We start from the raw sequence: 57671 nt of genomic DNA on the forward strand, positions 1-57671 counted from the left end.
CGGGTCACCGGTCAGCATCGCGGCCAATCGCAAGATGGCATCGGCCGGCAGGCCAGCCAGCCGCGAAACCGCCGACGCCTCCGGCGCCACCGCCGCCCAGATGCCCAGCCCATCCATCAGCAGCACCGCAGCCAACGGGCCCGGCGCATCCAGGATGCGGCGTAGTTCGCTCCACACCCGCTCGACCGATAATCCGCCGAGGCCAGGAATTCCGCCCCGCAAGCCGTCCAGAGTTGCCCGGTCGGGCGCCCCCACGCCGAAGCCGGCGTAAAACCGGAAGAAGCGCAGCACGCGTAGAAAGTCCTCGGCGATGCGGGCCGCCGGGTCGCCGACGAAACGAATGCGTCCCGCCGCCAGGTCGGCCGCGCCGTCGAAGTAATCGAACAACTCGCCGTCGCGCGCCATCGACATGGCGTTGATGCTGAAGTCCCGCCGCGCCGCGTCCTGGCGCCAATCCGCGGTGAAGGCGACGACGGCATGACGGCCATCGGTCGCGACGTCGCGCCGCAACGTGGTCACCTCGTATCCGCGACCTTGCACCACCGCGGTGACGGTGCCGTGCGCCAGGCCGGTCGAAACGACCTTGATGCCGGCGTTGCCGAGCGCCGCGATCACCGTCTCCGGTTCATCCGGCGTCGCCAGATCGACATCGGCCAAGTCCCGGCCCGCCAGCGCGTCACGCACGGCCCCGCCAACCACGCGCGCGCTCTCCAGCGCGTCCCAGATCCTGGCAACCGCCGGATCGGTCAGGAAGGCCGGCGGCGTCATGGCGCTGAGCCCACCCGCCCAGGAACCACCCGCCCAGGAACCACCCGCCCGTCATGCATCTGATCGGGGATATAGGGCTGATTGGCATCACCGGCATCGAGGTGCCAAACCCAGATCAGCGCCAGCACCATCAGCACGATGAAACCGATCGCACCGCGCAGCAGCCAAGCCGGCGGCGTCGGCGACGGGAACGCCAGCCGCCAAACCGCGAAGCTCAGCAACGGCGTCAGGAAAAGCACGATCTCAATGATGCGCGGCATGGTTCGGCGTCCCCAGGATGCATCGGCGCCGCGGAAACTGGAACGGGTCAGCCGCGCACAGGCCACCACAGCGCCTGCGACGACCACCTGGTGTCCTGTCCCTGAAGTTCGCCGCACGATGCGGCGAACGCATGGGATCAGCAGGCCACTGCAAAGAACCAGCCAGGGTCGCGCGGCTGAGGCTCGCCTGATAGGGCGAACTTCCGGCTCGGGACGCTCGAATCATATCCTCAAATCGCTTCAAACGGAGGAGCGTCGGCGGATTTTGATCACGGCGGCGCGGTGGTGAAAATCGTCTCGACGGTGCGCGTCAGGCTGGCGCGCCAGTGCGGCAGTTGCACGTCGAAGACCACATCCAGCTTCGTGCAATCCAGCCGAGAGTTGGCCGGACGCTTCGCCGGTGTCGGCCAGTCCGCCGTCACGATCGGCGCCACTTCGGGCACATTGGCGCCGAACCGGGCGGCTTCCTCGAACGTTGCGACGGCAAGACCGAACCACGTGGTGGCGCCCGCACCGGCGGCATGGAAGATGCCCCGGTAGGCCGGCCGCCAACCCGTTGCATCCACCCGAGCGATCACTGCCAGGATGGCGTCGCCAAGGTCGGTGGCGGTGGTCGGGCAACCATGTTGATCAGCCACCACGCTCAGCCGCGGGCGGGTCTTGCCCACTGTCAGCATGGTGCGGACGAAGTTCTTGCCGGTCGCGGCATAAACCCAGGCGGTACGCAGAACGATGGCCTTCGCACCCGATGCGATCACCGCCCGTTCGCCGGCCAGCTTGCTGGCACCATACACCCCCTGCGGCGCGACCGGATCGGTTTCGACATAAGGCGTCGGCTTCGCACCATCGAACACGTAATCGGTGGAAATATGGATCAGCGGAATGTCCGCCTCGGCGCACAGCCGCGCCAGAATCGCCGGTCCGTCACGATTGGCGCGATAGGCCGCGTCCGAGTCGGTCTCCGCCGCATCCACCGCGGTATAGGCGGCCGCGTTGACCACCAGACGCGGGGCGGCAGCCCGCAATGTCGCCTCGATCGTCTCGGCTCGGTCCAGGTCGAAGGCCGGGCGGCCAACCCGATGTACGCCGGCGGTCGCGGCAAGCGCTGAGGCAAGCTGGCCGCTGCCCCCGGTGACAAGGATCGGACCGGTCATGGCCGAAGGCGTCCCGAATGCGTGTCGGTCGTGCAGTCGGAGCAGGAACACAACCGCGGATGAACGCAGATGAACGCTGATACCCACGATCCAACCCGAGTCCGTAGTGTCAGACGTATATCTGTCCGGCTCGCCGGTCTGCTATCCGCGTTCATCCGCGTGCATCCGCGGTTGAAACTTTCTCGTGGGCGCGTTCACACATGGAATAGCGCCGGCAGATCGCGCAGCCGAGGCAAAATCTTGTCCTTGTCCGACAAGATCACCGAATCAGCTGCGACCGGCCAATCAATCCCAATATCCGGATCGTTCCAGATCACCCCGCGCTCAGCCGCTTTGTCATACGCCCCGGTGACCTTGTAGATCACCTCGGTCTCCGCGGTCAGCGTGCAGTAGGCATGCAGGAAACCGGCCGGAACCCAAATCTGCATCCAGTTCTCGGCGCTGATCTCAGCCCCGACATAGCGCCCGAAGTTCGGCGAGCCGTGCCTGGCATCCACCGCCACGTCGTAGATCGCGCCCTTCACGCAGCGCACCAGCTTGCCCTGCGCATTCGGGCCGATCTGGCAGTGCAGGCCGCGCAACACCCCGGCCGTGGTCGACACCGCATGATTGTCCTGGATGAACGGTCCCGCGACGCCCGCCTCGGCGAACCGGCCCTGGTTCCACGTCTCGGAGAAAAACCCCCGCGGATCCCCAAACCGCGCCGGGGTAATCAGCTTGACGTCGGCAATCGCCAGCGCTTCGACCTTCACTCCATTTCCCCCTCGGCCAACTCCATCAGCACGCGCCCCAGTTCGGTCTTCCCGAGATGGGTGGCATGGTGGCGAAGCTGATCGGCGTCGATGAACCCCATGCGGAACGCGACCTCCTCGGGGCAGCCCACCAGCATGCCGGTGCGCGACTGGATCGTCTGCACGAACGTCGCGGCCTGCAACAGGCTGTCGCAGGTGCCGGCATCCAGCCAGGCGCAGCCGCGCGACAACTTTTCGACGTGCAGCGTCCCCATCTCCAGGTAGATGCGGTTGAGGTCGGTGATCTCCAGCTCGCCACGCGCCGACGGCCTGATCCTAGGTGCGATATCACCGACCTGCCGGTCGTAGAAATACAGCCCGGTGACCGCCCAATTGCTGGTCGGCGCGGCGGGTTTTTCCACCACTTCAACAGCGCGCCCGTTGGCGTCGAACGCCACCACGCCATAGCGTTCGGGGTCACGCACCTGATAGGCGAACACGGTGGCGCCGACCGCTCTGGCGGCGGCAACGCGCAACAGGGTGGAAAGATGATCGGCATGGATCAGGTTGTCGCCGAGCGCCAGCGCGCAGGCATCGCCCGCCAGCCAGTCGCGCCCGATCACAAAAGCCTGCGCGATTCCCTCGGGCCTCGCCTGCTCGGCGTATTCGAAGCGCACCCCAAAGCGCGAGCCATCGCCCAGCAGCCGCCGGAACTGCGGCAGGTCCTCGGGCGTGGAGATCAGCATGATGTCCGTGATGCCCGCCAGCATCAGCGTCGACAGCGGGTAATACACCATCGGCTTGTCGTAGACCGGCAACAACTGCTTCGAAGCGGCCAATGTCATCGGATGCAGCCGGGTCCCCGACCCGCCGGCCAGCAGAATCCCCTTCATGCCACCGGTTCCTTCTTGTCGCTCGTCGCGCCCCGCACCGCCTTGGGCGCATCACCCTCCGATGCACCAAGCCGTTGCCCGGCATACTTCGCCGCGCGCAACGCTTCCCACCAGGCGCGGTTGCTCAGATACCAGTCGATCGTCCGAGCCAGTCCGCGTTCGAAATCGTGTGGCGCCTTCCAGTCCAACGCCTGCTCGCTGCGCGAAGGGTCGATTTCGTAACGAAAATCATGACCCGGCCGGTCGCTGACAAACCGGATCAGCCGTTCACGCGGACCGGCCGGATCGGCAACCCTGGTGTCCAGGTGAGCGCAGATCGCCTTGACCACTGCCAGGTTGGTGCGCGGCTGCCGACCGCCGATCGCGTAGGTCTGGCCGGCGATGCCGCTTTGCAGCACGCGCACCAGCGCCTCGGCATGGTCTTCGACGAACAGCCAGTCCCGCATGTTCGAACCATCGCCATAGACCGGCAGTGGCTTGCCCTCCAGCGCGTTCAGAGTGACCAGCGGGATCAGCTTCTCAGGAAATTGCCACGGGCCATAGTTGTTGCAGGTATTGGAAACGATGGTCGGCAGCCCATAGGTGTGGCTCCAGGCGCGGACCAGATGGTCGGATGCCGCCTTGGTCGCCGAATAGGGGCTGCGCGGGTCATACGCGGTAGTCTCGGTGAACGCCGGATCATCAAGGCCCAGCGCGCCGAACACCTCGTCGGTGGAGACGTGATGGAAGCGAAACGCCGCTTTCCTGTCGCCGGCCAGGGTGGCGTAGTGCCGCCGGGCGGCTTCCAGCAGGACGAAGGTGCCGACGACGTTGGTTTGCACGAAATCCGCCGGCCCATCGATCGACCGATCCACATGGCTCTCCGCCGCCAGGTGCATCACAGCGTCGGGGTCATGCGCCTCGAACACCTGCCGCATCGAAGCGGCGTCGGCGACGTCGGCCTTGACCAGCTGATGCCGGTTATGTCTGAAACCATCCTCCAGCGCAGCCTCGGACGCGGCGTAGGTCATCTTGTCGACGTTGACCACCACGTGGCCGGTTCGGCGCAGCAGGTGTCGCACCACCGCGGAGCCGATAAATCCGCACCCGCCGGTCAGCAAAAGCTTCATAAACCCGCATATCTCCGCCGTTCTCGCCGGCCATGCGGTATCATCAATCCTGTATTCGCCGCAACCGTCAGGTTTTCACCCCCGAAAGAAACAACGCGACCGCGGCTTCGCCCCATACCCGCGTCTGTGCTGCGTCGAGCGGCGGGCCCAACCCCAGGGCGCGACGCTGCGGGCCGGCCAGCACGAGGTGGAGAAACTGTTCGGCGGCAAAAACGGTATCCTGCCGCGGCAGTGTCCCCCGCGCCACCGCCGCATCCAGCAGCGCGGCAATCCGCGCACCGCCTTCGCCCGCGCCGGCCTGGCGCATCATCAGCGGCAGTTCCGGAAAGCGCGCGCTTTCCGCGATCAGCAGCCGGTTCAAGGCAATTGCCTCCGGCGTTAACGCCACCGCCAGGACGCGCGTCGCCGCCTCGTTCAGCGCGGCCGCGAGGTTATCCGCTTCCGGCCAGTAACCGGCAGTGAATAGCCACCTCGCCATCAGCCTTTCCAGCACGGCGTGAAACAGCGCGGGCTTGCCGGTCCAGCGTGCATAGATCGTGCGTTTGGCAACGCGACAGGTCCGCGCGATCGCTTCGATCGTCGTCGCGGCGTAGCCGTCCGCCAGGAACGAAGCGGTGGCGGCGTCCAGGATGGTGGTCTCCAGGGCCGCGGCCGCCTGCGCCGTCGGGCGGCCGCCGGAGCGGCGGATCTCAGCGCCGCTCACCCGATCAGTAGCCCCAGTGACGCGGATGGTAATACGGACCCCACGCCGGATACACGACGCAGCCGGACAGCATGATCGCCACGCCCAGCGCGGCGGCGGTCCTGATCAGATATTTGGCACGCAGCATGGGGCGGAACTCCCGATGGTTGAATGACGCATCTCCAATCTAGGCGCCGAAAAACGCAACGCAACGGGGGCGATGTAATACTTATTGTAACAGCGAACGCTTGCGCTCCACCCTTGGCCGGTCTGTTCAGAGCGTGATCCCGCTGAGCCGACCGTTCACAGCCCGTGAGCCCCAGGTGATCGAACAAGGCATACTTTCAGCATGCGCACCCAGGCTGAAATGCTCCACAGCACCATCAGCCTAGCTGGAAAGTCAGGCTGATTAAGTGGCTCGCTAAAACAAAAAGCCAGAGCGTAGTGACCGCTCGGTCACCCGCTCTAGAAATCCAGGTCGGCGTAATGCGCCGGCGGCGTCGATCCGGGAACACGGTCCGAAAGCACGCCCCGGAAACTCGGGCGCGACTTCATCCGAGCGTACCAATCCCGCGCCGGGGGAGACGCCGACCAGTCCAGTTCCCCGATGAAATCCAGCGTCGACAGATGCGCCGCGGCAGTGAAGTCGGCCATCGACAAGGCGCTGCCGGCGAGCCACTGACGGGTCTCGGCCAACCAGCCGATATAGTCGAGATGATAGCGCAGGGCGGTGTAGCCGGTGCGGATCGCCGCCGGGTCGGGATTACCGCGCTGGGTCAACCGCCGGAGGTACTTCTCGCCATACAGGTTTTGCGTCACCTCGGAGGCGAACTTGCCGTCGAACCAGTTGGTCAGCCGGCGAACCTCGATCCGTTCCGCCAGGGTGCGGCCCATCAAGCCGGTGTCTGGATACGCTTCATCGATATATTCGCAAATCACCCCGGAATCCGGAATGACCAGGCCATTGTCCTCGATCAGCGTCGGCACCGTGCCGGCTGGGTTGAGTGCCAGATAGTCGGGTCGCCGTTCCCAGGTCTTTTCCAGGCGCAACTCGAACGGAAGGCGCTTTTCAGCCAGGACGAGGCGCACCTTGCGGGCGTAGGGCGATAATGGAAGGTGGTACAGAACACGCATCTGTGGCGGATTATCGCACCCAACATCGCGTCGCGCAAAGCGCCGATTGCACAGCCTTTGGTTGAAAATACTAGATCTGCAACTTTCCGTCTACGCAATGGGATGCCGTGCGGCCGCGGCGGTTGCAGCCTCGCTGCCCGCACGCGTCCGATCAGTGCCCCTGCCAGGCGTCGAACCGCTGCTGCAGCTTCGCCAGATTGTCGTGCCAGAATCCCACGTCGAGTTTCAGCCCGGTGCCAAGGTTGGCGGGGTTTCCAGGCGACGTCGCGGCCAGGTCGGGCGGCAATGCGTCGTTCAAGCCCTTCGCCAGACCGGCATCGCCGCTCTGCTGCAACAGCCGCGTCTCGACCGCCGGCATACCGGTAAAGTAGAGAAACTGCTGCGCGGCCCGCAGCGACGGACTCCCTTTCATGATGACCCAGCTTTGCAACTCATAAAGGCTAGCGGCGAACTGCAGGCCGAAACTCTTGTGCTCCTGACGCGCCATTACCGCGATCGGGCCACTCGGCGCGCTGGTCATCAGGACATCGCCCGACGCCAGGATGTGCGCCGCCTCGGATTCCGTCGACCACCACTGGATATAGGGCTTCAGTTGATCGAGCTTGCGGAACGCCCGATCCTGGCCGTCCGTGGTGGACAGCGTCTTGTAGACGTCGCCCGGTGCGACACCATCCGCCATCAGCGCGATCTCGAGGTTGCCGCGCACGCCTTTGCGCAGGCCGCGCTTGCCGGGATATTTCGCCACGTCCCAGAAATCCGACCAGGTTGCGGCGATCGGCAGCTTGTCCTTGTCCCAGGCCAGAACGATGGTGACGATCACCCCGCCCAGGCCACAGTCGCTGACCGCCTGAGGGGCGTAATGGTCCTTGCCGCCGATCGCCGACCAATCGAGCTTCTCGAACAGCCCTTCGCCACACCCGGCGGATAATTCGTCGGCATCGACCAGGACAAGGTCCCAAGGGTCGTCCGTCGCCTTGACGCGGCTGCGCAGCGTATCGATGCCGCCGGCCCAATTTTCCTGCTGGACCGGCACCCCGGTCACCGCGGTAAACGGCTGGACATAGGCAGATTGCATCGCGCTCTGCAACGATTGATCGCGCGTGACGATCGTCAGATCGTTCGGGCTGGCGAAGGCCGAAATCGAGGCCAGCACCGTGGCGGCCATTGCCGCGGCGGCGAGGAGCGAGCGGGCGGGCATGAACAGACGGAGTTCCGACTTTCAGATGATGGACTGACGCTACAGGCCGCTGCCTTTCCGGGCAACGGACCCCCCAGGCAAACAACCGTGTGTCATAATCCGTTGCTTTATCGAACTATTTTTCGCCGGACCACCGACGGCTAACCCGATCAGCGAATGCGCAGCCTGCGGAAATGGCCTCGCATCCGCTTGCCAACTATCGGCATCAGACTAAACTTCAAAGACTTTGCATATGCTTACATCATGGTCCAGCCTCGTGCGTTTAAGGCAAGTGCAATTGGCCTGGCAACGTCGCAAGAAGCGCTGATGTCTAGAAGCAGACGGAAGAACTACGTTCGGAAGGAGACCAGGATGGCGGGAGAGGGCACGCCAACAATTGTCGAAGGGCGAGCGGGGCTCAAGGGCAGCGGCGGCATGAGCGTTTATGACAAACCGAGTTTTCAGCTTAACTCCTATCTGCGTCGTGCCGGGAACTCCTTTGCTCGGTAATCGCAACCGTTCGAGTCGCCGCGGGCCCGGCTGCATCGAGCTCCCCCGGCCCGGACTCCACCATCTCGGCCGGCGGGTTTCCCACCAACCGGCAGCACTGCGGACCCGAAGCCCGCTTCCCCCCAAACCATTATCCCCCGAGCAAGGTTCCAACCTCCAGCCCGGCCTCGGCGCCTGGGATCTTCTTGCCGCCCTCCCAGCGAACCCGATGCACCTCGATGAAGCCGCCCTGGCCGTGGATCACCAGGCTGGCCCCGGAGTGCGCGGCGACCTGGCCGATCTTCTTGCCCTTCACCTCCGCAAAGCTGCGGGCGATCCGCTTGCTGCTCTCGAACAGGAACAGCTTCTTGCCGTCATGCGTGGTCCAGGCGCCGGGCGCCGGATTGAGCCCGCGGATCAGGTTGAAGGTCTGCTCCACATGGGTCGCCCAATGCACCCGAGACTCGGCGTCGCGGATGATGCCCTCATAGCCCGCCGCGGGCTCGTATTGCGCAATCGCCGGGGCCTTGCCGGCCGCCACCAGGTCGGCCGCCTCGATCAGGCCGGCCACGCCCAGCGGGAAAATCTTGCCGAAATACAGTGACCCCAGCGTGTCCTCGGGTTCGATCGGCACGGCGCGGGTCAGCAACACCGGGCCCTCGTCCAATCCGTCGGTCGGGCGGAAGATGCTGAAGCCGGTCTCTTTCCGACCCAGGATGATCGACCAGCTCATCGACGACGCACCGCGATGCAGCGGCAGCAGGCTGGGATGGAACTGGATGGTGCCGAACCTCGGCAGGTTGCAGAAATCCTGCGGCGCGAACTGCGTTACATAGGCCATCACGCCGATATCCGCCTTGGCACCGCGCAGCGCCTCCAGCGCCTCGGGATCGCTCAGCTTGGCAAACTGGTGGGTGGGCACGCCGGCCGCCTCGCCGGCCAGGCGTAACGGGTCAGGGCGCCCCTTTTCCGGCGCGCAGAACACCCCCACCACGTCATCGCCGCGCGCCAGGAAGGCCTCCAGCGCGGCTTTGCCAAAATCCTGCTGCCCGATGATGGCGATGCGCATGCGGGTCCTCCGTTTCTCGTCGTTCGATCATGCGGCGCCGGCAGGCGGACTGTCGAGCCTTGCCATCCCCCGTCTTGGCATCGGCGGAACCGGCGGGTTACACGATCCCCAACCCAGGAGACCAGCGCATGACCACCGAAGACACCGTCGTCACCAGCCGCGAGGGGCGGGTCGGGCGCATCCTGCTCAACCGCCCGCGCGCACTCAACGCCCTCGACCTGCCGATGCTGCGCGCCTGCGCCGCCATCCTGCAGACCTGGCGTGACGATCCACACGTGGATGCAGTGGTGATCGAGGGCGCCGGCGACCGAGCGTTCTGTGCCGGCGGCGATATCCGAGCGCTGCGCGATGCGCAACTGTCCGGCAACCGCGCCGCGGCGGATCAGTTTTTCGCCGAGGAATATGCGCTCAACCTGACCATCGCCACCTACCCGAAACCCTACATCGCGCTGATCGACGGCCTATGCATGGGCGGCGGCATCGGCCTGTCCGTCCATGCCCCGTATCGGGTCGCCACCGAATATGCCGGGTTTGCGATGCCGGAGACCGCGATCGGCTTCTTCCCCGATATCGGCGCGACATTCCTGCTGCCTCGGCTACCGGGCGAACTCGGCACCTATCTCGGTCTGACCGGGCTGCGAGTGGCCGGGGCAGACGCCGTGCACGCCGGCCTCGCCACCCATTTTACCCCTCGCGAACGCCTCGCCGACCTGTCCGCCGCGCTGGCTCACGATGGCATCGCGGCCCTCGCCACTCACCAGGAAAAGCTGCCGGCGTTTTCCCTGACCGGCCACCGTGACGCGATCGATCATTGCTTCTCCGCCGAAACGGTCAGCGAAATCGTCAACCGGCTGGAGGCCAGCCGATCCGAATGGGCCGAGGCCGCGCTGAAAGCACTCCGCCATGTCTCGCCGTCGGCCCTGCACTGGACCTTGCGCGCGTTGCGGCGCGGCCGCGACCTGACGCTGCGCCAGGCACTGGATGCCGAGTTCGCGTTGACCCGCACGACCATGGCGCATCCCGATTTCGCCGAGGGCGTGCGCGCCATGGTGGTCGACAAGGACCGCAAGCCAGCGTGGCAGCCCGCGCGCATCGCCGATGTCGACCCCGTCGTGATCGACGCCCTGTTCGCCGGCTGAACCATCCCGCCGCGTTGCAGCTCTGGTGGCCACGTCTGTAACTGATGCGATGAGGCATAATACACTATTCGACCCGACCAAGGCAGTCTTTGTTAGAGTAAAGCATTGATGTAAAAGCATGGAATGCAGACAGTTAACCCACTCCCACCAGAACACCGAACCCAATGAGTACACTGCCGGCGACAAAGTTGAGATGCTGGACGATGCGCAGTGGCAGCCCGGCGCGAAACAAGACTGCTCCGCTGCTAAGAGTCTGTCCGGAAAGTTTAGGCCGGATTGCTTAGCTTTCTCAGCATCAGTCGGATCGAAGCAAGTTTGATGAAGGTGAGGGCGTTACGGCTCAGGTTCTCGAAATCCTTGGCCAGGCGTCGGCATCGGTTGAGCCAAGCAAGGGTCCGTTCCACGACCCAGCGTCTGGGTAAAATCTCGAAGCTGCTGGCAGTATCGGAGCGTTTGACGATTTCCACCGAGAGCCGTGGCAGCAGCTTGGCCAGTTGCTGGCGGAATTGCGGGCCCTGGTAGCCGGCATCAGCGAACAGCTTCTTCAGGAACGGGAACAGCCCGAACAATGTCGCCAACACCAGCACGCCGCCATCGCGATCCTGGAGGTCGGCCGGGTGAACCACGGCGTGCATCAACAAGCCCTCGGTATCGACCAGGATATGTCGCTTCTTGCCACTGACTTTCTTCCCCGCATCATACCCCTTGGGATCGATGCAGGCCCCCCTTTTTCGGCGCTCTTGACGCTCTGGCTGTCGATCATGCAGGCGGTCGGACTGGCCTGGCGGTCCACCAAGGCGCGGCATCTTTGGTAGAGTTCGTAGTGGATTTTTCCCAACGTCCCATCGTAGTCCCAGCGTTGCATGTAGTCATACAGCGTGCTTCGCGGCGGCAGGTCCTTGGGGATGTAACGCCACGGACAACCGGTGCTGAGGACATACATGATGCCATTCAACACTTCCCGCACATCAACCTCCCGCCGCCGCCCGCCGCGCTTGGCCGGCGGGATCATCGGTTTCACCTGCGCCCATTCTTCGTCGGTCAGGTCACACGGGTAACGCAGCTTGTCCCGCTCGTAGCGATGACGGTTCTCGGTCGTCCACATCAGCCACCTCGCGAATCGAACCCGCCGATCGAATCACAGAAGATTCAATGAATTCAACCCCCCCTGGCTAACCGACTCTAAAGACTCAAAAAGCTTCCGGACGGACACTAAGTGTCCGTCCGAGAACAATGCGGGTCACGCAAATCGTTTAGGTCTGCGGGTGGTTGACCGGCTCGAATCGGCTATGACTCTATGCGTGGCACCGATTTACGAGGTGCCTGATGTGGACCCCAGAGACACGCCGCCAGCATGACCGTAAGGGCTTGCGATACACCCATGATCTGACCGACCGGGAATGGGCCGAAGTCGCTTCGTTGATACCTCCCGCCAAACGGGGTGGCAACAAACGCACGGTGGATGTGCGGGAAATCGTCAACGGCCTGATGTATATCCTGGGCACTGGTTGCCAATGGCGCGACATCCCCAAGGATCTGCCGCCGCGCAGCACGATCCATGATTATCTCGACCGCTGGGCGTACGACGGAACGCTACAAAGCATCCACCACACGCTCTATGGGCGATGCCGGGAACTGGCTGATCGAACAGCCAGCCCGACCGCCGCGGTGATCGACAGTCAAAGCGTCAAAAGCGCTGAAAAAGGGGGGCCTGCATCGATCCGCATGGCTACGACGCGGGCAAGAGTGCGCCTCGAAGGCGCGCATCATCTATGGAGGAAGGTTCCATCCGGAGAGTTGTCGATTGATCCGGAAGCTGACGAGCGGCGCGGCTGGGCAACTGGTCTCGTCGAAGGCTCGTGACAAAGGCCGCCCTGGGCGGCCGAGCGATCCAACGGGCCGTAACGTGAGTGAAGTTCGAGCAGGCCTCGAAAGAGTCGATACAGACGCCGACCCGCCTTTTGCTCGGGGAAGGCCGCGCGGACAGGGAAGCAATCGACACACGCACCTGTCTGGTCTGCCGGGGTATTGGACACAGCACGTTGGAATGGTGATGCGGGTAATCGAGGGAGACCCGTCCGGGTCGGAGGTCGCGGCTTCAACACCGCTTCGGAGCGGTGGATCGGACGGGTGTCGGACAGGGTCGTATGACCGTCGAAGCCGGGTAACGCCGGCAGAGGAAAGGACCCTGACTTCTGGTGTGCTTTCGAAGTTGGCGAAGTGGGGGTGATTGGCGATGAGCCTCGAAACACCCGATAAGATCAGGAGCCTTCAGAGAAAGCTGTACCGCAAGGCGAAGGCGGAGCCCGCTTTCCGCTTCTACATCCTCTACGACAAGATCTGCCGTGCGGATATCCTTCTGCGCGCCTATACGCTCACCCACGCCAATGCGGGTGCGCCAGGCGTGGACGGGATGACCTTCGGGCAGATCGAGGCGGCGGGTTTGGAGGGGTGGCTGGCGAGCTTGCGTGAGGACCTCGTCTCGAAGACCTACCGGCCTGATCCGGTGCGGCGGGTGATGATCCCAAAGCCCGGTGGCGGCGAACGGCCGCTCGGCATCCCGACGATCCGGGACCGGGTGGTTCAGGCCGCGGCCAAGATCGTGCTGGAGCCGGTCTTCGAGGCGGATTTCGAGGATGGTGCCTACGGCTATCGGCCGCGTCGGAGCGCGATCGATGCCGTCAAGGAGACGCACCGGCTGCTATGCCGGGGTTATACCGACGTCGTCGACGCCGACTTGTCGAAGTATTTCGACACGATCCCGCACGCGGACCTCCTGAGATCGGTGGGCCGCCGCATCGTCGACCGGAATGTGCTGCGGCTGATCAAGCTGTGGCTGCAAGTGCCGGTCGAGGAGCGGGATGGCGACGGGAAACGGCGCATGAGCGGTGGCAAGAGCAACACGCGCGGCACACCCCAGGGTGGGGTCGCCAGTCCGTTGCTCTCCGTCATTTACATGAACCGATTCCTGAAGCATTGGCGCCTGACGGGACGCGGCGAGGCGTTCCGCGCGCATGTCATCTGCTATGCCGACGACTTCATCATCCTCAGCCGCGGACACGCGGAAGAGGCGCTGACGTGGACGAAGGCGGTGATGACGAAGCTCGGGCTGACGCTCAACGAGGCGAAAACCTCGGTGAAGAATGCCCGGCGTGAAGGCTTCGACTTCCTTGGCTACACACTGGGACCGCGTCACCTGCCCAATGGGGGCCGCTGGTACCTGGGGGCGAGCCCGTCCAAGAAAAGCGTGCAGCGGGTCAAGGTGAAGGTCGGCGAACTGCTGGTGCCCGGCAACAAGGGCGCTTGGGACGAAGTGCGGGCACGGTTGAACCGCGTCCTACGCGGTTGGTCGGCCTACTTCTCCTACGGCGCTCTCGCGTCGGCATACGAGACCGTTGATCAGCATGTCTATGACCGGACGCGGCACTTCCTCCGTCAACGACACAAAGTGCAGGGGCGCGGAACGGACCAGTTTTCCCGAGACCATGTCTATGGGGAGTTGGCCGTCCGAAGCCTTCGACGCGAGCGCAGTCGGTCGTCGCCGTGGGCCTTGCGGTGAAGCCAGTCGGAAAGCCGGATGCGGGAAATCCGCACGTCCGGTTTGATGAGCGGGGATGGGAAACGGGGCACTTCGCCACCGCGCCCGTCCTCGACTCTACAGATCAAGGGCAAGAAGCGCCATATCGTCGTCGATACGACAGGCTTGCTGATGCATGCCATCGTGCATGCGGCTGACCTTCAGGATCGTGATGGCGGCGCGATGCTGATGGCCACGATGTTCGGGCTCTACCCGTTCCTGCTGAAGCTCTATGCGGACGGCGGATATCAGGGTGCAGGCTTTCAAGCTGCGATGAGAACCATCATGGCCCAAGTAAACGTGGAGATCGTCAAGCGGTCGGACCATGCAAAGGGGTTTACCGTACTACCCAGGCGCTGGGTCGTGGAACGAACTTTTGCCTGGCTCAATCGCTGTCGCCGCCTCGCCAAGGACTGGGAATGTTTGAACCGCAAAGCGCGCGCCTTCTTGCTGCTCGCCTCGGTGCGCCTCATGCTGCGTAGGCTCGCAAGAACAACGGCATGATCCCGGACAGACTCTCAGATTTCGAGCTTCTACCTAGACTCGGCGCCGGGGATTTTTATTCCCGTCTCATTCGAAAACCTTTGTTGATCTCAGCTTTTTGCCCAATGCAACACAGCGTGGAATACGCGATTGTCGGAATGGTAAACATGATCTGAAGCAGCTTCGGTGAAGTGGATCACAGCGTCGGAACAGTTCTGCGGCAACTTGGCAAACCAGTGCGGCTGACCGTCTTATGCGCCACCTGGAGCGGTCCGGATTCGTAATGACAAGCCACTGTCTGGAGCGGCTCTCGCGCTGCTGATGACGGCAGTGACGGGCATCAGCTACCCTCCGTTTATTCTGGATCGAGCTCGGATTGGACGAAAAAATCGAGATATAATCTAAAAGAAACACCATGTCGGATTGACAGGTGATAAAAAACTCGGCTGATAGGTTTTCCGACCCCTCCAAATTCCTTATTCGTACTAAAAGTGGGTTCGTTAGTTCTGGCCCGTCTCGGAACGGGACGAGTAAGCATCAGACAAGAAAGCTGATCCCGGCGACCATCAGCAGCAGGTTGAGCGCGATTGCGAACTGGCGTGTGGAAATCTTCCGGTAAACGGCAAGACCAATAAAGGTGCCGAGCAGTCCTGCGGGAACGCATAACAGATCGCTTGATGCAAACCCGTTGCCGTGCATGGTTCGTGTGTGAGCGGCGAGGCTGACCGCGACAAGGGATACGATTTGCATGATTAGAATGAAGGGTTGGAATAGCGCGCGCTGCTGTGCTTTATTCCAACCCTTGAAACTGCACCAGATAACGACAGGCGCACCTGGGAACGCTGCGGCCGTCCCGGTAATGCCGCTCAGGACACCTGCAATAAGATCGAGATTGGAGTGCTGCACGCGTAGGATAGCGGGCGCACGGGCTAGCATGTAGCCGCCATAGGCCAGCAAGAACGCGCCCAATACGCGTGTATAAAGCTGATGATCGGCGTGCAGCAGGAGCCATAGTCCAAGCGGCAAGCCTATCATGCCTCCGAACAGGAACATAGTCAGACCGGGCCAGTTAATGTCGTAGCGCACTGACCAAGTCATGACGGCCTGGTTCGCAATGCTACACGTCATCATGATCTGAACAGCCCTTACCGGGTCCAGATGAAGCCAGAATAGCACGACGCCGCACAAAGCCGAAAACGCAACCCCTCCAATACTTCCACCAAGGGAGGCCAGGAACACCGCCGCTATCACTATCCCACCGGGATTGCCCCAGATAGATCCAAAGACGACGAGGGCCAGGGCGGCACTGCTGCCGAGCACGATCCAACGCCCATTTCGATGCGATCCCGTAGGTGCCGACACGACTTCGGTCATGAGCTCAATCCCCAGTATTGAGAGCCAATTCAAATAGACCGAGTGACAACAGGATTTATTCCCGACTGGCAAAAACTGTTAGGCGACGTCAGCTTGCTTCCGGATGGAATTCAGACCGTAACGAGACCGAAAGATCCGAAGGGTAATGCACAAAGCTGACGAGCCAACGGCGTTCTTACTTCAACAAACACTCACCGCATTTGAGCGCCGTCCTCCGAACCTGGATGGCCTTGATTATGACCATCAGTTGCTGACGCCTCTGTGGGTTCGCATCGTCCCATTCGTCGAATAACCCGCGAATCTCTGCGCAAAGCCCATCACGATTGTCGGCGGCCAAGTGTCCGAGGGTCCCCGAATTGCTCTTGTCTTCGGGACACAGTTGCCTCGGACTTCCGGACCTACCTTAGCTAGTCGCGATGCGTTGTTGTGATGTTCGCCAGCGTCCTTCGCACGGAGCGACCGCGTGCAGGTCTACATACGGATCAGCTTGTCGAAGGCCGACCACGTGCTTGGCGGCATGGCCTACAACGGCGACGGACTGCGCGCTTTGTTTGCGAGCGCGGCAGCACCGCAGTCGTCAAGCCAAACCCGACCCGCGAGAATGTTCCGGCTTTCGACACCGCGACCGACCAACTCTCCAACCCGATCGAGCGGGCGTTCGCTGCGTGAAGCACTGACGCCAAGTCGCAACCCGTTACGACAACCTCGCCCGCAACTTTGGCTCGACAATCACCCTGGCCGCCATCATCAGCCGGACTAGAGCAGCATCAGCCTGACTGGAAAGTCAGGCTGATAAAGTTGCTCGCTCAAACAAAGAGCTAGAGCGCGGTGACCGTTTGCGGTCACCCTGAAAGCGCTCTAGAAAGCCACGCTGATAAAGTTGCTCGCTCAAACAAAGACCGAGAGCGCGGTGACCGTTTACGGTCACCCTGAAAGCGCTCGAGCATCGCTAGACCGATGTTCGCCCGATATGGCGAACCTCGGACTCGTGACACTACCGAACCGAGGTAATGGCGTTGCGGTTCTGCGCCCAGGCCTGCTCAGTCGAACCCTGAGCAGTCGGACGATCCTTGCCGTAACTGATCGTGTTCAGACGCCCGCCGGCAACCCCCTTCGCCCTCAGATACGACGCGGCGGCGTTGGCACGACGCTGGCCAAGCGCCAGGTTGTATTCCTCGGTCCCGCGCTCATCGCAATTGCCGGCGATCTGGGCATTCACACTGCCATACTTGGCAAGCCAGGTGGCCTGCTTGTCCAGCGTGGTTCTAGCATCGTCGCTCAATGTCGAGGCGTTGAACGCGAAGAATGCGCGATCACCCACGTTGGCAACCAGATCCTCCTCGCTGCCCGGCACGATGCCGGCCGCGGTCGAAGGAGAAGCCGTGGTCGTCGTGGTAGCCGGTTTGGAACACGCCGCCAGCAGGGCGACGGCGGCCAAGGCGCCGAGGATCTTGATGTTCATCGTTTCTTCGTCCCTGGATGGGGTGCAATCCGATGCGCGAGCCAGGCCCGAGCAGGACCAACGGTAAACCGTTCCGTCCGCGATAGCGATTAACGTGCGGACATGAGGAAGGTCAAGTTCCCGCAAGCGAATTACCGCCACGCGCCGTCTCCTCCAGCCGATCCGGCAAAGTATGGTAGCGGCTTTGCCACAGTGCCGCCGGCGATCCAACCGCGACCGCCGGCCGCCCCCGAAGCACCAGCCCTCGCGCTACGCCCCCAGCGGTGACCAGGCCGGATCGGATGCATCGGTCGGGGTCTCCACCGGCCGCTCGTTGAACCCGGTGATGTCGACCGACACCAGCCGCGACGAAAAGCCCCGCCCGCGCGCATCCTGGGAACGGGTCTCGCGCCAGAACATCAGCACCCTGCCGTTCGGTGCGAATGTCGGACCTTCGACCAGCCACCCCTCGGACAGGATGCGCTCCCCCGATCCATCCGGATGCATGACGCCAATGGCGAAGTTGGACGTATCCCCGGAATAACGGGTGAACGCGATCAGGTCGCCGCGCGGGGACCATACCGGTGTCGCGTACTTGCCGTTGCCAAAGCTGATCCGCTTCGCCCCGCCGCCGCCCGAACCCATGATGTAGATCTGCTGATCGCCGCCCCGGTCCGAGGCGAAGGCGATCTGCGTCGCATCCGGACTATAGCAAGGACTGACGTCGATCGATCCGGAGTCGGTCAGCCGGCGCGATCCCCGGCTGGCGAGATCCATCGAGATGATGTCGGATCCCCCGCCATTCGACACCGCCATCACCACGCCGCTGCCATCGGGCGAGAAACGAGGCGCGAACGTCATGCCGGGAAAATCGCCCAACTGGGTCTGCCGCCCGGAGCTCAGGTCGAACAGATAGACCCGAGGCCGGTTGTTGGCATAACTCATGAAAGCGATCTCGTCGCGGGTCGGGTGAAACCGCGGCGTCAATACCAGCCAGGACCCATCGGTCAGCAGCCGATTGTTCTCGCTGTCCTGGTCCATGATCGCCAGCCGCTTGGTGCGCCGATCGCGCGGACCGGTCGCCGAGATATACACGATGCGGGTGTCGAAGTAGCCCTTCTCGCCCAGCAGCCGCTGATAGATCACGTCGGCCATGATGTGGGCGATGCGGCGCCAGTTGCTCTGCGACGTGGTGTAGGCGGTGCCCTGGATCTGGGTCTGCGGCAGGATGTCCCACAGCCGGAACTCCACCCGCACCTGCCCGCCGCCCTGCATCTGCACGCTGCCGGTGACCAGTGCCTGCGCGCCGGTCGGCTTCCAGTTCTGGAAATTGGGCGCCCCCCCGACCGATGCGCCGGCCTGGATGAACGCCGTCTGATTGATCAACCGGAACAGCCCGCTGCGCGCCAGGTCGGCGCTGATCACGCCGGCGATGTCATGGCCAAGCTGGGCCGAGCCGCCGTCCGGCCCGCCAAGGTCGGGAACGGCGATCGGGATCGGCGCCGAACGAGCATGATCGACGTCGATCACCGCCGACTGGCCATGACTGCCGTCGGCAACCGGTTGGGCAACGACCGGAACCGGTGCCACCAGGCCCGCGGCGGTGCTCATCAACCCGGCGCTGCCTGCAATCAGGCCGCGCCGCCCGACTTGGGCTATCCGGCGCAAGGATGCATCAGGGATTGGTCCGTCGGGCGGGTTCGCAGTGTCGGTCATGGCGCTGTCTTCCTCCTGTTGCGGTCCAGGGCACCGCAAGCCCTTGCGGTCACGCAAATTCTCCCCGGCTTCCGGTGAAAAACCTCATGGGCTGAACCGGAACGTCAGCACATTGACCCGCCCCAGCACGTTGTTCGGCAGCGGCAGGTTGGCGCAGCGCGGATCCCGGATCGCCCGAATCGCCCGTTCGGCAAACGCACGGAACCGCGGATCACTCATCCGGGCGACGTCGTCGCCGGCGACCTCGGCCATCCGCGCCACGCCGTTCGCGTCAGTGGTGACGGTCAGCAGCACGCGCTGCTTGTCGATGTCCAGCGCGCCGGCATCCTTGGTCCAGCACTCGCGCACATGATCGCCGATCGCGCCACGCTGTTCGGTCGAAAGTGCCGCGGTATCATTCCCCAACGGGTTGCCGCCCCCGTTCGGCTGGCCGCCGGACCGCGGATTGGCGCGCGCTTTCGGCGGCTGGTTCTGCGCCAGTTGCTGCCGCAGCTTCTCCAGCGTGTTCTCGACCGATCTGCTGTTCGGCGCCGGATTCTTCGTCGCGTTCGGTTGCGACGTCGTGCTCGGCGGTGCCGGAGGCGGCGGCACCAGCGGCGGCGGCAGCGGTAGCGGCGGCTCCGGCTTCACCGGCGCGGACGGTGTCGGCGGCGTCGCCGGCGCGGGCGGCGGTGGGATCACGTTCGGCGCCGGCGTCGGTTCTGGCGGCGGCATCGGCACCGGCGGCGAAGCTGTCGGCGGCGCAGGCTCGACATGCGTCTGAGGCGGCGGTGGCGGAGGCGGCGGAGGCGGCGGCGGCGCCTCGACCGGTTGCGGCAGCGGCGGCGTGGACACCGGCGGCGCGGGCGGCGCCACGTCCTTCGACGGCGCCGGCAGCTGAGCCTGCTCGGCGGCCTTCATCGAGCTCTGCGCGGTACCCTGAAACACCATCGCGACAGAGGTCTCCGGCACGTCCGCGTCCTTCGGCGTGAAGCTGGGCAGACCCAACACCAGCACCAGCAGCACCGCGACATGCAGCACCGCCGAGGTGATCAGACCGGCACGCAAACGCGGCGTCATGCCGGGCGCAAATTGGCGAGTGCGACGCGACCCTCTGAATAGTTGCTGAAGCACGCGATCGTCACCCAGCGAGCGGGTAGCGGGAGAGTCCATACATCATGGTCGGGACATTCCCGGCCATGGCGAATAAAGCAGCGCCGCTCACACGCCCCTCGATTACTTGCGCGACCGGGACCCAGGCGCGGTCCTCGCCGGCGCGGACGAGGCAGGTGCGTCGGGCTGTGGGCTCCCAGCCTGGGGTGCGCCTGCCGGGGATGCGCCAGTCTGCGATGCGCCAGTCTGCGATCCATTAGTCTGGGCTGCACCCGTTTGGGGCGCGCCGTTCTGCGGCACCGCAGTCTGCTCGGCCAGCAGCGCAACCTTGGTGAAGCCGCCCTGGGTGATCGTGCCCATCACCTCCATGATGCGGCCATAGGCCAGATCCTTGTCGCCACGAACAAAGATACGACGTTCGGGATTGTTCTGCGCGATGGCCTGCAGCTTGGCCACGATGTCGGACAGGTCGATCGCCTGGTCCTGCAGGAAGACCGACCCGTCGGCCTTGATCGTGACGGTAAGCGGCTCACTGTCGCTGTTCAGTTGCTGGGCGTTGGTCTTCGGCAGATCGACCGACACGCCCGAGGTCATCAGTGGGGCGGTGACCATGAAAATGATCAGCAGCACCAGCATCACGTCCACCAGCGGGGTGACGTTGATTTCGGCCAGCGGACGATAGCGGCCCTGGCGACCACCGCGACCGCCGCTGTTCAGGGTGAACGCCATGGCTCAGCTACGCTCCTTGGGTTGGATCCGCCTGGTTATCCGGCGGCAAAGTCCGTCAGACCACCGCGACGCGCCGCCGTCACGGTCGCACGGGATTTTCCGCTGCCGCACCTACGCTCGCTCCTCGCTCTGGCGCGACAGGATGGCACTGAATTCGCTACCGAAATTGTCCATACGTCCGGCGAAACGCGACAGGCTCGTGCTGATCTGGTTGTAGGCGAGCACCGCCGGGATCGCCGCCACCAGGCCGATCGCGGTAGCGAACAGCGCCTCGGCAATGCCTGGGGCAACCACCGCGAGGTTGGTGTTGTGCATGGCGGCGATCGCGGAGAACGAATGCATGATGCCCCAGACCGTGCCGAACAGTCCGATGAACGGCGCGGTCGCCCCGACACTGGCAAGGAACACCATCCAGCGCTCCAGCCGATCCATCTCCCGCTGCACGGTCACGGCGATCGCACGGTCGATTCGCTCCCGCACACTGGTGTGGGAGATGTCGGCGCCGGCGACCCGGACCGAACGACGCCATTCACCCATCGCCGCAGCAAACACCGAAGCCATCGGATGGTTGGGGTTGGTGCCCTCACGATCGAACAATTCGTCCAGGCTGCCGCCGGACCAGAACCTGTCCTCGAACCCGTCGGCATCCCTGTTGACCCGGCGCAGCGTGCTCCACTTCTCGAACACCACGGCCCAAACCCACACGCTGGCCGCCAACAAGCCGAGCATGACAAGTTTGACGACGATATCGGCTTGCAAGAACAAGCCCCAGAGCGACAGATCGCCGTTGGCCGCCCCCAGGTTGACCGCATCCACTGCCCGATCCACTGCTCAAACCCCTCTTTCGGTCGTCATACCCATCATGACGCATCGCGGTGCTCCGCGTTTTCGACCATCGCGGTCCCCCGCGTTTTCACCCATCGCGGATCCCCCCGCGTTTCCAAGCATCGCGGTCGCCACGCATCGCGGTCCCTTGCGCCGTTTCCGGACGCCACCCTCACGTCGCCTGCCGATGACGCAAAGCCACCGTCGTGATCAACGTTCCGCGCATCATGGCCCAGCCGAATCGATTCGCCGCACATGACAAATTGCTGCCCCCGTCGCCGGCCGCGAATCGCGGACCCCCGTCGCGGACCCCCGTCGCGGCCCCCGAGTCGCGACCCCTGGGTCGCGGCTTATGGTAGCCATCGCCGCCCGCCATTCAGCCGGGATGCGGGCCGGTTTGTTCCCCCCGATTCGGACGCAAGCCAGCCGGATTCGCAACGTCGCACAGACTCCGTTGGGGCCTAGAATCGTCTGGCGCAATAGAACAGTCGCGCCGCCCACGTCCATTGTTTCCGTATCGACAACCAGCACGTCGTCAACCAGAGCCGGCCGCGGATAGTCGATTTCAGCGCGATACACCATGAACAGCAGTCCGAATCGTTCGACCAGCTCGGCATGCGGAATCCCGGCGTCGCGCAAGGCTTCGGTTCGGGCGCGTTCGGCGTAGCGGAGGTAATTGGCGTGATACACCACACCACCGGCATCAGTGTCCTCATAATAGACGCGCAAGGAATACCGATGGCTGGATTGCCGGTGAGCAATCATTTAATAGCGGCCCGATTGATCATTCCGGCCTGACCAGCCGATGCTGCTTTCGCCCGGCCGACAGCTTGATCGCACCGTCGCGCAGCGCATCGGCGCCAACCAGCGTCCCTTCCTCGGTGACCGCGATATCATTCACCCGAGCGCCGCCGCCCCGGATCAACCGTCGCGCCTCGGCGTTGCTCGCTGCCAGACCGGACAGGGCAAACAGCCGGAACGCCGGAATCCCGGCCGCAAGCTCCGCCGCCGCCACGACAACGCTGGGCAGCGACGAAGCGGCCTGCCCGTCCTCGAACGCACTGCGCGCGGTTTCGCCAGCCTGCGCCGCCGCCGCCCGCCCGTGCGCCAAGGCCGTCGCCTCGGTCGCCAGGATCTTCTTCGCCTCGTTGATCTCCACCCCGCCCAGCGCCTCCAGCCGGCCGATTTCCCCCAGCGCCAGATCGGTGAACAGACGTAGGAAGCGGCCGACGTCACCGTCCTCGGTATTGCGCCAGAATTGCCAGTAGTCGTACGCCGACAGCCGGTCCGCGGTCAGCCAGATGGCGCCCTGAGCGGTCTTGCCCATCTTGCCGCCCGACGCGGTGGTGATCAGCGGCGTGGTCAGGCCATGCACCGTCCTGGCATCGGTGCGGCGCGTCAATTCCATCCCGGCAACGATGTTGCCCCATTGATCCGACCCGCCGATCTGCAGCGACACGCCATGGCGGCGATTGAGCTCACGAAAATCGTAGCTCTGCAGGATCATGTAGTTGAATTCCAGGAACGTCAGCGGCTGCTGCCGGTCCAGCCGTAATTTCACCGAATCGAATCCGAGCATCCGGTTGATGGTGAAATGCACCCCGACCTCGCGCAGCAACGGGATGTAGCCCAGCGTGTCCAGCCAGTCCGCATTATTGGCCAGCATTGCGTCGGACGCCGCGTCGCCAAACCGCAGGAACGGCGTGAAGCACCGCCTGATGCCAGCCATGTTGGCCGCGATCACCGCGTCGGTCAGCAGTTGACGCGATTCGTCCTTGCCCGAGGGATCGCCGATCCGAGTGGTGCCTCCGCCCAACAGTACCACCGGCTTGTGTCCGTGCTTCTGCAGCAGCCGCAGGATCATGATCTGCACCAGGCTGCCGACATGGAGGCTGTCCGCGGTGCAGTCGAAGCCGACATAGCCGGCGGTCGGCGCTGCGCCCATCGCGGCGCGCAAGCCGCCCGGATCGGTGCACTGGAACACGAAGCCACGTTCGGTGGCCTCGTCGAGGAAACTGCTGGTGGTCATGGCGGCGGAACCGTAACGTGGGGAGGGCGCGGGTTATCACACAGTGGGGCCAGGGCAAATGCCAAGAACGATCGGTCTGATGAGCGGAACGTCACTCGACGGGGTGGACGCCGCCTGGCTGGACACCGATGGAATCACCGTCACCGCGTTCGGCCCGACGCTGACCGTACCTTATGATGTAGACCTGCGCCGCGACCTTCGCACCATCCTCGACCTGGCCCCCACGCTGGCAGCAGACGATCCGCGTCTGGCGGCGGTAACCGAGTGTCTGACCGATTATCACCTGCGCGCGGTCGAGGCGCTTGACCGGCCGGCTGATCTGGTGGGCTTTCACGGCCAGACCATCCTGCATCAGCCGCAGCGCCGTCGCACCTGGCAGATCGGCGACGCCGCCGGCTTGGCCCAACGGCTGGGTGTCCCGGTCGCGCATGATTTTCGTTCGGCCGACGTCGCGGCCGGAGGCCAGGGGGCCCCGTTCGCCCCGGCCTACCACGTCGCATTGGCCGCCGATCTGCCCAAACCGCTGGCCGTGCTGAATATCGGCGGCGTCGCCAACGTAACCTGGGTCGGCGACGACGGCGCGTTGCTCGCATTCGATACCGGGCCGGGCAATGGCCCGCTCGACGATTGGATATTTCGCCATACCGGCCAGGCATTCGATGCTGAAGGCGCGCTCGCGCGCTCCGGCCGGGTGGACCGCGAAATCCTGTCCCGACTGCTGTCGCACCACTATTTCGCGCTACCCGGCCCAAAATCGCTCGATCGACTCGACTTCGATACCGGTCTCGCCGAAAGCGGGATTGCAGGCCTTTCGCCCGCCGATGGCGCTGCGACTTTGACCCAGTTCACAGTGGCCACGGTCGCGGCCGCGCAACTCCCCGACCCGCCACGGCGCTGGCTCGTCACCGGCGGCGGACGACATAACCCCACGATGCTGGACGGCCTGCGCCAAGCGGTGCGGGTTCCGGTCGAGCCCGTCGAGTCGGTCGGCTGGAATGGCGACGCGCTGGAAGCGCAATGCTTCGGTTTCCTGGCCGCCAGGATTGTCGCCGGATTGCCGCTCAGCTACCCCTCGACAACCGGTGTCTCGCAAGCAACGCGGGGTGGCAGGATCGCCAACAACTGGTAATCAGAATGTAGTCGCGATTAAAGCGGCGAAAGTCATCACCCAACCACAACTCAGAATTGCAAAACGCCCGCCGACTAATCCGCGGCGAGAGCCATCTGCTTCCGAGCGATCGCCTTGCCGCAGAAATCGTCCACCGCATCAGCAACAGTCTCAGCCTGGCTCGCAAACACGTGATCCGCTCCGGCGACGACACGGTAATCCACATGCACGTTCTTCTGCGTATTCAGCTTGTCGACAAGCTTCCGCACTGCCGGTTCGGGAACCAGTTCATCGGCGTCGCCGTGCAGCATCAGACCCCCACACGGACACGGCGCAAGGAAACCAAAATCGTAATGATTAGCCGGAGGAGCCACGCTGACCCAACCGGAAATCTCCGGCCGACGCATCAGCAACTGCATGCCGATAAACGCGCCGAACGAATAGCCGGCGATCCACAGCCCGCCATGCCCTGGATTGACCGCCTGCATCCAGTCGAGCGCCGAAGCCGCATCGCCGATTTCGCCGATGCCACCGTCGTAGCGGCCCTGGCTGCGACCGACGCCACGAAAGTTGAAGCGCATGACCGAGCATCCAAGCTTTTGAAAAGCTTGGTAAATGGAATAGGTGATGCGATTGTTCATGGTTCCGCCGTGCAGCGGATGCGGATGCAGGATCAAAGCGACAGGGGCGCCCGGCTCCTTCGAATGGTGATAACGACCTTCGAGCCGTCCGTCCGGACCGGCGAACATTACCTCGGGCATGGCGATTCGTAACCTGTTCCTGTCCCGCCAGCAGTGTATGGCCCGAAACCACCGCGGTTTCGGTCATCCTGCTGGCCTGAGTGCATCTCGCGGGCTGGACTTTCATCCCGAGCCGCGCTCCCAATGAAATAGGAACGCAATCCCCAGATTTCAGTTCCATGTCACCCGGCTAAACCATCAATTCTTGACCTGCCTGGTCGGGAATTATAAGTTCGGCGACCGCGTTCGCGCCGAATCCTGAACCTACCTCCTATTCGTCTCCTTATACGCCTGCCGATCGCAGGACGCGCATTAGGAAATCTCAATTCCTCGCGGCCGAACATCGTTATAGGACAAGTGAAGCGATCTTTCATAATGGAAATGTCGCATGGCTTTCATGTTCTGGCGTGAGACCAAAAACGCCGATCCAGCTCGCGTTCTGCCACGCGAGGCGGCGTCGATGCTATTATTCACTACCCATGCGTGTATAAAACTTTCTGTGATAAACTATTACATGCGTTCCGCTGTGATCCGGCTTCTCCGCCACGCAAAACCGCCGATTACACCGATCCGCCGCGCCGTGCGTTAACCCCGCCGTGCAGCTCTCCACCAAAGGCCGCTATGCCGTGATCGCAATGGTCGATCTCGCCCACCGGGAAACCGCCGACCAGGCGGCGGACCTCATCTGCCTGGCCGACATCGCCGGCCGCCAGCAACTCAGCCAGTCCTACCTGGAGCAGCTCCTCGCCAAGCTCCGACGGGCCGACCTGGTCCACGCGGCACGCGGTCCGCGCGGCGGCTATCGGCTTACCCGCCCCGCCGCCGACATCGCCATCGCGGAAATCGTCGCCGCCGTGGATGAACCGATCAAAGCCACGCGGTGCGGGATCGACAGCGGCCGCCGCCTGGCCGTCCCCGGCTCCATGATCGGCGTTGAGACGTGCCATACCCATGATCTCTGGCTCGAACTCGGGCGCCAGATCATGCTGTTCCTGCGCGGCATCAGCCTCGCCGACGTGGCCCTTGGCCGGCTCAGCGGCCGAACCATCGCGGCGCCATCACCACGTGCCGGCGACGCCGAACCCGGTCCGCCATGAACCAGACGCACTATCTCGACGCCAATGCCACCCAGCCGCTGCGCCCAGTGGCGCGCAATGCCCTGCTGGCGGCGTTCGAAAGCGTCGGCAATCCATCCTCGATACACCGCCAGGGACGCGGCGTCCGGCACGTCATGGAAGACGCTCGCGAGGCCATCGCCCAGTGCTTCGCCGCCGCCCCACAGGACCTGGTGTTCACCTCCGGCGGCACCGAGGCGAATGCCACCGCAATCCACGCCATATCCCCTGGCCGCCGCCTGATCCGCAGCGCGATCGAGCACGACGCCGTGCGATCCGCCGCCGCCGACGCGCACATCGTGCCGGTGCATCCGGACGGCATCGTCGATCTGCTGGCGCTGGACCGCCAGTTGAGCGACGGCACGGCGTCGATGCTCTGCCTCATGCTGGCCAACAACGAGACCGGCGTGATCCAGCCGGTGGCACAGGCCGCCGCGATCTGCCGCCGCCACGGCGCCTGGCTACACGTCGATGCGGTCCAGGCCGCCGGCCGCATGCCGGTTCAGCTCGGCGCGCTGGGCGCGCAAAGCCTCGCGATCTCCTCCCACAAGCTGGGTGGACCCGCCGGGGTCGGCGCCTTGCTGCTGGCCCCCGACGTGGCGTTCGCCGCGCCGCTGATCGCTGGCGGCGGCCAAGAGCGTGGCCGCCGCGGGGGCACCCCGGCGGTCGCGCTGATCGCCGGCTTCGCCGCCGCGGCCGAAGCCTGCTCCGCCGACGACCTGGCCAACCTGGGCCGCCTGCGCGACGCCGCCGAGGCCGCCGCGCTGGCCTGCGGCGCCGTGGTCTGCGGCAACCGCGAACAGCGCCTGCCGAATACAACCTGCATCGCCCTGCCCGGCGCCGCAGCCGACGTGCAGGTGATCGCGCTCGATCTCGAGGGCATCGCGGTCAGCGCCGGCGCCGCCTGCAGTTCCGGCAAGGTGCAGACCAGCCATGTGCTGCAGGCGATGGGTCTCGGCCGCCTCGCCGGCGAAGCGATCCGGGTCTCCTTGCCGTGGAACGCGGCCCAATCCGATATCGATGCCTTTGCCGCCGCCTATCGGCGCGTGGCTGCCCGGCTGCGCCCCACCCTGGCCCCGCACGCCGCGTGATCCCACCTGAATGCCATGACCCACATGCCGTCCCTCCCGAACCAGCCGGTCTACCTGGACAACCAGGCCACCACCCGATGCGATCCGCGCGTGCTCCAGGCGATGCTTCCGTTCTTCTCGGAGCACTACGGCAACCCCCATAGCGTCGAGCACGCCATGGGCCAGACCGCCGAAGCCGCCGTCGAAACCGCACGCGGCGAGCTCGCCGCCCTCCTCGGCGCCGAGCCCCGGGAAATCATCTTCACCTCCGGCGCCACCGAGGCCAACAACCTGGCCATCAAGGGCGCCGCACGCTTCGCCGCCGCCATGGACGACAAGCGACGCCGCGTCATCACCCTCGCCACCGAACACAAATGCGTCCTCGAGGCGGTCGCCGACCTTGCAGCCGAGGGGTTCGACCCGGTCGTCCTGCCGGTCCGCCCCGACGGGCTGCTCGACCCCGAAACGCTGCGCCAGGCGCTGGCAACGCCCACCCTGCTGGTCAGCGTCATGGCGGTGAACAACGAAACCGGCGTGATCCAGGACATCGCGGCACTGGCTCCGATCATCAAGCAGGCGGGCGCCCTGCTGCACTCCGACCTGGCGCAGGCGGTGGGCAAGATCCGGCTCGACGTCACCGGCTGGAAGCTCGACCTGGCCTCGATCAGCGGTCACAAGATCTACGGCCCGAAAGGCGTCGGCGCGCTTTATGTCCGTCGCCGCCCGCGCGTCCGCCTGGCCCCGCTGTTCTCCGGCGGCGGCCAGGAAAGGGGCTTGCGGTCCGGCACCTTGCCGACCCCGCTGATCGTCGGCCTCGGCGAGGCCGCCCGCCTCGCCAACGCCGAAATGGCGCAGGACGCCGACCGCATCGGCCGGCTGCGCGCCGACCTGCTCGACCGCTTGCGCCGCTGTATCCCCGGCCTGCGGGTCAACGGCAACGACCACGCACGCATCGCCGGCAACCTCAACCTGACCTTCCCCCAGGCGACCGCCGCGGACCTGATGGCGGCGCTGCCGCAGCTCTGCGTCTCCACCGGCTCGGCCTGCTCCTCGGCCGCGATCGAGCCGTCCTATGTGCTGCGCGCGCTGGGTCTGTCCGACCAGCAGGCCCAGCGCAGCTTGCGCATCGGGATCGGACGCTTTACCTCCGCCGCCGAGATCGATTATGCCGCCGCGGCGCTGTCAGCAGCGCATGCCGTTTGCGAAGCGGGCCATCCGGTCGCCACTGACACCTGATCCGCCGAATAGGGCCCGATCCGCATGCCGAAAATGACCTTCATCGAGAAAGACGGCACCCGTCGCCAGGTCGACGCCCCAACCGGCCTCTCGGTGCTCGAGATCGCCCATAAGCACGGCATCGATATCGAGGGTGCCTGCGAGGGCTCGCTCGCCTGCTCGACCTGCCACGTCGTCGTCGACCCCGCCTGGTTCACCAAGCTGGCACAGCCGACCGAGGACGAGGAAGATATGCTGGACCTGGCGTTCGGTCTGACCCGCACCTCACGGCTGGGCTGCCAGATCGTCATCACCGCCGAACTGGACGGGCTGGTGGTGAAGTTGCCCGCCGCCACCCGCAACGCCCAAGGCTGACCCAGGCCAAAGGCTGACCCAAGGAAAGGAGCCCAGCTCATGCGGGTCGTGGTCGCCATGTCCGGCGGCGTGGACAGCAGCGTAGTCGCCGGCCTGATGCATCAGGCTGGGCACGAGGTCATCGGCGTCACGCTGCAACTCTACGACCATGGCGCGGCGATCGGGCGCAAAGGCGCCTGCTGCGCCGGCCAGGACATCCACGACGCGCGCCGGGTCGCCGACCGGCTGGGCATCGCGCATTACGTGATCGATGCCGAGCAGCGGTTTGCCGGGGCGGTGATCGCCGATTTCGCCGACAGCTATGCCAACGGCGAGACCCCGGTGCCCTGCATCCGCTGCAACCAGACGGTGAAGTTCGCCGACCTGTCCGTCCTGGCACGCGATCTCGGCGCCGAACGGCTGGCCACCGGTCATTACGTCCGCCGGGTGGACGGGCCGGATGGCGCCGAACTGCACCGCGCCGCCGATCCCGCCCGCGATCAAAGCTGGTTCCTCTACGCCACCACCCGAGACCAGCTCGATCTCTGCCTGTTTCCGCTCGGTGGCATGCCGGACAAGCGCGCGGTCCGCGACATTGCCCAACGGCTGGGGCTTGGCGTGGCGCAAAAGCCGGACAGCCAGGACATCTGTTTCGTCCCCTCCGGCGCCTATACCGACGTCATCACAAAGCTCCGTCCCGACGCGCTGGTACCCGGTCAAATCGTGACCGAGGCCGGCCAGGTCGTCGGCCGCCATGATGGCATCGCCCGCTACACGGTGGGCCAGGCCAAGCGCCTCGGGGACGCCGCGTTGCTCGACGGGCAGCGTCAGGTGGTAATCGCCAGCGAACCCGGCCGCCGCCGCATCGTCGTCGGGCCGCGCGGCAACGGCACCCGTACCGTGTCGCTGCGCGAGGTGAACTGGCTGATTCCCGCGCCACGCCCTGCCTCCCCGTTGCGCTGCGCGGTCAAGCTGCGGGCTCGGGAAACCCCCCATCCGGCCACCGTGCATCTGGCCGGCGGCGTCACCACGGTCACGCTTGACCAACCCGCCCTGCCGGCTCCCGGCCAAGCCTGCGTGTTCTACGACGACAACCGCATTCTGGGTGGCGGCATCATAACCCGCCCGCCAACACCGCCCGCCAACATCACCCGCCAAACCCGCCCAGGGTGATCACCAAACCGCGCAGCGGACCCGGGTCGCGAACCCAGGTTCGCCCGGTTCCCGCTCCGGCCGGCCTCTCACGACGCTTGACCCACCCGACGCCGAGGCGCACATCCGCCACGCCAGACAGCCAGACGGCCGCCGCCTGCGTAGCAATTACGTAGGTGGAGGAAAGTCCGGGCTCCACGGGAAAACGGTGCCGGCTAACCGCCGGCGGGGGCGACCCCAGGGAAAGTGCCACAGAAAACAAACCGCCCGCGCAAGACCGCTGCGCGCAAGCGTATCGGTCCCGCGGGCAAGGGCGAAACGGTGCGGCAAGAGCGCACCGCGCCCTTGGCAACAAGGGCGGCAAGGTAAACCCCACCGGGAGCAAGACCGAATAGGGGCGGCTGTGATAGTCCCTGGATTCTAGTCCGAGATTATCACGCGGACGTTCCCGTCCCGCCGCCCGGGTTGGTCGCACGAGGCGCATCGCGAGATGCGTCCCAGACGAATGGTCGTCACGTCCCGTCAGGGGCGGACAGAACCCGGCTTACCGGCTGTCTGGCACTCTCCATTCCCTGACCGCTCCGCCGCCTCCCGATCATCCCCGCGCCGCGTCGCGCAGCCGCGGCACCCCGCGTCGCGAAGCCGCGCTGCCAAAGGCAACACACCCCCTCGAACACTCTCCCACAAGGTTTTCCACAGGAACGAAACACGAATATTTTCGTGATCTTGAATTGGCTTGAGGTGACTCGGGCCAGTGTCGGTAAGTGTCTGACGAAGCCCGGAAATTTTCGTTCAAATCCGCCAGTAAAAGGCCAATCTTCTTTGACTTCCCAGTTCATCCCATGCTATCCCATGCCTACCCACCGTGGACCACCATCCACAGGGAGGCGTCTCGGGATCCGGTCAGCCACACCAAACACCGAACCGTGTCGTCGCAGCGTCGCCTTGCTCACCCACGACAGAACCGCTCGGCAGGAAAGGCAAACGGGTCCGAATGGCGCTTTTCCTCGGCACCCATCAGAACAAGCTGGACTCCAAAGGGCGTGTGTCGATACCTGCGCATTTTCGTTCCATCCTCAAGCAGATGAGCCATGCCGGCGTGACCGCCCCGATCGCAACGATCTACCTGCGCCCGTCGCACCAGCATCCCTGCATCGAGGGCTGGACCGAGTTCGGCTTCGAAGCACTCAGCGCGCCGGTGGAGCAAGGCTACGACCTGTTCAGTTCGGAGCACGACGACCTCGTGGTCGCATTGTTCGCCGATGTCTACGTCACCGAAACCGATAAGGAAGGGCGGATCATGCTGCCGGCCAACCTCGTCGCGCATGCCGGGCTGACCGAGAACGTCACCTTCATGGGCACCCGCAACACGTTCCAGATCTGGGAGCCCGCGGCGGCCGTCCGGCGGCAGGCCGAGGCGCGTGAAAAGACCAAAGCCGCCGGCTTCAGCGTGCGCGCCCCCGTCACCGTTCCAGCGCCGCCGGCAAACGGTCCACCCCCCAGCGCGGCCGTGTCATGACCGACCCCGCCCCCACCGGACCCGCCCCCACCCACGTTCCGGTCATGCTCCCCGAGGTGCTCGCCACCCTCGCGCCGCACGACGGTGGCACCTATCTCGACGGCACGTTCGGCGGCGGAGCCTATGCCAGCGCGATCCTGGACCATGCAAGCTGCACGCTATGGGCGATCGATCGCGACCCCGACGCAATCGAGCGTGGCGCCAGCCTGGTGGCCCGCTACGCTGGCCGGCTGCACCTGCTGCACGGCCAGTTCGCCGACATGGTCGCCCTGCTAGCCCAGGCCGGCGTCTCCAGGCTCGACGGCATCGTGCTCGATCTCGGCGTCTCCTCGTTCCAGCTCGACGACCCTGATCGCGGCTTCTCGTTCCGCCATGACGGCCCGCTCGATATGCGCATGGGAAAACATGGGACCAGCGCCGCCGACCTGGTAAACGCGCTGCCCGAACCCGCGCTGGCCGACATCCTCTATCAATTCGGTGAAGAACGCGCCTCCCGCCGCATCGCCCAGGCGATCGTCGCCGCCCGCCAGCAGGCGCCGATCGAGACCACCGCCCGGCTCGCCGCAATCATTCGTTCCGTGCTGCCGCCCGACCGCTCCGGCAACCATCCGGCCACCCGCAGCTTCCAGGCCCTGCGCATCAAGGTCAACGACGAACTGCAACAAATCCACCGTGCCCTAACGCAGGCCGCCGGCTTGCTCGGGCCGAACGGCCGCTTGGTGGTGGTCGCCTTCCACAGCCTGGAAGACCGCATCGTCAAGCAGTTCATGCACCAGGCGACCGGACGAACAGGCGCTCCGTCGCGCCATGACCCCGCCGGCTTGACCCACCGCCACGCCCCCGCCTTCCGCCTGCTGACCGCCCGGGCGCTGCGTCCCAGCCCCAGTGAAACCGACCACAATCCCAGATCCCGCAGCGCCCGGCTGCGAGCGCTCGAACGTCTCGACGAAAGCCCCACGACATGATCCGCCCGCTCACCATCGTCACCTGCATGCTCGCCTGCGGTTCCGGGCTCTACCTCTACCAGTCCAAGCACGAGGTGCAGTTGCTCGACCGCACCATCGAGCGGACCGTGCGTGACACCAACGCCCTGCGCGACCAGAGCCGGTTGTTGGCGGCGGAATGGACCATGCTGAACGATCCGGAGCGGCTGCGGCAGTTCTCCAACGCCTATCTCGGTCTCAAGACCATCGCGCCGGCCCAGTTCACCAGTCTCGCCGATCTCGACAGCCGCTTGCCGCCGCCGCAGGCGGAACTGCCGCCGCATGGCACCAGCGCGCCGGACCCGATGCTGGTCGCCGGCGAAACCAACCCGCCGAACCCGCCCGCCGCGCCCGGCCCGAACCCGGCAACCTCCGACGCCGAGACCGCCGCTCCAAGCGCTGCCGCCGACCCAGAGGCCGTCGCCGACCAGGAGCTTCCGATCCCCCCGGTTCCCGCGACCCGCCCAGCCATCGCGTCGGTGGCGCGTGCGGCTGATGCCGCCGCCACGCGTGCGGCCGATGCGCGTCCCGCCGACACCAGAACGGCGGATCGCGCGTCGCTGTCCCGCCCGCCGCCTGACGCTCAGTCCAGCGCCGTCGTCGCAGGCGCCACAAGATCGCCCGATCAACGCACGTTCGACCCCCGCCCATCCGATCAACGCCCCACTGATCAGCGCGCCATCACCCAGCGCGCCGCTCCGCGCCTGGCGGAGAACCGCCCGGATTCCCGGGCGCCGGCTGCCCCGCCCCGTTCGATGCTGCCTGGCATGACCGGGCCGACCCAGGCCGCCACGCCGGTCGGCAAGCCCTCCCCGCTTCCGCCAGCCGCGCCGCATTCGGCGATGGTCGCGACGTCCGCGCCCTTCAACGGATCCCTGCTCGGCATGGCACGCAGCTCGATGCCTCCCGCACCGCGCCCCACCCCGGTGACCGCCGCCTACAATGCCAACTGAGCCACCAGCATGAGCGATCCGCGTGGCCCCGTTCCACCGTCTGGTTCGCCGCCGCGCAACGGCACCCGCTACGGCAGGCCGGCGCAGCGCCAGGGCGCCAGCCGCTCGGACGCGGTGCCGCGGATGGAGAACGTGCGGGTCACCGCGCCTGACCTCGCGCGCCGCATCGCGCTGGAGAAAACCCGCTCGCGACTGGTGATCGCCGCCGGCGGCTTCGCCGCGCTGTTCGCCGCTGTACTGACCAAGCTGACACTCGCCACCATCATCACCCCGCTGGCACCGCATCGCGTCGAGCGTTCGGTCACCGAGATCGTCGATTCGATCCCGCACAATTCGGTCGAGGCCTCGCTGCCCGGCCAGCGCGCGATGATCACCGATCGCAACGGACAGCCGATGGCGATCTCGCTCGACACCGTCTCGCTGTCAGCCGATCCCAGGCAGATCGGCGATGCCGACGATGCGGCGACGAAGCTGAAACAGGTCCTGCCCCGGCTCGATCTGGCCGAGACCGAGGACCGGCTGAAACGCGAAAAGAAGTTCGTCTACCTGGCGCGCGAGATCACCCCCCGGGAAGAGCAGGCTATCAACAACCTCGGCATCCCAGGCGTCAATTTCCAGCCGACCCAGCACCGCGAATATCCGCTCGGACGCACCGCCGCGCAGGTGCTCGGCGGCGTCGATGTCGACGAAAGCGGCTTCGCCGGCGTCGAGCGCTTCTTCGACAAGCGCCTGCGCACCGATACCGATCCGCTGCGTCTGTCCATCGACCTGCAGGTGCAGGCCGCGGTGCGCGAGGAACTCGAAACCGCGATGCAGACCTTCGATGCGATCGGCGGCTGCGGCATCGTGATGGATGTCAATACCGGTGAGGTGCTGGCGATGGTCAGCCTGCCGGATTACGATGCCAACAACGTGCGCTCGGCGCCGGCGGATGACCGTTTCAACCGAGCTGTCGAAGGCACTTATGAACCGGGCAGCACGTTCAAGCTGCAAACCGCTTCGATGGCCCTGGACAGCGGGCTGGTACACATCTGGGACGAGTTCGACGCCTCCCGCAACATCCACATCGGCCGCTTCACAATCTCCGATTTCGAAGGCAAGCATCGCTGGTTGTATCTGCCCGAGGTCCTGGCGTATTCCTCCAACCTGGGCGCCGCTCATATCGCCCTCACCGTCGGCAGCGAGCGCCAACGGGCCTGGCTTAAGAACATGGGTATGTTCGGCCGCACCGGCATCGAACTGCCGGAGTCCGCGCTTCCGATTATCCAGCCCGCGTCAGCCTGGAAGGAAGTCGTCACCATGACCGTGGGATTCGGCCACGGTATTTCGATCACACCACTGCACGTCGTGCGCGGCACCGCCGCGGTCGCTAACGGCGGCGTTCTGATCCGCCCGACGATCCTCGCGCGTGACCCGGACGCTGCGGTCAATGGCCGGCGGGTGATGCAGCCGTCGACCTCCGACATCTTGCGCAAGCTGATGCGGCTGGTGGTCACCAATGGGTTCGGCAAGTCCGCCGAAGTGCCCGGCTACTACCCGGGCGGCAAGACCGGCACGGCGGAAAAGGTCAAGGCCCATGGCGGCTACAAAAAACACGCCAATGTCGCCGCCTTCATGAGCGTGTTTCCGATGAACGCCCCGCGATACGCGGTCTACATGATGCTGGATGAACCGCACGCCACCAAGGCCACGCACGGCTACGCAACCGCCGGCTGGGTCGTCGCCCCCGCCGCCGGCAAGGTGATCGCGCGCATCGGGCCGATGCTCGGCTTGCTGCCCGATATCCAGGACATGCCCGAAATCAACCAGGAACTCGCCATCCCGCTGCAGCCGGCGCGTCCATCCGGCGCCCCGGCCCACAGCCCGGGCGCTGCGACCCCGGTTGCCAATGCCGCGACCAAACAGCCGATCGGATCTAACCGACCCGACCTGACCATCCCCGCCACCGCGCTGCCGGCCGCGATCAGCCGCCCGGCGCCCGAACCCAGGCAGCGCACCGAACTCGATCATCCGGTCGGCGCCCCTGTCGTGGCCGTTTCCTCGGCCGCTCCCGTTGCTGCTCGCTGATCTCATGCCACGGCTTTCCACCATACCCGGCACGCCGCGTGCCCGAGGCTGGGATGCCCTCGGCCGCCTCGACATCGCCCACCTCGACATCGCGGGCGTCACCGCCGACAGCCGCACCGTCGTGCCGGGTGATCTGTTTGCCGCCCTGCCGGGATCGCGCGCCGATGGCCGAAGCTTCATCGCCGATGCGGTGGAGCGTGGCGCGATCGCGGTCCTCGCCCTGCCCGGAACACCCTGGCCGCCCGGCGTGCCGCCGCGCCCGGTCATCACCGATCCGGAGCCGCGCCAATGCCTGGCCCAGATCGCCGCCGTCCTGGCCGGCCCCCAGCCCGAGACCGTGGTCGCGGTCACCGGCACCAACGGCAAGACCAGCACCGTCGAATTCACCCGCCAGCTCTGGGCATCCTCCGGCGCCAAGGCCGCCAGCCTGGGCACCCTAGGGCTGATCGCGCCGGGCTTCGATCCCGGCCCCGGTCTGACCACGCCCGACCCGGTCAGCCTGGCCGAGACCCTCGCCGGCCTGGCGCGTCACGGCGTCACCAAGGCGGCGATGGAGGCGTCATCCCACGGCCTCGATCAGTTTCGGCTGGACGGCGTCAGGCTGGCTGCGGCGGCATTCACCAACCTGACGCGCGATCACCTGGATTATCACCCCACGTTCGACGCCTACCGCCGCGCCAAGCTGCGGCTGTTCGAGGCGCTGCTGCCCGCCGGCGCCCCCGCCATCGCCCAGGCCGAGATGGACCCCGCAACCCTGGACGCGTTGCGCCAAATCGCCCGCCGCCGCCGCCTCGACTTCAGCACGGTGGGCGAAACCGGCAGCCGCCTGCGCCTGATCCGGGCACATCCGCGCCCCGACGGCCAGGATCTGACGATTGCCTCCGCCGGCAAGCAGCGCACCGTTGTGCTGAACCTCCCCGGCCGCTTCCAGGCCGACAACGTGCTGCTCGCCGCCGCCCTCACCGAGGCGCTGGGCCTGGTCGACGTGCTCGATCGCCTGCCGGCGTTGCGCGGCGTGCGCGGCCGCATGGAATGTGCCGCCAGGCTGCCAAACGCCGCCACAGCCTACGTCGACTACGCCCACACCCCCGACGCGCTGGAACGGCTGCTGACCGCGCTGCGCCCGCACACCGCCGGGCGCCTGCACGTGGTGTTCGGCGCCGGCGGCGATCGCGACCGCGGCAAGCGTCCGCTGATGGGCGAGGCCGCCGCGCGCCTCGCCGACAGCGTCATCGTGACCGATGACAATCCGCGCAGCGAGGACCCCGCGGCGATCCGAGCCGCCATCATGGCCGCCTGCCCGAACGCCCGCCAGATCGGCGACCGCGCACAAGCCATCGAAACCGCGCTCAACGACCTCTCGGCCGGCGATGTCCTGGTGGTCGCCGGCAAGGGCCACGAGCAAGGCCAGATCGTCGGCGCGACGGTGCTGCCGTTCGACGACGCCACCGTCATCCGCCGCCTGGCCGACTGCCCGGACCCCGGCCCATGACCCAGCCCCTGCTCCAGCCCCAGCCTCTGAACCAGCCCCAGCCTCTGAACCAGCCCCAGACCCAGCCCCGGTCATTATGGACCGCGACCGAACTGGCCGAAGCCACCTTCGGTGTCCTGTCGCAGCCGTTCGACGCCAGCGGCGTCTCGATCGACACAAGGTCGCTGACGCCCGGCGACCTGTTCGTCGCTCTGCTCGGTGAAGGCCGCGACGGCCACGCCTTCGCCGCCGACGCCCTGGCCCGCGGCGCGGCCGGCGCCATGGTGCACGCCGACACCACGCCGGCCCAACCGGTGCTGCGCGTTGACGACACATTGGCCGGCCTGTCGCGGCTCGGCGCCTATGCCCGGGCTCGCTCCGACGCCGGCGACTTCCGCCTGATCGCCGTCACCGGCAGCGTCGGCAAGACCACCACCAAGGAAATGCTGCGCGGCGTGCTCGCCGCCTTCGCCCCGACCCACGCCGCCGCCGCGTCCCACAACAATCATTGGGGCCTGCCGCTCACCCTGGCCCGCACGCCCCGCGATGCCAGGTTCTGCATCGCCGAGATCGGCATGAACCACGCCGGCGAGATCGCCCCGCTCGCCCGCCTGGCCCGCCCCCACGTCGCCGTCATCACCAGCATCGCCAAGGCCCATATCGGCTACCTCGGCAGCATCGAGGCCATCGCCGATGAGAAAGCCAGCATCATCGCCGGCCTGGAACCCGGCGGCACGGCCGTGCTGCCCGCCGACTCAGCGCAATTCCCCCGCCTCAAGGCCCGCGCGCACGGCGCCACGGTACTGACCTTCGGCGCCGATCCGGCGGCCGATGTCCGCCTCGTCCACAGCGAGGCCGACGACGCCGGCTCGCTGATCCACGTCGACATCGCCGGCCGCACCGCATCGCTGCGGCTCAGCGCCCCCGGCCGCCACATGGCGATGAACGCGGTCGCCACCCTGGCCGTCGTCGCCGCGCTCGGCCTCGATCCCATCCGAGCGATCGACGCACTGGAGGCCTTCGTTCCCCTCGCCGGACGCGGCGCCCGGCGCGACATCCGCGCGGGCTGCGGCACCGCCCGGCTGCTCGACGAAAGCTACAACGGCAACGGCGCCTCGATGCGCGCCGCGCTCGACGTGTTGCGCCTGCAGCCAGCCCGCCGCCGGATCGCGGTCCTCGGCGACATGCTGGAGCTCGGTGACGAGGGTCCCGCCGAGCACGCCGCTCTGGCCGACGCGGTGATCAATTCCGCCGACTGCCTGTTCACCTGCGGCCCATTGATGCGCAACCTGTTCGACGCCGTCCCGCAACCCTTACGCGCCGCCCACGCCGCCAACGCCACCGAACTCGCCCCCCTGGTCGCCGCCGCCTTGGCCCGAGGCGACGCCATCCTGGTCAAGGGCAGCCTCGGCAGCGCCATGAAGCACGTCATCGACGCGATCGAGCAACCCTTCCGCCCCACTCCACCCGCGACCACCTCACTCGGCCCCACCTCACCCGCGCCCGCCTCACCCGCGCCCGTCGGAGCCGTCTGATGCTGTCCGTGATCTCCCGCCCGTTCGCGGACCACTTCTTCCTGTTCAACCTGTTCCGCTACATCACCTTCCGCGCCGGCGCCGCCTGCCTCACCGCCCTGATCGTCAGCTTCGTGCTAGGCCCCGCGGTGATCCGCTGGCTGAAATCGGTGCAGAAGCAAGGCCAGCCGATCCGTGCGGATGGTCCGGAGCGCCACCTGGTCGAGAAAAAAGGCACCCCGACCATGGGCGGCCTGCTGATCCTGGGAAGCCTGACGATCTCCACCCTGCTCTGGGCCGACCTGCGTAACGGCTACGTCTGGGCCGTCCTGTTCGTCACCCTCGGCTACGGCGCGCTCGGATTCTGGGACGACTACCTCAAGGTGACCAGGCGCAACACCCGCGGCGTCCCCGGCCGCACCAAGCTGATCGTGCAAACCGCGATCGGCCTCGCCACCGCGATCTGGATCACCTCGTTGGCCCGAGGCCCGCTCGCCACCGCGCTGACCGTCCCGGTGTTCAAGGAAGTCGTCATCCCGTTGGGCTTCCTGTTTCCGGTGTTCGGCACGCTGGTGATGATGGGCGCCTCCAACGCGGTCAACCTGACCGACGGGCTCGACGGCCTGGCGATCGTGCCCACCATGATCGCCGCCAGCGTCTTCACCCTGATCGCCTACCTGGTCGGCAATCGCATCTTCGCCGACTACCTGCAGCTCAACCCGGTGGTCGGCGCCGGCGAACTGGCGGTATTCTGCGCCGCCCTGGTCGGCGCCGGCCTCGGCTTCCTGTGGTTCAACGCACCCCCCGCCGCCGTCTTCATGGGCGATATCGGCGCCCTCGGCCTGGGCGGCGCGCTCGGCGCCGTGGCGATGGTCACCAAGCACGAGATCGTCCTGATGATCGTCGGCGGCCTGTTCGTGGTCGAGACGCTGTCGGTCGTCATCCAGGTGTTCTGGTACAAGCGCACCGGCCACCGCGTGTTCCTGATGGCCCCGCTGCATCATCACTTCGAGAAGAAGGGCTGGGCCGAACCAACCATCGTCATCCGCTTCTGGATCATCTCGATGATCCTCGCCCTCATCGGCCTCGCCACGCTGAAGATCCGATGAACACCTTTTCCCCCACCCTGTTCGCGACCAAGCGCTACGCCGTCGTCGGCCTCGGCAATAACGGCCTGCCGGCCGCACGAGGCCTGCGCGCGATGGGCGCCCAAGTAGTCGCCTGGGACGACAATCCCGCCGCCCGCGAAGCCGCAAACGGCCTCGAACTGGCCGATCCAACACAAGCCCCGTTCGACTACGACGCCCTGATCCTGTCCCCCGGCATCCCGCATTGCCTGCCCAAGCCGCACCCCGCCGCCGCACGCGCGATCGCCGCCGGCGTGCCGATCCTCTGCGACGTCGAACTGCTGTTCCAAGCGGTCCGCGCCTCCGGCTCGCGCGCCCGCTTCGTCGGCATCACCGGTACTAACGGCAAATCCACCACCACCGCGCTGCTGCACCACATCCTGGACCGCGCCGGCATCCCAGCCGAGGCCGGCGCCAACCTCGGCCCAGCAGCCTTGTCACTGCCGCTGCTACCACATCATGGAGTGTACGTACTCGAAATGTCCTCCTATATGTTGGAGCGACTCGCAGATATGCGGTTTGATGCCGCGGTGATGCTCAACCTCAGCGCCGACCACATCGATCGTCACGGCGACATGGCCGGCTACGCCATGGCCAAGCGCGCCATCTTCGACCGCCAGCGCCCGCAACACCTCGCGGTGATCGGCGTCGACGGCCCAGACTGCCGCGACATCGCCGCCTGGCTCGACACCCGCCCGGCGCGGGTAATCCGCATCTCCGGCGCGACGCCCAGCCTGCCCCGAGGGCCAGCCCTGCCGGGCGAGCACAACGCGCAAAACGCCGCCGCCGCGACCGCCGTGGCCCGCCATTTCGGCGTGTCCGACGACACCATCGCGTCCGCATTGCAGACCTATCCCGGCCTCCCCCACCGCCAACAGCTTGTCGCCACCGTCGATGGCGTCAACTTCATCAACGACAGCAAGGCAACCAACGCCGACGCCGCCGAACGCGCCTTGGTCTGCTACGACCGCCTGATCTGGATCGCCGGCGGCATGGCCAAGCAGGGCGGCATCGACCCGCTGGCGCCGCTATTCCCGCGCATCGCCCACGCGTTCCTGATCGGCCGGGACGCCGCCGACCTCGCCGCCACGCTCGCCCGCCACGGCGTCCCATCCGACACCGTCGGCACCCTGGAAGCCGCCGTGCCCGCCGCCTTCGCCGCCGCCACCCGGCACAACGCCCCCATCGTGCTGCTGTCCCCGGCCTGCGCCAGCTGGGACCAGTTCACTGGCTACGACCAGCGCGGCGACAGCTTCGCCGAACTCGCCCGCGCCCTCTCCGCCACCCCAAGCCCGTCCACCACCCCAAGCCTGGCCGCCACCCCGAGCCCGTCCACCACCCCGAGCCTGTCCGCCACCCCAAGCCTCTCCGCCACCCCCCGCCGGACCGGAGCCACCTGATGCCGTCCCTCTCGCGCGCCGACGACTCGATGCTGGGCCGCTGGTGGTGGAGCGTCGATCGCTGGACCCTCGGCGCCATCGGCGTGCTCATCGGCTTCGGCTACATCATGATGCTCGCCGCCAGCCCCGCCGTCGCCGAACGCATCGGCACGTCACGCGAGACCTTCATCCTCAAGCAGGTCGTGTTCCTGGCCATTGCCGGCGTGATCGTCGTCGCGGTGTCCTTGCTCTCGCCCCGCGACATCAAGCGCCTCGCCATCGCCGGCTGCCTGATCGCCCTGGCGCTGACCGCCGCCACCATGGTGATGGGGGTCGAGATCAAGGGCGCCCGCCGCTGGATCTCGCTACCGGGGATGACCATCCAACCCAGTGAGTTCCTGAAACCCTGTTTCGCCGTCGTCACCGCCTGGATGCTCAGCGAGGCCAAGCGCTCGCCGCGCTTCCCCGGCACCATCATCGCCTTCGTGGTGTTCGGCCTCATCCTGGTCCTGCTGAAGTCGCAGCCCGACATCGGCATGCTGGCGGTCGTCACCGTGGTGTTCCTCGCCCAGCTCTACATCAACGGCCTGCCGCTATTCCTGGTCGGCGTCGCACTCGGCATGATCGGCGGCGGCGGCGTCCTCGCCTACACCGTGTTCCCCCACGTCCGCAGCCGCGTCACGCGTTTCTGGGACGGCACCGGCGACAACTACCAGGTCACCACCGCGCTCGAGGCGTTCGGCAACGGCGGCCTGTGGGGCCGCGGGCCCGGTGAGGGCCACGTCAAGGACGTGCTGCCCGACGCCCACGCCGACTTCGTCTTCGCCGTCGCCGGCGAAGAGTTCGGCATGTTGATCTGCGTCGTCATCCTGTCCGTCTTCGCCTTCATCGTGCTGCGTGGCCTGCTGAAACTGCTGCGCGAGCAGGATCCCTTCATCGTGCTGTCCTGCACCGGCCTGGTCACCGGCTTCGGCCTGCAGGCGTTCGTCAACATGGCCTCCACCCTGCGCCTGATCCCGACCAAGGGCATGACCCTGCCGTTCATCTCCTACGGCGGCTCGTCCGTCATCGCCGTCGCCCTCGGCATGGGCATGCTGCTGGCGCTGACCCGCCGGCGCAGCCGGGACGAACTCGCATGAGAGGCCCCACGGTAAAGCCCATCGTCATCGCCGCGGGCGGCACCGGCGGACACTTCTTCCCGGCCGAGGCACTGACCGCCGAACTCGTCGCCCGCGGCCACCGTATCGTGCTGATGACCGATGCCAGGTCGGCCGGCCAGTCCAGCGCCACCTTCGCCGGACGCGAGCAATACGTCATCCACGGCGCCGGCATCGCCGGACGCGGCATCTGGCGCGCCACCAAGGCAATTGGCTCGTTGACCGCCGGCATCGCCCAGGCCCGCGCCATCCTGTCCCGGCTCGGCGCCGGCAGCGTTGTCGGCTTCGGCGGCTACCCCTGCGTCGCCCCGATCCTCGCCGCACGCCTGCTCCGCCACCACCCCGCGCTGATCCTGCACGAACAGAACGCCGTGCTCGGCCGAGCCAATCGCTTCCTCGCCGGCCGCGCCGACATCCTCGCACTGGGCTTTGCCGCGACGCAACGAGTGCCGGCGGCAACCCGCACCGAGATCACCGGCAACCCGGTCCGGCCGCCAATCATGGCGTTGTCGCAAACCACCTACACCGCCGCCACCGACCACATCTCCCTGCTGGTGCTCGGCGGCTCGCTCGGCGCCCGGATCTTCAGCGATGTCGTCCCCGACGCCCTGCGCCTGCTGCCGCAATCGCTCAGCGCCCGCCTGTCCGTTGTGCAGCAAACCCGCGCCGAGGACCTCGAACGGGTCAAAGCCGCCTACGCCGCCCAAGGGATCGACGCCCAGCTATCCCCGTTCTTCCCCGACGTCGCCGCGCGCCTGGCAGCCGCACACCTGGTGATCGCCCGCGCCGGCGCCTCCACCGTGGCCGAATTGGCCGTCGCCGGCCGGCCCTCGATCCTGGTGCCGCTGCCCGGAGCGATCGACGACCACCAGTCCGCCAACGCAAGCGCCCTGGCCGATGCCGGCGGCGCATGGCTGATGCCGCAGCCGCGCTTCACCCCCGCAGCGCTCGCCGAACAATTGGCGACCCTCCTGGCTGACCCCAAGCGATTGGCCAAGGCCGCGATCGACGCCCGCTCCCAGGCCCGCGCCGACGCATCCGCCCGCCTCGCCGACCTCGTCGAAGCCCGCATCGCCGCGCACGGCACGGAGCGCGTGTGATGCCGGTCATCCGCAACCCCCCCCCCCACCGCTGCACCCTCACCGCAGCGGGCAGCTCGTCATGAGAGCCCTGCCGCTGACCATCGGCACCATCCACTTCGTCGGCATCGGCGGCATCGGCATGTCCGGCATCGCCGAAGTGCTGCACACCCTGGGCTACAGCGTCCAAGGCAGCGACATCGCCGAATCCGCCAACGTCCTCCGCCTGCGCGAGTCCGGCATCGCCGTGATGATCGGTCACGACGCCGCCAACCTCGGCCCCGCCCAGGTCGTCGTCGTTTCGACGGCAGTAAAACGTGACAACCCCGAGGTCGCCGCCGCCCGCGCCCGGCTGATCCCGGTGGTGCGGCGCGCCGAAATGCTGGCCGAACTGATGCGGCTGAAATGGGCCGTCGCGGTCGGCGGCACCCACGGCAAGACCACCACCACCAGCCTGATCGCGTGCGTAATGGAAGCCGCCCGCCTCGACCCCACCGTGATCAACGGCGGCATCATTAACGCCTACGGCACCAACACCCGCATGGGCAGCGGCGACTGGATGGTGGTCGAGGCCGACGAAAGCGACGGATCGTTCCTCCGCCTGCCCGCCATCATCGCCGTCGTCACCAACATGGACCCCGAACACCTCGACCATTGGGGCAGCGCCGAGGCAATGCTCGCCGGCTACGACCAGTTCGTCGCCAACATCCCGTTCTACGGCTTCGCGGTGCTCTGTATCGACCACCCCGAGGTGCAGCAGATGATCCCCCGCCTGTCGGATCACCGCATCGTCACCTACGGCTTCTCCCCACAAGCCGACATCCGCGCCGAACGGGTGTTGCCCGACAAGCTGGGCTCGACCTTCGAGGTCGTCCTCACCGACCGCTTCCATAACCGCTCCCGCCGCATGGGTCCGTTCCGCCTGCCGATGCTCGGCGCCCACAACGTGCAGAACGCGCTCGCCGCGATCGCCGTCGGCATCGAAATGGAAATCGACGACCAAACCCTACGCAGCGCACTGCTCGGCTTCAAGGGCGTGCGGCGCCGCTTCACCAAGACCGGCGAGGCCGGCGGCATCACCGTGATCGACGATTACGGCCACCACCCGGTGGAAATCGCCGCCGTCCTGAAAGCCGCCCGCCAGGCCGGCGCCCGCGATGTCGTCGCGGTGGTACAGCCGCATCGCTACTCCCGCCTCGAATCGCTGTTCGGCGACTTCTGCACCTGCATGAACGACGCCGGCACCGTCATCGTCGCCGATGTCTACGCCGCCGGCGAACAGCCGATCCCGAACGTCACCCGCGATGCCCTGGTCGAGGGCCTGCGCGCCCGCGGCCATCGCAGCGTCGTCGCCCTGCCCAACCCCGGCCTGCTCGCCGAGATGGTGCACGCCATCGCCCGTCCCGGCGACTTCGTGGTCTGCCTCGGTGCCGGATCGATAACCCAATGGGCCGCCGCGCTGCCCGCCGACCTCGCCGCGCTGCAGACCGGCGGCAACCGCAGAGCGATGGCGACATGATGGCCGCTGAACGTCTGCCCGGCTGGCTCGAATCGCTGCCGAAACTGCGCGGCCGGATGCAGTCGAACGCCCAGCTTGCGCCGTTCACCTGGTTCCGCGCCGGCGGCGCCGCCGAACTGCTGGTGCGTCCCGCCGATGCCGATGATCTCGCCACCTTGCTGCGTGAATTGCCCCACCCTGTGCCGGTCCAAGTGATCGGCGCCTGTTCCAACCTGATCGTGCGCGACGGCGGTTTGTCTGGCGTAACGATCCGCCTGGCCCGCGGCTTCTCCACCATTGCCATCGAAGCGAACGGCATCACCGCCGGAGCCGCAGCACTCGACGTCACGGTGGCCGAACACGCCGCCGCCGCCGGACTGACCGGCGTCGAGTTCCTCTCCGGCATCCCCGGATCGATCGGCGGCGCGGTGGCGATGAACGCCGGCGCCTATGGCGGTGATCTGGCCAGCGTCCTCGACTGGGCGGAAATCGTCACCCGCACCGGCGAACAGCGCCGCCTGCCCGCCCAGCAACTCGCCTTCGCCTACCGCCACGCCGCCCTGCCGGCCGGCGCCGTCGTCACCCGCGTCCACCTGCGCGCCATTCCCGGCGCCGCCGCCCTGATCGCCACGCGAATGGCCGAAATCAAGTCAACCCGGGAAGCCTCCCAGCCGGTGCGCGCCCGCACCGGCGGATCGACCTTCCGCAACCCCGACGGCATGAAGGCCTGGGAACTGATCGATGCCGCCGGCTGCCGCGGCCTGACCCGAGGGGGCGCCACGGTTTCGGAAAAACACTGCAACTTCCTGATCAACACCGCCACCGCCACCGCCGCCGACATCGAAGGCCTGGGCGAGGAAGTCCGCCGCCGCGTCCTCGCCGCCACCGGCGTCACCCTGGAATGGGAAATCCGCCGCATCGGCATCCCCGGCGGACGCCCCGAGATGGTGCGCCAGGCTGTTGCGGAGGCGGCTCCCGACGCGGCCCCCGAGGGCGGGTCATGACCCGGGTCGCGGTACTCCACGCCGGCATCTCCGCCGAACGCGAGGTCAGCCTCGCCACCGGCATCCAGGTGATCGCCGCGCTGCGCGAAACCGGCTTCGAGGTCGATCCGATCGAAGTTGGCGCCGATCTCGGCGCCGTCATCCGCGCCCTGACGCCCAAACCCGACGTCGTATTCAACGCATTGCACGGCCGCTTCGGTGAGGACGGCGTGATCCAGGGCGTGCTGGACTGGCTCGCCATCCCCTACACCCATTCCGGGGTCCGCGCCTCCGCCATGGCGATGCACAAGCAGGCGGCAAAAGCCCTGTTCCAGTCAGCCGGTCTGCCCGTCGCGCCCGGTCGGGTCGTGGCCACAATGGAACTCGAGTCCGCCGATCCGATGCCGTTGCCATACGTCGTCAAGCCGGTGAACGAAGGATCCTCCGTCGGCGTCACCATCGTGCGCGCCGGCGACAACCGCCGAACCGAGATCGCCCGCGGCTGGACCTTCGGCTCCACTGCCCTGGTCGAAGAATACATTCCGGGCCGGGAACTGACCGTCGCCCTGCTCGACGGTCGCCCCCTCGCCGTCACCGAGATCCGCGCCGTCGCCGGCAGCTTCTATGACTACGAATCGAAATACGCCGATGGCGGCTCGCGCCACATCATCCCCGCCGGCGTGCATCCCGCCATCCGCGACCAGGCCCTGGATGTCGCCGCCGCCGCGCACCGCGCGCTGGGCTGCCGTGGCGCCACCCGCTGCGATTTTCGTTACGACGACACCAAAGGCGAACCGGGCCGTCTGATCCTGTTGGAGATCAACACCCAGCCGGGCCTGACCCCGACCTCCTTGCTGCCCGAGCAGGCGGCGCATTGCGGCATGAACTTCGCCCAACTCTGCACCTGGATGGTGGAGAACGCGTCATGTCAGGAGTAAGGCGTTCTCCGCGCAATTCGGTCAACGACCGCCCCTCCGGCCTGCGCTTGGCGTTGCGCCGCCAGCGCCGTCTGTTGCGCCCGGCGGGCTGGGTCGCGCTGGCCTCCATCGTCGCCCTGATGCTGATGTTCGCGGTCCACACCGCCGGACTGCACGCCGGATCGGGCCGCACCCTGAACACCATGCGCGAACGCCTCGGCGCAATGACCGCCGCGTCCGGCCTGCGGGTCACCAACGTGGTGATCGAGGGACGCGCCAACACGCCGGAAGCAATGCTCCGAGAAGCCATCGGCGTCCGCAAGGGCGACCCCATCCTCGGCTTCTCGCTGGACGACACCAGGGCGACGATCGAACGCATCCCCTGGGTCGAACACGTCACCGTCGAACGCCGCCTGCCCGGAACCCTCGTCGTCAACCTGCAAGAGCGCCGGCCGTACGCGATCTGGCAGAACCGCGGCAAGTTCGTCCTGGTCGATCGCACCGGCCAGGTCGTTACCAATCAGGACGTCGCGCAGTTTCGCCGCTTGCCGCTTATCGTCGGCCAGGGCGCACCGAACGCCGCCGCCGAACTGCTGGATGCGCTGCGCGATCGCCCCGCGCTCGAGGAAAAGGTCCAGGCCAGCGTCCGCGTCGGTGAGCGACGGTGGAATCTGCGGATGACCAACGGCACCGACGTGATGCTGCCTGAAGGCCATGAAGTCGCGGCGCTCGATCGCCTGGGCCACCTGCAGCAGGATCACGACGTGCTCGATCGCCCGTTGACCGCCATCGACATGCGCCTGCCGGATCGCCTGGTGTTCCGCCCCAAGCCCGACGCCGGCGACGGCGACGTAGTCCCCCCCATCCCGCCCGGATCGTCGTCGCCCGCAACCTCGCCGCCCGCAACCTCGCTGCCCCCGACTTCGACGCCCGAGCTTCCCGTAATCGCCAGAAAACCCACCTAAGAAGGCACGAACGGATGGCAGACAATCCTCGTCGCGTGCTTCCCCCCGCCGATACCGGACCACCGGAGATCGAGCCGGCTCGGCATCAGCGCTCCGGCGCGTTCGGTGTGGTCGATATCGGCACCACCAAGATCGCCTGCCTGATCGGACGCGTCGAAAGCGATGGCACCCTGCGCGTGCTCGGCTTCGGCTGGCAGAAGGGCCGCGGCCTCGCCAGCGGCGACATCATCGATCTGGAAGCGGCGGAAAAAGCCATCCGCACCTGCGTCGGACAGGCCGAGGACATGGCCGATACCAGGCTGCGTTCGGTCACCGTCAACCTGACCTGCGGTCAGCCACAATCGCGTCTGTTCAACGTGCAGTGGCCGGTCGGCGGCCGCGCCATCACCGAACAGGATATCCGCGGCGTGCTGAACGAAGGCCGCGCCCGCGCCGAGATCGACGAACGCGAACCGATCCACGTGCTGCCGTTGAATTTCGCCGTCGACGCGACCGACCAGGTGATCGATCCGCGCGGCCTGTTCTGCTCCACCCTGAACGCCCGCCTGCACGTCATTGACGCCGCCGCCACCGCGCTGCGCACGCTGGAATCCTGCATCAACCGCTGCGACCTGGAAATCGAGGATCTGGTGTCCGCCCCGATGGCCGCCGGCCTGTCCAGCCTGGTGCCGGAAGAACGCGAACTCGGCGCCATCATCATCGACATGGGCGGCGGCACCACCAGCATGGCGGTCTATGCCGACCGTCAGATGATGCACACCGCTCAATTGCCGATCGGCGGCCTGCACGTCACCAAGGATCTGGCGATCGGCCTGTCCACCACCCTTGTGCATGCGGAACGATTGAAAACGCTGTTCGGCAACGTCGAATCCAGCCCCGACGACGACCGCGAATTGCTGCCGGTGCCGCTGGTCGGAGAGGAAGACCATCAACTCGCCAAGGTGCCGCGCAGCATGGTGGTCAACATCATCCGCCCGCGTATCGAGGAGACCTTCGAATACATCAAGGACCGCCTCGATACGTCGGGCCTGGGCCGCGCGGCGGGCAACCGCGTCGTGCTGACCGGCGGCGCCTGCCAGCTTCCCGGAGTGCGCGAACTGGCCGCCAGGATGCTCAGCCGCCAGGTGCGCCTGGGTCGACCCGCCGCACTGCGCGGTCTGCCCGAACTTGCCTCCGGTCCCGCCTTTTCCACCGCCGCCGGGCTGCTCTCCTGGGCAGCCGGCGATGGGAGAGCCTTCCAGGACATCAACCTGGACGGCGAGCCACGACTCGGTCTGTTCCGCCGACTGGTTAATTTTTTAAAGGAACGTGTCTGAAACCGTCGCGAATCGAGAGGTTCGTCGTAGTAACTGCCTAGCAGCCGTCCCGTGAACCCGGGGGAGAACAAAATGACCCTAAACCTGACAATCCCGACCATGAACCATACCGACTTTTCGCCTCGCATCACCGTCATCGGCGTCGGCGGCGGCGGCACCAATGCCGTCGACAACATGATCACCGCCAACCTGCAGGGGGTGGAGTTCGTCGTCGCCAACACCGACGCCCAGCAGTTGATGCACAGCCGTGCCGACCGCCGCATCCAGCTTGGCCCCCACATCACCCAGGGCCTCGGCGCCGGAGCCAAACCGGAAATCGGCAAGGCCGCGGCGGAAGAGGCAGCGGATGAACTGTATCGCCACCTCGATGGCGCCCACATGGTGTTCATCACCGCCGGAATGGGCGGTGGCACTGGTACCGGCGCCGCTCCGGTCATCGCCAAGATGGCCCGCGAACGTAACATCCTCACCGTCGGCGTGGTCACCAAACCCTTCGGCTTCGAAGGTGTGCGACGCGCCCGCTCCGCCGATCAGGGGATCGAGGAACTGCAGCAATACGTCGATACACTGATCGTGATCCCCAACCAGAACCTGTTCCGTATGGCAAATGAACGCACCACCTGGCGCGATGCGTTCAAGATGGCCGATCAGGTGCTCTACATGGGCGTCCGCGGCGTCACTGACCTGATGATGGTGCATGGTCTGGTCAATCTCGACTTCGCCGATATCCGCACCGTCATGGCGGAAATGGGCAAGGCCATGATGGGCACCGGTGAAGCCGAGGGCGACAACCGCGCCATCCGTGCCGCCGAGGCTGCGATCAACAACCCGCTGCTGGAAGATACCTCGATGTCCGGCGCGCGCGGCCTGCTGATCAACATCACCGGTGGCGAAGACCTGACGCTGTTCGAGGTCGACCAGGCCGCGAACCGCATCCGTGAGGAAGTCGACGAAGAAGCCAACGTGATCTTCGGCTCAGCGGTCGATGAAACCCTGGCTGGCCAAATCCGGGTATCGGTGGTGGCAACCGGCATCGATTCATACAAATCCACCGAACACTCACGGCTGAAACTGGTCGCCGGGGGCGCCGCGCCGGCTCCGCAGCCGATCATCAATCGCAACGCGATGCCCGGTTCGGTGCAGGCAACAGCCACGTCGCCTCTGCGGCAGGTATCGCCGCAGCCGGAAGTCGGCGCCAATGTGGCTGCGATGATGGAAGCCCAGCCGTCACAACCCGGTCTGCACCAATCCGGGCAGCCTGGGCTGCACCAATCCGCGTTGTCGCCCGGACTGCACCCACCCGCGTTCCAGACGAAACCTGTTCAACAACGCCCCGCGCAACCGCAACCGATCGCGCAACTGGCCTCCAAGGCCAATCTGTTCGCCCAGTCACATGGTCCCGCTGCGGTGCCCGCGCACCTGCCCAATGGCATCAACGAACCGACCCGGCCAAGCCTGTTCAACAAGATGACCGGAGTGCTGCGCGGGCGCCCATTCCCGCCCACCGTGGCAGCCAGCCCGCAGCCGATGACGCGACGCGAACCCGAGTTCGCCGACGACCAGCCGCAGACCCACCATGTTTCGGTGCGTCAGACCTCAGCCGGTGAGGAAACCGGCATCGAGATTCCGGCATTCCTGCGCCGACAGTTGTCCTGACACTCGATGCCGGGTGGCGGCGCGCAGGCGTCGCCACCCGGCTCGACAACACCCGGCGCATCAAAACACTCATTATACCTCTCCTTGCGTTGTTGAGGCCCCCAACGGGTCGCATTCTTCATCGCTGCCGCTAAGCTGGCACGAGACCAGCTCTACGATAGCTATAGATTAACGCGTCAAAGACTGAGATGTCCGAGCGGCTCCGCGCCATAAGCTGAGCGCCAGAGATGGCAGCGAAGATGGCGTGAGCCCATTGCTCGCTCTCCTCCTCGTTCATTTCGGTGGCGGCGGATAGGACCCTGGTCAGCCACGCGATATTGACGTCGGTAAAAGCCAGCACCTCTTTCTTCACCAGCTCCGGCAGGTCATCATACTCGGCAGACATGAAGCTGCAGAGGCAGATGCGGTTACCATTCTCGAGCGACTTGCGAAATGTATCGGGATACTGGCGCAGGCAGAGAACCGGATCTGAGGATTCAGCCCACAGTGCCTCCAGAACAGCCGCTGAGTCCTCCCAATAGCGCTTGGCTACCGCTGCGCCGAGATCGGCCTTGCTTGGGAAGTGATAGTGGATGCTGGCGGCCTTGATGCCCACTTGGCTCGCGAGCTCGCGGAAATTCAAGCCGCTGTAGCCATGCGCCTGCGCGGTCCTTCTGGCTGCCGCCAAGATGGCTTCCTTGGAACTTAAACCCATTTGATTGCCCTGCGGCTTCGCTCGGAACTATTTCGCCGGATTACCTACCAAGTGACAGATAGGGGATTGGCGGAGAGAAATAAAGGCCCACATCCGCTCTACCAAGTGGCAGGTAGATTCTTCATAACCAGACAGCCAGGAGATAAAGCCGTGACCAAAGAGATCATTTTTTCCGACGCAACCAAGCTGGCCGAACTGATCCGCACCAAGGAGGTCTCGCCGGTCGAGGTCGTGCAGGCGCACCTGGATCGCATCGCGGTGGTGAACCCAAAGATCAACGCGATCGTCACGCTCGCGGACCTTGCGCTCAAAGCCGCAAAGGCGGCGGAGGCAGCGGTGTTGGCGGGCGACGAAATCGGCCCGCTGCACGGTGTCCCCTTCACGGTGAAAGACTCGATCGACACTGCGGACGTGGCGACCCAGCGCGGCTCACCCATCTTCAAGGGCCGCATTCCCGACGCCGATGCGACGAGCGTCGCACGAATGAAGAAGGCGGGCGGCATCCTGCTGGCGAAGACCAACCTTCCCGAATTCTCCTACTGAATCGAGAGCGATAACCTGCTCTCCGGCCGGTCGAACAACCCTTGGGATGTGACCCGCACTCCGGGCGGTTCGAGCGGGGGTGAATCGGCGGCCATCGCGGCGGGAATGTCTTCGATCGGCCTCGGTACCGATCTCGCCATTTCCGTTCGTGGCCCCGCCGCGCAAACCGGCATCACTTCCATGAAGGCGACGCATGGCCGTGTGCCAATGACCGGCATCTGGCCGCGCGCGCCGCGCCGCTTCTGGCATGTGGGGCCGATGGCCCGCTCGGTGCGCGATATCGCGCTCGCTTTCTCGCAACTGGTCGGGCCTGACGGCCAGGACGCGTTCGCTACGAGCACAGTCCAGTTCGATGCGGGCATCGGCCGCCAGCCTTGTCGCCAGCTCTGGGTGGGCTGGATGGTCGGACCCGGCTTTGGGCCAGTCGATCCCGAGGTGGCGGCGACCGTCAAGGCCGCAGCCGAGGCGCTGAAGGACATCGGCGTCTTTGTCGAGGAGGGGAGCATCCCGGCGCTGGAGCGCGATTTCGCCCTCGACGTGTTCAACCGCCTGCATGTGATGGAGATGAAGCCCACGTTCGCGGAGGCGACAGCCGGCCACGAGAACGAAATGTACAAGATGGCCAAGACCATGCTCTCGCTGCCCGACACATCGATGAAGGACTATATCGACGCAGAGCAGGCGGCCGAGCGGCTGCGCGACGGCTATGCCGATTACTTCTCGCGTTACGACGCGTTGATCACGCATGTGCTGCCGATCCCGGCCCACAAGCATGGCGTCGAGGAGTTCACCATCGACGGCCAAACCGTTGACGCCACCTACCTTCAGGGCGCGACCGTGCCGCTCAACGTCACTGGGTTGCCCGGTGTCGCGATGCGGTTCGGCACGAGCAAGGAAGGAATGCCGATCAACGTGCAGATTGTCGGCAAGTGGCAGGCGGAGTCCACGATCCTTCACGTGGCTTCGCTACTGGAGGGCGTGAGCCCAGTTCGCAACCTGCAGCCGGGCGTCTAGAGCATGATCGTGCTAGGCGGAACGTTGAAGGCCGTGGAATCATGCTACAAGACAAAGAGCTAGATTAGCCTCGCCGATACCCATTCACCTGATCCGCCGCCGTTAAAATAACGAACAGCAGCGGCGGCACCATTTCATCCGGCTCGACCAGTTTCGGCTTCACGCCGTCCCGGCTCCAGTCGCGCATTTCCTGCTTCATTCCCGGCGTGTTGGCCCCGGCACCTGGATTGACGATGTTCACCGTCACCCCGGTCCCCGCGATCTCCTTGGCCCACACCTCGGTCGCCATCTCCAGCGCCGCCTTCGACGCACCGTACGGGGTCGACCCGTGCATGTTCCTCGTGTCCAGCTTGGTGGTCACGTTGATGATCCGCCCCCAGCGCTGCTTCACCAGAACAGCCACCACCCGCCGCGCCATCTGATCGGCCGCCACGTAATTGGTGTCCATCACCCGCTGGATCACCTCGGCGCAGCGCAGATCCGCCACCATCGGGCGCACATTCGCCACGCCCTGCATCGCCTCGAAATCCTCCGCCAGATGCCCGACCGCCAATACCCGCACCCCGGCAGCGGCCAGACCCAACGTCATCCCGCGCCCCAACCCGCGCAATCCGCCGGTCACGATCGCCACGCGATCCGCCATCGCGGCTACTCAGCCGCGGCGCTGCGCGACGCCCTCTCGGCGCGAAAATGCGGCATCACCTCGCGGCCGAAACGCCGCAGGTTCTGTCGCGACGTGCCGCCGCCATTCAGCAGGATGTATTCAACCCCCTGCGCCCGCAGCCGCTCGATCTTGCCGCAGATCTGGTCCGGAGTGCCATACAGCGCGCTCTCCTCGCTCGCCTCGCGGGTATCGGAAAACGCCATGATGCTCGCGGTGTTGTTGCCGTCCGGCCGCTGGCTGATCGCGTGCAGCCGGCGCTGCGCGGTGATCCGCCGATCCACCGCCGCCTGCTTCTCGGCCTCGGTATCGGCGACGAAGAACGCCCGAGCCACGCCAACCTGGGACGGATCGAAGCCAAATCCATTGCCCAGCATCGCCGCCTTGTAGGTATTGAACCGGTTGATCGTCTCCTCGATCGAGGCGAACTGATCCAGCAGCAGGTTATGCCCGCGCGCCGCCACCTTGCGGATGCTCTCGGCGTGTCCCGCACCCTGCCAGAACGGTGGATGCGGCTTCTGATAAGTCGGCGGCTCGACGATGATGTCGTCGAACGACCAGTAGTTCCCCTGAAACGAAAACCGCTCGTTCGAAGTCCACGCTCGAGTAATGATGTCGATCGACTCCTCGAACCGCGCCCCGGCCTGTTCCATCGGAATGCGGAACCCGGCGAACTCGTTGTGCCGGTAGCCCTTGCCGATGCCGAAATCCAGCCGCCCGCCCGACAGCAGGTCCACCGTCGCCGCCTGCTCCGCCAGCAGCACCGGATTGTGCCACGGCAGCACCAACACCGCCGTCCCCAGCCGCAACGTCGACGTCTTGGCACCCACCCAACTCAACAGATTGAGCGTCGCCGACACCTGGCCAAACCCGGTGAAATGGTGCTCGACGATGAACGAGCTGTGGTAGCCCAGCGCCTCCGCCTCGATCAGATACTCGATATAATCGTTGAACCCCGCCGCGCTATCGACGTCGGGTCCGCCACGCTGCGCCTGCGCGGCGCCGAAAAGCCCGAACCGCATGATGCTGCTCCCCAGACGGTTGCCCCGATCTTCCGCGCGCCCCGCCGCGTTGTCCACACACCGCGCAATCCGATCAGGTCGCGACGACCAGTGGCGCACTGGCCCCGAAACACCTCAAGCCGCCTTCCTGGCCCGCTTCCCCTTGCCGCCACGCGCCTCCCTCGCCGCACTGCCGCCCTTGGCCCGCTCCAGCACGAAGCGTGCGTAATCGTCCATGTCGCCATCGAACGGCACCACGGTCCCATCCGCCGCCAGCCAGAGCCGATCCGCCACCAGCTCCATCAGCGACCGGTCATGCGTGATCAGGATCACCGCGCCCTGATACTCGTTCAGCGCATCCAGCAAAGCCCGCCGGCTATCGATGTCCAGGTGGTTGGTCGGCTCATCCAGGATCAGCAGATGCGGCGCCCCCATCGCCACCAGGTTCAGCAGCAGCCGCGCCCGCTCCCCACCCGAAAGATTCTCAACCGTCGTCGACTGCTTGTCGAACCCGATGCCGAACCCCGCCAGCCGCGAGCGCTGCGAGGTTTCGCTGTCATCGGGCCGTTCCCGCCGGATGATCTCCAGCGGCGTATCCACTGGGTCCAGCGCCTCGATCTGATGCTGATGGAACCAACCCACCTTGATCCGCCGCTCCCGCGTGATCCGCCCCGATTGTAATTCCAGCGCCCCCGCCGCCAGCTTCGCGAACGTCGACTTGCCCGCCCCATTCACCCCCAAAAGCCCGATCCGGTCATCGACATCCAGCCGCAGGTTCAAATCCCGCAACACCGGCCCGCCGTCATATCCGACCGAGGCCGCATCCAGCCCGATCAACGGCGGCGCCAGCGGCCGCGTCGGGGAAGGCAGCATGAACGGCGCCACCCGCTCCTCGATCGTGGCCGCCACCGGCTCCATCTTCGCCAGCCGCTTCATCCGCGACTGCGCCTGCGCCGCCTTGCTCGCCTTGGCTCTGAACCGATCGACGAAGCTCTGCAGATGCGCCCGCTCCGCCTCCTGCTTCGCCGCGAACGCCGAGGCCAGCCGAACCTTCTCGGCGCGCCGCTTCTCGAAGTCGTCATAGCCGCCGGCATACAGCTCGAGCTTGCCGCCCTGCAGGTGCAGGATGGCCTGCACCGAGTTGTTCAGCAGCTCGCGGTCATGGCTGATGATGATCGCCGCGTTGGGATATTTCCGCAGCCTGGCCTCCAGCCACATCGCGCCTTCCAGGTCCAGGTAGTTGGTCGGCTCGTCCAGCAACAGCAGATCGGGTTCGGCGAACAGCGCCGCCGCCAGCGCCACCCGCATGCGCCAGCCGCCGGAGAACTCCGCCATCGGCCGCGCCAGGTCGGCGGTCGAGAACCCCAACCCGGCGAGGATTTCGCCCGCCCGCGCCGGCGCCCGATCGGCATCGATCTCCGCCAGACGCGCATAGATGTCGGCGATCCGCTCCGGTTCGGCGGCGTCCAGTTCGGCGTGCAGCGCCTCGCGCTGCCGATCGGCCGCCAGGATGGTGTCCAGCAGGGAGACCGGTGTCGCCGGATGCTCCTGATCGACGCTCGCCACCCGCGCCGCTTTCGGCAGGCTGATCGCGCCCCCATCGACGCCCAGTTCGCCCAGGATCAGCCTGAACAGCGTCGATTTGCCGACGCCGTTGCGTCCGACCAGCCCGACCTTGGCATTGGACGGCACCAGTACGCTGGCATGGTCAAAGAAACGCCGCCCCCATGCATTGAACACGAGGTCATCAATCTGAAGCATGTGTGGGGGTGCCGTCCGCTCGCCGATAAACCGCCGGCTGTCTAGCGCGACACCGAAGATAACGCGAGCACCATCTCCCAGACCTTGCCAGACGAGTGCGCCATGCGAGGCGAGTGCGCCATGCGAGGCGAGTGCGCCATGCCAGGTGCGTGCGGCATGTGAGGGGCTCCAGTCACGCGATCAACCACCAACCCGCTGCGGTCTACTCCGCTTCGCCCCAGATCGGGTTCGCCGCCGCGTTCCGGTTCATGGTGGCGTCGTAATACGGCTCCATCGGCGCCCAGATATGAACCTCCAACTTGCCAACGGAGAACAACGGGTGCGACTCCGCCGGACCATCCTGCGGGCGCCCCTGGGCAGCCGGCGCCGTGGTTTCCTGGCTGAAGCCCGAGACCCGCGGACTCTGCGCCCAGGCAGACCCGACCGCTACCCCGACGGCTGCAATCACCAACGAAGCCGCGCCAAGCAAGCTGACCGTTCTCATCACAGGATCTCCTCAGCACTCTGCATACGCGAGCACTCCATAGGCGGCGCTACGTCGCGCCTCGCCGCCTGCCACATATGGTGATTTGCCGGACAAGCCGGCCACCGGCGCGGCTTCACCTTTGCCTGATGGCCAGGCTCCCTGACGCCGGCCAGGCGCCGTTGCCGCGTTTGTGTTGTCGCCTTCAGGGTTGCCGGATCATACCCACACCCCCTCTAGGTCCCAGGGGAGCACATGTTGGGAGCACACATTAGGGGCTCATGTTGTGGGCGCATGTCGGGTGCCGCATCCTGACGACCAAAAT

Annotated in this window: 49 protein-coding genes, 1 other RNA gene and 4 pseudogenes (1 of these 54 cut by a window edge); 28 read left to right on the forward strand and 26 right to left on the reverse strand. The window is 66.1% G+C overall.

Translation table 11 applies throughout. The features are described from left to right. The 11 genes from ACQY4T_RS01635 to ACQY4T_RS01685 all read right to left on the reverse strand — a co-directional run. On the reverse strand, positions 1–768 hold the 5' portion of the coding sequence (locus tag ACQY4T_RS01635; RefSeq protein WP_428536701.1) for a CCA tRNA nucleotidyltransferase. The gene continues 384 nt to the left of window position 1, outside the view; the window shows 768 of its 1152 coding nt (coding positions 1–768); its start codon is at positions 766–768; the stop codon falls past the left edge of the window. Further along, the gene (locus tag ACQY4T_RS01640; protein ID WP_428536704.1) at positions 765–1028 is read right to left on the reverse strand and encodes a DUF6111 family protein; all 264 of its coding nucleotides are present in this window, start codon (positions 1026–1028) and stop codon (positions 765–767) included. Before ACQY4T_RS01640 ends, ACQY4T_RS01635 begins: the two co-directional genes overlap by 4 nt. Positions 1029–1297: 269 nt before the next feature. Next, positions 1298–2182 (reverse strand): dTDP-4-dehydrorhamnose reductase, encoded by an 885-nt coding sequence (rfbD, locus tag ACQY4T_RS01645; protein ID WP_428536707.1) that lies wholly within the window; start codon positions 2180–2182, stop codon positions 1298–1300. A gap of 194 nt (positions 2183–2376) precedes the next feature. Next, positions 2377–2934: a dTDP-4-dehydrorhamnose 3,5-epimerase gene (rfbC, locus tag ACQY4T_RS01650; RefSeq protein WP_428536710.1), complete on the reverse strand. Its 558-nt coding sequence runs from the start codon at positions 2932–2934 to the stop codon at positions 2377–2379. Then, positions 2931–3806: a glucose-1-phosphate thymidylyltransferase RfbA gene (rfbA, locus tag ACQY4T_RS01655; RefSeq protein WP_428536713.1), complete on the reverse strand. Its 876-nt coding sequence runs from the start codon at positions 3804–3806 to the stop codon at positions 2931–2933. Before rfbA ends, rfbC begins: the two co-directional genes overlap by 4 nt. After that, positions 3803–4915 (reverse strand): dTDP-glucose 4,6-dehydratase, encoded by a 1113-nt coding sequence (gene rfbB / locus ACQY4T_RS01660; RefSeq protein WP_428536716.1) that lies wholly within the window; start codon positions 4913–4915, stop codon positions 3803–3805. Before rfbB ends, rfbA begins: the two co-directional genes overlap by 4 nt. A 67-nt stretch (positions 4916–4982) precedes the next feature. Then, positions 4983–5618 carry a TetR/AcrR family transcriptional regulator gene (locus tag ACQY4T_RS01665; protein ID WP_428536719.1) on the reverse strand — a complete coding sequence of 212 codons (636 nt, stop codon included), beginning with the start codon at positions 5616–5618 and terminating at the stop codon, positions 4983–4985. A gap of 4 nt (positions 5619–5622) precedes the next feature. After that, positions 5623–5745, reverse strand: a complete 123-nt coding sequence (locus tag ACQY4T_RS01670) for a hypothetical protein (RefSeq protein ID WP_428536721.1) — start codon at positions 5743–5745, stop codon at positions 5623–5625. Between the two features lie 317 nt (positions 5746–6062). Next, positions 6063–6731 (reverse strand): glutathione S-transferase family protein, encoded by a 669-nt coding sequence (locus ACQY4T_RS01675; protein ID WP_428536724.1) that lies wholly within the window; start codon positions 6729–6731, stop codon positions 6063–6065. A 151-nt stretch (positions 6732–6882) separates the two neighbouring features. Beyond that, positions 6883–7929 carry an extracellular solute-binding protein gene (locus ACQY4T_RS01680; RefSeq protein WP_428536727.1) on the reverse strand — a complete coding sequence of 349 codons (1047 nt, stop codon included), beginning with the start codon at positions 7927–7929 and terminating at the stop codon, positions 6883–6885. Between the two features lie 619 nt (positions 7930–8548). Then, entirely contained in the window at positions 8549–9466 is a 918-nt protein-coding gene (locus ACQY4T_RS01685; RefSeq protein WP_428536730.1) for a methionyl-tRNA formyltransferase, read from the reverse strand. 128 nt (positions 9467–9594) lie between these two features. On the opposite strand from ACQY4T_RS01685, the gene ACQY4T_RS01690 reads away from it, so the two are divergent. Continuing rightward, on the forward strand, positions 9595–10605 hold the full coding sequence (locus ACQY4T_RS01690) for an enoyl-CoA hydratase/isomerase family protein (protein ID WP_428536733.1): 1011 nt from the start codon (positions 9595–9597) through the stop codon (positions 10603–10605). A 266-nt stretch (positions 10606–10871) separates the two neighbouring features. On the opposite strand, the pseudogene ACQY4T_RS01695 reads toward ACQY4T_RS01690, so the two are convergent. Continuing rightward, positions 10872–11710 (reverse strand): annotated as a pseudogene (locus ACQY4T_RS01695) (IS5 family transposase). Between the two features lie 221 nt (positions 11711–11931). Between ACQY4T_RS01695 and ACQY4T_RS01700 the strand changes: the two are divergent. From ACQY4T_RS01700 to ACQY4T_RS01710, 3 genes and pseudogenes are all read left to right on the forward strand, one after another. Continuing rightward, a pseudogene (locus tag ACQY4T_RS01700) lies at positions 11932–12350 on the forward strand (IS5 family transposase); the annotation flags it as partial. 491 nt (positions 12351–12841) lie between these two features. Continuing rightward, positions 12842–14164 carry a group II intron reverse transcriptase/maturase gene (gene ltrA / locus ACQY4T_RS01705; RefSeq protein ID WP_428536736.1) on the forward strand — a complete coding sequence of 441 codons (1323 nt, stop codon included), beginning with the start codon at positions 12842–12844 and terminating at the stop codon, positions 14162–14164. A 45-nt stretch (positions 14165–14209) separates the two neighbouring features. After that, entirely contained in the window at positions 14210–14686 is a 477-nt protein-coding gene (locus tag ACQY4T_RS01710; protein ID WP_428542657.1) for an IS5 family transposase, read from the forward strand. A 516-nt stretch (positions 14687–15202) separates the two neighbouring features. Here ACQY4T_RS01710 and ACQY4T_RS01715 read toward each other — a convergent pair. The 8 genes and pseudogenes from ACQY4T_RS01715 to tyrS form a co-directional block, all read right to left on the reverse strand. Continuing rightward, entirely contained in the window at positions 15203–16039 is an 837-nt protein-coding gene (locus ACQY4T_RS01715) for a TSUP family transporter (RefSeq protein WP_428536739.1), read from the reverse strand. Positions 16040–17033: 994 nt separating this feature from the next. Beyond that, a complete protein-coding gene (gene pal, locus ACQY4T_RS01720; protein ID WP_428536742.1) occupies positions 17034–17501 on the reverse strand; it encodes a peptidoglycan-associated lipoprotein Pal in 468 nt (155 codons plus the stop codon). A gap of 249 nt (positions 17502–17750) precedes the next feature. After that, positions 17751–19091 carry a Tol-Pal system beta propeller repeat protein TolB gene (gene tolB, locus ACQY4T_RS01725; RefSeq protein WP_428542660.1) on the reverse strand — a complete coding sequence of 447 codons (1341 nt, stop codon included), beginning with the start codon at positions 19089–19091 and terminating at the stop codon, positions 17751–17753. 189 nt (positions 19092–19280) lie between these two features. Further along, positions 19281–20255, reverse strand: a complete 975-nt coding sequence (locus tag ACQY4T_RS01730; RefSeq protein WP_428536745.1) for a hypothetical protein — start codon at positions 20253–20255, stop codon at positions 19281–19283. 333 nt (positions 20256–20588) lie between these two features. Continuing rightward, positions 20589–21017 (reverse strand): annotated as a pseudogene (tolR, locus tag ACQY4T_RS01735) (protein TolR); the annotation flags it as partial. Positions 21018–21128: 111 nt separating this feature from the next. Further along, on the reverse strand, positions 21129–21845 hold the full coding sequence (gene tolQ / locus ACQY4T_RS01740; RefSeq protein WP_428536748.1) for a protein TolQ: 717 nt from the start codon (positions 21843–21845) through the stop codon (positions 21129–21131). 222 nt (positions 21846–22067) lie between these two features. Next, the gene (locus ACQY4T_RS01745; protein WP_428536751.1) at positions 22068–22607 is read right to left on the reverse strand and encodes a YbgC/FadM family acyl-CoA thioesterase; all 540 of its coding nucleotides are present in this window, start codon (positions 22605–22607) and stop codon (positions 22068–22070) included. Positions 22608–22626: 19 nt separating this feature from the next. Then, positions 22627–23871 carry a tyrosine--tRNA ligase gene (gene tyrS / locus ACQY4T_RS01750; RefSeq protein ID WP_428536754.1) on the reverse strand — a complete coding sequence of 415 codons (1245 nt, stop codon included), beginning with the start codon at positions 23869–23871 and terminating at the stop codon, positions 22627–22629. A 58-nt stretch (positions 23872–23929) separates the two neighbouring features. Here tyrS and ACQY4T_RS01755 point away from each other — a divergent pair, with 58 nt between their 5' ends. Further along, positions 23930–25000, forward strand: coding sequence for an anhydro-N-acetylmuramic acid kinase (locus tag ACQY4T_RS01755; RefSeq protein WP_428536757.1), 1071 nt, complete (start codon positions 23930–23932; stop codon positions 24998–25000). A gap of 74 nt (positions 25001–25074) precedes the next feature. On the opposite strand, the gene ACQY4T_RS01760 is transcribed toward ACQY4T_RS01755, so the two are convergent. Then, a complete protein-coding gene (locus ACQY4T_RS01760) occupies positions 25075–25740 on the reverse strand; it encodes an alpha/beta hydrolase (protein WP_428536760.1) in 666 nt (221 codons plus the stop codon). Between the two features lie 575 nt (positions 25741–26315). Between ACQY4T_RS01760 and ACQY4T_RS01765 the strand changes: the two genes are divergently transcribed. From ACQY4T_RS01765 to ftsZ, 22 genes are all read left to right on the forward strand, one after another. Further along, a complete protein-coding gene (locus ACQY4T_RS01765; RefSeq protein WP_428536763.1) occupies positions 26316–26816 on the forward strand; it encodes an Rrf2 family transcriptional regulator in 501 nt (166 codons plus the stop codon). Then, entirely contained in the window at positions 26813–27925 is a 1113-nt protein-coding gene (locus tag ACQY4T_RS01770) for a cysteine desulfurase family protein (RefSeq protein ID WP_428536766.1), read from the forward strand. The genes ACQY4T_RS01765 and ACQY4T_RS01770 overlap by 4 nt, the downstream gene beginning before the upstream one ends. Positions 27926–27949: 24 nt before the next feature. Further along, complete coding sequence (locus ACQY4T_RS01775; RefSeq protein WP_428536769.1) at positions 27950–29140, forward strand: cysteine desulfurase family protein; 1191 nt, start codon at positions 27950–27952, stop codon at positions 29138–29140. 24 nt (positions 29141–29164) lie between these two features. Beyond that, on the forward strand, positions 29165–29494 hold the full coding sequence (locus ACQY4T_RS01780) for a ferredoxin family 2Fe-2S iron-sulfur cluster binding protein (protein WP_428536772.1): 330 nt from the start codon (positions 29165–29167) through the stop codon (positions 29492–29494). 39 nt (positions 29495–29533) lie between these two features. Continuing rightward, entirely contained in the window at positions 29534–30646 is a 1113-nt protein-coding gene (gene mnmA / locus ACQY4T_RS01785; protein ID WP_428536775.1) for a tRNA 2-thiouridine(34) synthase MnmA, read from the forward strand. A gap of 113 nt (positions 30647–30759) precedes the next feature. Continuing rightward, an RNA gene (rnpB, locus tag ACQY4T_RS01790) (RNase P RNA component class A) lies at positions 30760–31188 on the forward strand. Between the two features lie 431 nt (positions 31189–31619). After that, on the forward strand, positions 31620–32144 hold the full coding sequence (mraZ, locus tag ACQY4T_RS01795; protein WP_428536778.1) for a division/cell wall cluster transcriptional repressor MraZ: 525 nt from the start codon (positions 31620–31622) through the stop codon (positions 32142–32144). Continuing rightward, positions 32141–33109 (forward strand): 16S rRNA (cytosine(1402)-N(4))-methyltransferase RsmH, encoded by a 969-nt coding sequence (rsmH, locus tag ACQY4T_RS01800; RefSeq protein ID WP_428536781.1) that lies wholly within the window; start codon positions 32141–32143, stop codon positions 33107–33109. Before mraZ ends, rsmH begins: the two co-directional genes overlap by 4 nt. Continuing rightward, the gene (ftsL, locus tag ACQY4T_RS01805) at positions 33106–34080 is read left to right on the forward strand and encodes a cell division protein FtsL (RefSeq protein ID WP_428536784.1); all 975 of its coding nucleotides are present in this window, start codon (positions 33106–33108) and stop codon (positions 34078–34080) included. Before rsmH ends, ftsL begins: the two co-directional genes overlap by 4 nt. A gap of 9 nt (positions 34081–34089) precedes the next feature. Further along, the gene (locus tag ACQY4T_RS01810; protein WP_428536787.1) at positions 34090–36147 is read left to right on the forward strand and encodes a peptidoglycan D,D-transpeptidase FtsI family protein; all 2058 of its coding nucleotides are present in this window, start codon (positions 34090–34092) and stop codon (positions 36145–36147) included. A 4-nt stretch (positions 36148–36151) separates the two neighbouring features. Beyond that, positions 36152–37639: a UDP-N-acetylmuramoyl-L-alanyl-D-glutamate--2,6-diaminopimelate ligase gene (locus ACQY4T_RS01815; protein ID WP_428536790.1), complete on the forward strand. Its 1488-nt coding sequence runs from the start codon at positions 36152–36154 to the stop codon at positions 37637–37639. Beyond that, entirely contained in the window at positions 37636–39153 is a 1518-nt protein-coding gene (locus ACQY4T_RS01820) for a UDP-N-acetylmuramoyl-tripeptide--D-alanyl-D-alanine ligase (RefSeq protein ID WP_428536793.1), read from the forward strand. Before ACQY4T_RS01815 ends, ACQY4T_RS01820 begins: the two co-directional genes overlap by 4 nt. Continuing rightward, positions 39150–40241, forward strand: coding sequence for a phospho-N-acetylmuramoyl-pentapeptide-transferase (mraY, locus tag ACQY4T_RS01825; protein WP_428542663.1), 1092 nt, complete (start codon positions 39150–39152; stop codon positions 40239–40241). Before ACQY4T_RS01820 ends, mraY begins: the two co-directional genes overlap by 4 nt. After that, complete coding sequence (gene murD / locus ACQY4T_RS01830; RefSeq protein ID WP_428536796.1) at positions 40238–41659, forward strand: UDP-N-acetylmuramoyl-L-alanine--D-glutamate ligase; 1422 nt, start codon at positions 40238–40240, stop codon at positions 41657–41659. Before mraY ends, murD begins: the two co-directional genes overlap by 4 nt. Further along, positions 41659–42777 (forward strand): FtsW/RodA/SpoVE family cell cycle protein, encoded by a 1119-nt coding sequence (locus tag ACQY4T_RS01835; protein ID WP_428536799.1) that lies wholly within the window; start codon positions 41659–41661, stop codon positions 42775–42777. Before murD ends, ACQY4T_RS01835 begins: the two co-directional genes overlap by 1 nt. Then, on the forward strand, positions 42774–43895 hold the full coding sequence (gene murG / locus ACQY4T_RS01840; RefSeq protein ID WP_428536802.1) for an undecaprenyldiphospho-muramoylpentapeptide beta-N-acetylglucosaminyltransferase: 1122 nt from the start codon (positions 42774–42776) through the stop codon (positions 43893–43895). Before ACQY4T_RS01835 ends, murG begins: the two co-directional genes overlap by 4 nt. Before the next feature lie 61 nt (positions 43896–43956). Continuing rightward, positions 43957–45393 carry a UDP-N-acetylmuramate--L-alanine ligase gene (murC, locus tag ACQY4T_RS01845; protein WP_428536805.1) on the forward strand — a complete coding sequence of 479 codons (1437 nt, stop codon included), beginning with the start codon at positions 43957–43959 and terminating at the stop codon, positions 45391–45393. Next, the gene (murB, locus tag ACQY4T_RS01850) at positions 45390–46376 is read left to right on the forward strand and encodes a UDP-N-acetylmuramate dehydrogenase (protein WP_428536808.1); all 987 of its coding nucleotides are present in this window, start codon (positions 45390–45392) and stop codon (positions 46374–46376) included. Before murC ends, murB begins: the two co-directional genes overlap by 4 nt. Continuing rightward, the gene (locus tag ACQY4T_RS01855) at positions 46373–47293 is read left to right on the forward strand and encodes a D-alanine--D-alanine ligase (protein ID WP_428536811.1); all 921 of its coding nucleotides are present in this window, start codon (positions 46373–46375) and stop codon (positions 47291–47293) included. The genes murB and ACQY4T_RS01855 overlap by 4 nt, the downstream gene beginning before the upstream one ends. Continuing rightward, a complete protein-coding gene (locus tag ACQY4T_RS01860; RefSeq protein ID WP_428536814.1) occupies positions 47281–48237 on the forward strand; it encodes a cell division protein FtsQ/DivIB in 957 nt (318 codons plus the stop codon). The genes ACQY4T_RS01855 and ACQY4T_RS01860 overlap by 13 nt, the downstream gene beginning before the upstream one ends. A gap of 14 nt (positions 48238–48251) precedes the next feature. Further along, complete coding sequence (gene ftsA, locus ACQY4T_RS01865; protein ID WP_428536817.1) at positions 48252–49553, forward strand: cell division protein FtsA; 1302 nt, start codon at positions 48252–48254, stop codon at positions 49551–49553. Between the two features lie 72 nt (positions 49554–49625). Continuing rightward, positions 49626–51209: a cell division protein FtsZ gene (gene ftsZ / locus ACQY4T_RS01870; protein ID WP_428536820.1), complete on the forward strand. Its 1584-nt coding sequence runs from the start codon at positions 49626–49628 to the stop codon at positions 51207–51209. 130 nt (positions 51210–51339) lie between these two features. Here the strand turns inward: ftsZ and ACQY4T_RS01875 are convergent, their stop codons facing one another. Beyond that, a complete protein-coding gene (locus ACQY4T_RS01875) occupies positions 51340–51876 on the reverse strand; it encodes a TetR/AcrR family transcriptional regulator (protein ID WP_428536823.1) in 537 nt (178 codons plus the stop codon). Positions 51877–52134: 258 nt separating this feature from the next. Between ACQY4T_RS01875 and ACQY4T_RS01880 the strand changes: the two are divergent. Next, a pseudogene (locus tag ACQY4T_RS01880) lies at positions 52135–53460 on the forward strand (amidase). Between the two features lie 64 nt (positions 53461–53524). On the opposite strand, the gene ACQY4T_RS01885 reads toward ACQY4T_RS01880, so the two are convergent. The 4 genes from ACQY4T_RS01885 to ACQY4T_RS01900 form a co-directional block, all read right to left on the reverse strand. Beyond that, on the reverse strand, positions 53525–54103 hold the full coding sequence (locus ACQY4T_RS01885; RefSeq protein ID WP_428536826.1) for an SDR family oxidoreductase: 579 nt from the start codon (positions 54101–54103) through the stop codon (positions 53525–53527). A gap of 5 nt (positions 54104–54108) precedes the next feature. Next, positions 54109–55143, reverse strand: a complete 1035-nt coding sequence (locus ACQY4T_RS01890; RefSeq protein WP_428536829.1) for an LLM class flavin-dependent oxidoreductase — start codon at positions 55141–55143, stop codon at positions 54109–54111. Between the two features lie 114 nt (positions 55144–55257). Further along, positions 55258–56883 carry an ABC-F family ATP-binding cassette domain-containing protein gene (locus tag ACQY4T_RS01895; protein WP_428536832.1) on the reverse strand — a complete coding sequence of 542 codons (1626 nt, stop codon included), beginning with the start codon at positions 56881–56883 and terminating at the stop codon, positions 55258–55260. A gap of 202 nt (positions 56884–57085) precedes the next feature. Further along, positions 57086–57367: a hypothetical protein gene (locus ACQY4T_RS01900; RefSeq protein ID WP_428536835.1), complete on the reverse strand. Its 282-nt coding sequence runs from the start codon at positions 57365–57367 to the stop codon at positions 57086–57088. Between the last annotated feature and the right edge of the window lie 304 nt (positions 57368–57671).

The sequence above is a fragment of the Rhodopila sp. genome, assembly GCF_965277825.1.
In the GTDB taxonomy this organism is placed as follows: Bacteria; Pseudomonadota; Alphaproteobacteria; order Acetobacterales; family Acetobacteraceae; genus Rhodopila.

Bases quoted from the DNA above. Each gene is read 5' to 3' on its own strand.
- ACQY4T_RS01640 (WP_428536704.1), bottom strand. From the start codon at position 1,028: ATGCCGCGCATCATTGAGATCGTGCTTTTCCTGACGCCGTTGCTGAGC.
- rfbD (WP_428536707.1), bottom strand. From the start codon at position 2,182: ATGACCGGTCCGATCCTTGTCACCGGGGGCAGCGGCCAGCTTGCCTCA.
- rfbA (WP_428536713.1), bottom strand. From the start codon at position 3,806: ATGAAGGGGATTCTGCTGGCCGGCGGGTCGGGGACCCGGCTGCATCCG.
- rfbB (WP_428536716.1), bottom strand. From the start codon at position 4,915: ATGAAGCTTTTGCTGACCGGCGGGTGCGGATTTATCGGCTCCGCGGTG.
- ACQY4T_RS01670 (WP_428536721.1), bottom strand. From the start codon at position 5,745: ATGCTGCGTGCCAAATATCTGATCAGGACCGCCGCCGCGCTGGGCGTG.
- ACQY4T_RS01675 (WP_428536724.1), bottom strand. From the start codon at position 6,731: ATGCGTGTTCTGTACCACCTTCCATTATCGCCCTACGCCCGCAAGGTG.
- ACQY4T_RS01680 (WP_428536727.1), bottom strand. From the start codon at position 7,929: ATGCCCGCCCGCTCGCTCCTCGCCGCCGCGGCAATGGCCGCCACGGTG.
- ACQY4T_RS01685 (WP_428536730.1), bottom strand. From the start codon at position 9,466: ATGCGCATCGCCATCATCGGGCAGCAGGATTTTGGCAAAGCCGCGCTG.
- ACQY4T_RS01690 (WP_428536733.1), top strand. From the start codon at position 9,595: ATGACCACCGAAGACACCGTCGTCACCAGCCGCGAGGGGCGGGTCGGG.
- ltrA (WP_428536736.1), top strand. From the start codon at position 12,842: ATGAGCCTCGAAACACCCGATAAGATCAGGAGCCTTCAGAGAAAGCTG.
- ACQY4T_RS01710 (WP_428542657.1), top strand. From the start codon at position 14,210: ATGAGCGGGGATGGGAAACGGGGCACTTCGCCACCGCGCCCGTCCTCG.
- ACQY4T_RS01715 (WP_428536739.1), bottom strand. From the start codon at position 16,039: ATGACCGAAGTCGTGTCGGCACCTACGGGATCGCATCGAAATGGGCGT.
- pal (WP_428536742.1), bottom strand. From the start codon at position 17,501: ATGAACATCAAGATCCTCGGCGCCTTGGCCGCCGTCGCCCTGCTGGCG.
- tolB (WP_428542660.1), bottom strand. From the start codon at position 19,091: ATGAGCACCGCCGCGGGCCTGGTGGCACCGGTTCCGGTCGTTGCCCAA.
- ACQY4T_RS01730 (WP_428536745.1), bottom strand. From the start codon at position 20,255: ATGACGCCGCGTTTGCGTGCCGGTCTGATCACCTCGGCGGTGCTGCAT.
- ACQY4T_RS01745 (WP_428536751.1), bottom strand. From the start codon at position 22,607: ATGATTGCTCACCGGCAATCCAGCCATCGGTATTCCTTGCGCGTCTAT.
- tyrS (WP_428536754.1), bottom strand. From the start codon at position 23,871: ATGACCACCAGCAGTTTCCTCGACGAGGCCACCGAACGTGGCTTCGTG.
- ACQY4T_RS01755 (WP_428536757.1), top strand. From the start codon at position 23,930: ATGCCAAGAACGATCGGTCTGATGAGCGGAACGTCACTCGACGGGGTG.
- ACQY4T_RS01760 (WP_428536760.1), bottom strand. From the start codon at position 25,740: ATGCCCGAGGTAATGTTCGCCGGTCCGGACGGACGGCTCGAAGGTCGT.
- ACQY4T_RS01770 (WP_428536766.1), top strand. From the start codon at position 26,813: ATGAACCAGACGCACTATCTCGACGCCAATGCCACCCAGCCGCTGCGC.
- ACQY4T_RS01775 (WP_428536769.1), top strand. From the start codon at position 27,950: ATGCCGTCCCTCCCGAACCAGCCGGTCTACCTGGACAACCAGGCCACC.
- ACQY4T_RS01780 (WP_428536772.1), top strand. From the start codon at position 29,165: ATGCCGAAAATGACCTTCATCGAGAAAGACGGCACCCGTCGCCAGGTC.
- mnmA (WP_428536775.1), top strand. From the start codon at position 29,534: ATGCGGGTCGTGGTCGCCATGTCCGGCGGCGTGGACAGCAGCGTAGTC.
- mraZ (WP_428536778.1), top strand. From the start codon at position 31,620: ATGGCGCTTTTCCTCGGCACCCATCAGAACAAGCTGGACTCCAAAGGG.
- rsmH (WP_428536781.1), top strand. From the start codon at position 32,141: ATGACCGACCCCGCCCCCACCGGACCCGCCCCCACCCACGTTCCGGTC.
- ftsL (WP_428536784.1), top strand. From the start codon at position 33,106: ATGATCCGCCCGCTCACCATCGTCACCTGCATGCTCGCCTGCGGTTCC.
- ACQY4T_RS01810 (WP_428536787.1), top strand. From the start codon at position 34,090: ATGAGCGATCCGCGTGGCCCCGTTCCACCGTCTGGTTCGCCGCCGCGC.
- ACQY4T_RS01815 (WP_428536790.1), top strand. From the start codon at position 36,152: ATGCCACGGCTTTCCACCATACCCGGCACGCCGCGTGCCCGAGGCTGG.
- ACQY4T_RS01820 (WP_428536793.1), top strand. From the start codon at position 37,636: ATGACCCAGCCCCTGCTCCAGCCCCAGCCTCTGAACCAGCCCCAGCCT.
- murD (WP_428536796.1), top strand. From the start codon at position 40,238: ATGAACACCTTTTCCCCCACCCTGTTCGCGACCAAGCGCTACGCCGTC.
- ACQY4T_RS01835 (WP_428536799.1), top strand. From the start codon at position 41,659: ATGCCGTCCCTCTCGCGCGCCGACGACTCGATGCTGGGCCGCTGGTGG.
- murG (WP_428536802.1), top strand. From the start codon at position 42,774: ATGAGAGGCCCCACGGTAAAGCCCATCGTCATCGCCGCGGGCGGCACC.
- murC (WP_428536805.1), top strand. From the start codon at position 43,957: ATGAGAGCCCTGCCGCTGACCATCGGCACCATCCACTTCGTCGGCATC.
- murB (WP_428536808.1), top strand. From the start codon at position 45,390: ATGATGGCCGCTGAACGTCTGCCCGGCTGGCTCGAATCGCTGCCGAAA.
- ACQY4T_RS01855 (WP_428536811.1), top strand. From the start codon at position 46,373: ATGACCCGGGTCGCGGTACTCCACGCCGGCATCTCCGCCGAACGCGAG.
- ACQY4T_RS01860 (WP_428536814.1), top strand. From the start codon at position 47,281: ATGTCAGGAGTAAGGCGTTCTCCGCGCAATTCGGTCAACGACCGCCCC.
- ftsA (WP_428536817.1), top strand. From the start codon at position 48,252: ATGGCAGACAATCCTCGTCGCGTGCTTCCCCCCGCCGATACCGGACCA.
- ftsZ (WP_428536820.1), top strand. From the start codon at position 49,626: ATGACCCTAAACCTGACAATCCCGACCATGAACCATACCGACTTTTCG.
- ACQY4T_RS01885 (WP_428536826.1), bottom strand. From the start codon at position 54,103: ATGGCGGATCGCGTGGCGATCGTGACCGGCGGATTGCGCGGGTTGGGG.
- ACQY4T_RS01890 (WP_428536829.1), bottom strand. From the start codon at position 55,143: ATGCGGTTCGGGCTTTTCGGCGCCGCGCAGGCGCAGCGTGGCGGACCC.
- ACQY4T_RS01895 (WP_428536832.1), bottom strand. From the start codon at position 56,883: ATGCTTCAGATTGATGACCTCGTGTTCAATGCATGGGGGCGGCGTTTC.
- ACQY4T_RS01900 (WP_428536835.1), bottom strand. From the start codon at position 57,367: ATGAGAACGGTCAGCTTGCTTGGCGCGGCTTCGTTGGTGATTGCAGCC.